Source organism: Kineothrix alysoides, assembly GCF_000732725.1.
GTDB classification, from domain to species: domain Bacteria; phylum Bacillota; class Clostridia; order Lachnospirales; family Lachnospiraceae; genus Kineothrix; species Kineothrix alysoides.
Genome location: NZ_JPNB01000001.1, coordinates 1 through 57671 on the forward strand (window position 1 = coordinate 1; position 57671 = coordinate 57671).

The following is a 57671-nucleotide window of genomic DNA, read 5'->3' on the forward strand; positions in this document are numbered from 1 at the left end:
TTTTTTTGTAGTGATCTTATTGCTCATCGCCATAGGTTACGGTTATTATCCAAGCGTATATACGCTGCAGGTTTTTTTATTATAGCTTCTGCGAATTCGTGCTGGTGCTCGCCATCAGCTATTCGACCTGCGCAATTGTTGTATTTTTCAGGGATTTACAGCAAATCATAGGTATCGTTCTCCAGATTGGCATGTGGGCAACACCTATTTTATGGGATATATCCATGCTGAGCGATAAGATGAAGCCTCTGTTCAAGCTCAACCCTATGGTTTATATAGTGAACGGCTACCGCAGCGCCGTGTACGAGCAAGAATGGTTTTTTGAGCATTTTTATTCCTCCACTTATTTTTGGATTTTTACGGTTACGCTGTTTTGCATCGGCTCTTTGATTTTTAAAAGGCTGAAGGTACATTTTGCGGATGTGATGTAGAAAAAAATATGGTTACTGTTCACACAGTAGCTTAACACTTGCTGTTAAGCTACGTAGGAATATGATTCAAGAGATAATTTCTGCTTCGCGAAGAGAATTTAGATGCAGAAATCATGCGTTACTGAGAACGGAGTGGGCAGTAACAAAATATTAGCAGTGCAACGGAGAAACGGCTGAATGAAAGAGAAGAAAATAGCTATACAGACCAAGCAATTGGAAAAAGTATATCGATTATATGATAAGCCTTCGGACCGAATGAGAGAGGCCTTCGGGCTGTCGGGAAAGAAGCACTATAAAGAGCACCATGCGCTGGATAAGGTGGACATGACGGTATATCAGGGGGAGACGGTTGGAATTATCGGAACCAACGGATCGGGAAAATCCACGATTTTGAAAATTATTACGGGAGTGTTGAACCCTTCAGGAGGAGAAGTGACCGTGGATGGGCGCATATCCGCGCTTCTCGAGCTGGGTGCAGGCTTTAATATGGAATACAACGGTATAGAAAACATTTATTTGAACGGTACGATGATTGGCTTTTCGGAGAAGGAAATCGACGAGAAGATGGATGCCATATTGGATTTGCAGATATTGGAGACTATGTGTACCAGCCGGTCAAGACGTATTCTAGCGGAATGTTCGTGCGTCTGGCCTTCGCGGTGGCAATTAATATCGAGCCGGAAATATTGATCGTGGACGAAGCTCTGTCGGTGGGTGACGTATTCTTTCAGGCAAAGTGTTATCACAAATTCGAAGAATTCAAGAAAATCGGAAAGACGATTCTTTTTGTCAGCCATGACTTGAGCAGCATTAGTAAATACTGCGACAGAGTAATATTGCTTAATAAGGAAAAAAGCTGGGCGAAGGTTCGCCCAAGGAAATGATAGACGTCTATAAGCGGGTGCTCGTAGGGCAATATGCGATTGAAGATGAGGAAAAAGGAAACCTGCTAAATGACAACGATTTAAAAGAGGCAGCGGCAGTGAAAGCGGGAATCAATCCTGATTTGCTGGAATATGGAACGAAGGCGGCCTGTATAACGGAGTATTATATTACGGACAGCGAAGGAATTAAGACTACTGCTGTTATAAAGGGCATGAATCACGATTCACATGAAGGTGGAGTTTTCACAGGATGTTCCGGCACCCATTTTTGCATTTACGGTTAAAAATATAAGGGGTACCGAGATTACAGGAACGAATACGATGTTTGAGAAGACATTTTTAAAGCCGGTAAGCGCCGGAAGTGTGAAAGCGGTTACCTTCAGACAGAAGATGAGCCTCCAGGGAGGAGAATATCTATTGTCTCTGGGCGTTACCGGATATGAGAACAACGATTTCGCCGTGTATCATAGGCTGTATGATGTAATCAATGTGACAGTAATATCGGATAAGGATACGGTAGGTTATTACGATATGGACACGGAAGCTGTTGTACGTGACTGCATATAGCAACCAAGCTGGGGCAAAAGGAGAACTGATATGAATGCTTTTTCAAATACGGAGCAGATTGGAAAAATAGTTCTTGATTATAAATATTATCCGGGCGAGGACCTTTACTGTGACGGAGCGGTAGAGGATGAGCTTCTGGACATCGTTAAAAACTATTCTCCAATAGAGTATAGACGTATTATTGAGGAACGCGCTAAATGGCCGGTCCTCTATCATTTGTCCCCTCTTAGGGAAAATATTGTGGACTGGGTTCCCATGGATAAAGATGCGAAGGTTTTGGAGGTAGGAGCAGGCTGCGGTGCGATTACTGGCAGTTTGGCCAAAAAAGCGGGAAGTGTAACCTGCATCGACTTATCCAAGAAAAGAAGTATGATCAATGCCTATAGACATCAGGATTGCGATAACGTTACCATACATGTGGGAATTTTAAGGATATAGAGCCGGAGTTGCCGAATGATTTCGATTTTATTTATTTTATCGGCGTATTCGAGTATGGTCAGAGCTATACCGGAACGGCCCGCCCCTATGAGGATTTACTTAAGATGATGCTGCGCCACTTGAAAAAGGGCGGGAGAATCATCATCGCTATTGAAAATAGACTGGGACTTAAGTATTTTGCCGGATGCAGGGAAGATCATCTGGGAACGTATTTTTCGGGAATTGAAGATTACGCACAGGGTGGCGGCGTGCGCACCTTTACGAGAGAAGGACTGGAACATATTTTTTATACCTGCGGAGTGGAAAACTATTCCTTCTATTATCCATATCCTGATTATAAATTTATGACTGCTTTGTATTCTGATAAGAGGCTTCCTCTGCCGGGAGAGCTGTCGGAGAACAACAGAAATTTTGACAGGGACAGAATGCTCCTTTTCGATGAGAAGCAGGCTTTCGATGGGATAATAAAGGACGGTATTTTTTCTGTGTTTTCCAATTCTTATGTAGCGGTTATCGGAGATGATTTCGATATAAAGTATGCCAAATATTCCAACGACCGTTCGCCGGAGTATGAGATTCGTACGGAGATATGCATTGATACAGACGGGAAAAAGATAGTAAAAAAACATGCGTTATCGAATGAGGCCGTAGATCATATCAGAAGCATGGAGACTGCATATAACGACTTGATGCAAAGATTTGAAGGCGGTAAGCTGGAAGTCAATAAGTGCAGCTTATGTGAGGACGGTAAGTCGGCGCAGTTCGAATATGTGGAGGGAATAACGCTGGAGGAGATTTTGGACGGCTGTCTGGAGAGAAATCAGATTGATAAATTCCATGCGTTATTTAATGAATATCTGGAGAGGATTTCTTACCATGAGGAGATGCCGGTGGCGGATTATGATTTGATTTTTTCTAATATATTGATTACACCAGAAGAAGCGGCTGATGAGGTGACGGATAAAGCTGCAGAGGAAGTTTTTGGAGAACCGGTTGGGAATGATGTCGAGGATACGTTCAAGGAAACATCAGTAGAAGTAGCTAATGGAGTTTCCGGAGAAACAGTGGAAGAAACTTTTGTGGAAACAGTAAGTGAGGATTCATATTCAGATGAACCTAGTCTTAAGGCGATAAAGAATGGAGTTTGGACGATTATAGACTACGAGTGGACCTTCGGCAAGCCGGTCAGTTCCAAGGAAACGGCATTCCGCGCGGTATATTGCTATGTCCTTGAAAATGAAAAAAGAAATAAACTGAATTTGGATGCGGTCATAGATACTCTTGGTATTACAGAACGGGAGGCAGAGGAGTTCCGTGAGCAAGAGATGGGATTTCAAGAGTTCGTTACCGGAAAGCATAAATCTATGGCACAGATGCGTGACGCCATAGGTTATAAAATCATGGAGCCGCTAAAGTGGGTGCATAAGTTTGATGATTCCTCAAAAAAGGAGAGAATACAGATTTATGAAGATAGAGGAAAAGGGTATTGTGAGGAGGATTCCTATTTCGTAAGGGACGCTTATGAAGGGGAGAATTTGATTCGTCTGAAGCTGGAGGCGGATGGAGATGTGAATATGCTTCGTATAGATCCGGCTATGGATTATTGTGTCGTGCGGGTGAAGGAGCTGACTTTTAACGGAGAAGCGGTGGAGCTTGGTAAGAAGAATATTATTACTAATGGGAAGAGCCTGAAGGACGGGAGTTATGTGTTTGCGACGGAGGATCCGAATATAAACATAAGGCTGAGCAATTTGGATAGGATGGGGAAGAATGAAATAGTGGCAGAAATGGAAATTGTGCGCGTGCCGGAGGAAATTGCGAAGGATATGGCGGGAGCGGTGAAAAAGATTTGGTGATGGGGATGTGATTGCGAAACAGGTGGGGGTGGAAATTTTATGTACAATTTGGGGAGGCTGTGAGAGCCTTTCTTCGGTGGATTTGGTTTCTGTTCCTACGCTCGCGGCTGTGTTTTCTAAAGGAAACCGTGAATATTGTGGGGACGGACGGGCCGGCCGGCAGCAACGGACATCCATGTCCTATGCTGCCTAAACGCCGCATCCATGCGGCGTTTTCCCTGGGTACTGAGGTTTCCTTAAGAAAACACAAGCCGCTCGCTAACGGAACCGAAACCAAACCACCGAAGAAAGGCTCCGAGAGGTCTCGAAATTGTACATAAAATTGGCGAAGGCTACGAGTTTCGCAATTGTAGGTGGAGAGAAGCGCGTGGAAGGGCGAAAAGATTTGAGAAAAGAAGAGCGTGGAAGCGTCAAGAGACTTGAGAATAGAAAAGAAGAGAGAAGAAGCTCGGAGAAGTTTGAGCAGAAAAAAGTTGAAATGTTAAGAGGCACGAGAAGAGAAACGAGTTGAGATATAAAGACGCTTGGAGAGTGACGTGGCTTAAGAGAGAAAAGGGTTGGAGCATAAAGAAGCTGGAGCGTGAAGAGAGCTGGAGTGTAAAGAGGTTTGAAATGTAAGGTGAGTTGAGGAGCGGATTTTGGGCGGTGGAATGAAGGCGTGGTTAAAGGGAAAGTTGATAGAAGGACAGCGGAAGCGGTATGATAGGCTGTTTGAGAAGAAGAGTGTTTCGTATGATGAGTGGATTCGAAAGAGGGAAGAGACTCTGAAAGAGAGGCTTGAGGAGGGGACGAAGGCGTATGGCGGGCGAAAGCTCAAGGTCAAGCAGGTGCCCTATGAGACGGTGAAGGATTATTTGACGACGGGCGGTGTCGGTAAAGAGGAGGCGGATATCGTTCTGTTTCAAGCGTCCGGCGGAAAGTGTTCAGAGCTTTCGGAGGAGTTAATTAGTAGTTTTTTTCTTGGGCATCCGCAGATTTCTATGATTTATGGCGATGAGGATGTGCTTAGTCCTGATGGGATTCGATATACGCCGTGGCTGAAACCGGATTGGTCCCCGGATACTTTTTTGTCCTGCTTTTATTTTGGTTCTGTATTTGCGGTGCGCACTCATGCCTTAATGGAGTTATCGGAGGCGGAGATTCTTAGTTTCGGAGGAAAAGAGGCTGAGGAGGAACGTGTATGGATTTATCGTATGTGTCATTTGTTGGCTCAGAAGGCGGGCGGTTTTGAAAAGAGGAGGAAAGGAAGTCTGGAAGAGTTTCCGGTGGGGCATATCGATGAAATATTGTTCCATTCCTTTTTGAATAGGGAAGGGGAATTGCTTTACAGCGAGTGCAGTTATTGCTTTGAACGCAATACTTCTAATGAAAGCCGGTATTTCGGTGAAAGGGATACTTTCGATGGAGACAGTGATTCCGAAAAAAGTGAAAAACATCTTGTTTCCATAATTATCCCCTCTAAAGATAACGAAGAAGTGTTGAAACGATGCATAGAGTCTGTAAAAGGTTCGGCAAAGATGCCTTATGAAATTATTTTAGTAGATAATGGAAGCGAGGAACAGACCAGGAAGAGTCTGAATGACTATTTAAGCGGACTTGGCATTAAATATACTTATATTTATGAAAAGATGCCATTCCATTTCTCGGCTATGTGCAATATGGGAGCGTCAGCAGCGGCAGGAGAAGTGTGCTTGTTTCTCAATGATGATGTAGACGTGCCGGGGGCGGTTGAGCCGAAGGAGGCTGAAGCAAAGGAAAGAAAAGCGGCTGGCTGGCTGGAAAAGTTATATGCGGAGGCGGTGAAGCCTTATGCGGGGGCTGTCGGAGTCAAGTTGTTGTATCCGGATTCTGATAGGGTGCAGCATGGGGGGATTGTAAATTTGCGGCTGGGACCAGTGCATAAGCTCCAGTTTAAAGATAATAATGAGCAGTATTATTATGGATGGAACCGTGGCATGAGAAACGTTATCGCGGTAACGGGGGCTTGCCTTGCAGTGGCGAAGGAGAAGTTTGAGGAGGTGGGCGGTTTCCCCGAGGAATTGCCGGTGGCCTTTAATGATGTGGATTTGTGTTTTTCTTTATACGAGAAGGGCTATTATAATACAGTTTTACAAGAGACGGTGCTGTATCACTATGAATCGCTTAGCAGAGGACAGGATGAAGAGAGGGGTAAGCTTGAACGGCTGCTGGCAGAAAAGAGGAAGCTTTACGCCAGGCACAGGGGGCTTTACGGGAAAGATCCCTTTCATCATAAATATCTGGCAGGCGACATGCTTTCTGCGGGATTTGAGCTTAGGGCCGATTATGATTGGCAAGAGAATATGCCTTACGGAAAGGTTGTAGAAGTTGATGGGCTATTGGATGGCGCCAGAGAGGATGCATGCGTCATGATTAGTCTGGAGTATGCGGGAACATTGGATGAATGGCGTTATGGGATAGAGGCGGAGAGCGGACCGGACAGTAATAAGCAGGATTATTATATACAAGGGTATTCCTTTGTGGCAGGTTCGGATAACGCATGTTATGAAAAGAGAATTTTACTGGAGAGAACAAGTGACGGGGCAGAATCTTTAAAAAAAGAAGGCTATAGGCTGTTTGCAGTCTCACCGGAGCTTTTTCTTCGAAAGGACGTGGAGCAGAATCTGCCGGATCAGGTCAATGTTGGAATGGCGGGATTCGGAGCAGTGCTTCGGGGAAAAGATGCCGGAGAGGGAAATTATCGGTTGGGAATTCTTGTGAAAGATAAATGCTCGGGCCAGAAGCTGTACTCATGGACGAACCGCTACCTGAATATTAAGTAAGCAAGTGTTATCAATTGTTGCTATGAGGCCGCAGGCTGAATAGCGATCGGGAAAGGACAAAGAATGCAGGAAGAAAAGACGGATTATAATGAAAATTATTATAAAGAGGCCTATGAAAAGGAACATATAAAATGTGCTGATTTAGCGGGCCGGATCGCGGAGCTGGAGGAAAAGAACGAGGAGCTTAATTTTAAAATAAACAGAATTAAGAGCAATCCCGTTTGGAAAGCGAGTGCACCCTTTCGAAAAGCCATGCACTTTCTTCTCCGTCAGCGCAGCCGTTTGAAGAACTGCGGAAATCTGAGAGGACTTGCGGCTAAGATTAAGTATAAGCAAAGGGAGCGGGAGGCCATGGAACGTTACGGTACGGACAGCTTTCCCAATGAAGCGAGAAGAAAGAAGGAAAACGAAACAGTTTTTCCCCGTATAATAAAGTTCAGTATTTTGGTGCCGCTTTATAATACCCCTAAGGAGTTTCTTACGGCTATGCTGGATTCGGTAGTGAATCAGACTTATGAAAACTGGGAGCTTTGTCTTGCAGACGGTTCTGACGAGGAGCACTCCTACGTAGGTAAGATGTGTGAGGAGTATATAGAGAGAGAGAAAGCGCATACGGGAGGGGAATCCCGCATCATCTATAAGAAACTGGAAAAGAATGAGGGAATCTCAGGAAATACAAATCGATGCTATACAATGGCTACCGGAGAATATATCGGGCTGTTCGATCACGATGACATCCTGCATCCGTCGGTGCTTTATGAATATGCTAAGGTCATTAATGAGCAGGATGCGGATTATATTTACTGCGATGAGACGACTTTTAAAAATAACGACATCAATAAAATGCTCACCATGCACTTTAAACCCGATTATGCTGTGGATAATCTGCGGGCCAACAATTATATATGTCATTTCAGCGTGTTCCAAAGACAGCTTTTGGAGGGAACGGAGCTTTTCCGCACGAAATACGACGGCAGTCAGGATCACGATATGATTTTGCGGTTGACGGACCGGGCTAAGAATGTGGTCCATGTGCCGAAGCTTATGTATTATTGGCGCTCTCACGCGGGCAGCGTAGCCTCCGGTATTCAAGCCAAGACTTATGCAATCGATGCGGCGAAGGGTGCGGTGGCAGATCATCTGCGTGGGCATGGCTATGAGCATTTTAAAATATCAAGTACAAGAGCCTTTGAGACGATTTTCAAGATCAGCTATCAGATTATCGGCAATCCCAAGATTTCCATCGTTATCGCCAACAAGGATCACAAAGAAGACTTGAGCAGGTGCATTACCTCTATTTTGGAGAAATCTACTTACGATAATTATGAGATTATCGTGGTGGAAAATAACAGCGAGACACCGGAAATATGGGAATACTATGAAAAACTTAGGGAAAATGAGAAAGTCAGGATAATAAATGCCGGAGATTCACAACATAGCATAAATAGAAAATTTAATTATTCTGCGGTAAACAATCTGGGAGTAAAGGAAGCTGACGGAGAATATATTCTCTTGCTGAATAACGACACTCAGGTGATTACAGTCAACTGGATGGAGGAGCTGCTCATGTATGCCCAGCGTGAGGATGTGGGAGCCGCAGGTGCGAAACTTTATTATGAAAATAAGACGATACAGCATGCAGGCGTCGTACTCGCATTAGGTGCTCACCGCACGGCGGGGCATAGCCATTACGGACAGCATAGGGAAAATCTGGGCTACATGGGAAGGCTTTGCTATGCGCAGGACGTGTCTGCGGTGACGGGAGCCTGCCTGTTGGTTTCCAAGAAATTGTATGAAAAAGTAGGCGGACTGGATGAATCTTTTGCCATATCCTTAAACGACGTGGATTTCTGCCTGAAGCTTAGAGAACTTGGATATTTAAATGTTTTTACCCCTTTTGCAGAGCTGTATCATTTCGAATCCATATCCAGAGGCCTGGATGATGAGGGCGAGAAGGCGAAGCGCTACAATGAGGAATCGGCAAGGTTTCGGGAGAAGTGGAAGGCTGTTCTGGAAAAGGGCGATCCTTATTATAATCCCAATTTTTCATTGGATCGCAGCGACTTTTCTTTGAAAATAGAGAAGAATGTGATATAATCCCAATGTGATAATATTCCGATATGATAGTATCGCATGAAAGACCAAATATCAGAGTACAGATACAGGAGGAACCCGATATGAGTTACAAGGAAGAGTTTGAGTTTTGGTTAAATGATTCATACTTCGACGAAGATACGAAGAAAGAGCTTTTAGCAATCAAAAATGATGAAAAGGAAATGGAAGATCGTTTTTATAAAGAGCTGGAATTTGGCACCGGCGGTTTGCGCGGTGTAATCGGTGCGGGAACAAACCGCATGAATATCTATACGGTAAGAAAGGCAACACAGGGGCTTGCCAATTATATTATCGAGCAGGGAGGAAAGGAAAAAGGAGTAGCCATCGCCTATGACTCCAGAAGAAAATCCCCCGAATTTGCCGATGAAGCGGCTTTGTGCCTTGCAGCTAACGGTATTAAGGCATATGTTTTCGAAAATCTGCGCCCTACGCCTGAGCTGTCTTTTGCACTTAGAAAGTTGGGATGCATTTCCGGTATCGTAATTACGGCCAGCCATAACCCGCCGGAATACAACGGATACAAGGCGTACTGGGAGGACGGTGCGCAGGTAACGTCGCCTAAGGATGAAGAAATCATTACGGAAGTGAAAAACGTAACGAATTATCACGAAGTAAAGACTATGGACAAGCAAGAGGCCATCGCTTCGGGGTTGTATCAGGTAATAGGAAAAGAAATCGACGATGCTTATATGGAAGAGCTGAAAAAGCAAATTATCCATCCGGAAATCATCGAGGAGGTATCCGATGACATTAAAATCGTTTATTCTCCTTTCCACGGAACGGGAAACATTCCGGTAAGACGCATTTTATCGGAGCTGGGTTTTAAGCATGTGTATGTCGTGCCTGAGCAGGAACTGCCAGACCCTGATTTCACTACGTTGGAATATCCTAACCCGGAAGACCCGAAAGCATTTGCTCTCGCCTTGAAGCTGGCGAAGGAGAAAAATGCGGATATCGTGCTGGCGACAGACCCGGATGCGGACAGATTGGGCATTTACGCCTTGGATACCAAGAGCGGCGAATACATTCCTTTTACCGGCAATATGTCGGGTATGCTCATCGCGGAATATATCTTGAGGGAAAGAAGAGCTACGAATACGATGCCTGAGAATCCCGCACTCGTTACGACAATCGTTACAACGAATATGGCTAAGGCTATATCCGACGATTATAAGGTGAAGTGCATTGAAGTTTTGACCGGTTTCAAATATATCGGTGAACAGATTAAATGGTTCGAGGAGAGCGGTTCCAATAATTACGTATTCGGTCTTGAGGAAAGTTACGGCTGCCTTGCGGGCACTCATGCAAGGGATAAAGATGCGGTAGTTGCAGTTATGTGTCTGTGTGAAATGGCAGCATGGTGTAAAAAGCACGGAAAGACCGTATGGGACCAGATGCTGGATATGTATGAGAAATACGGCTACTTCAAAGAGTCTCAGTATGCCATCACGTTAAAAGGTATTGAGGGCTCTAAACAAATTGCCCAGATTATGGATAAGCTGAGAAGCAATCCGCCGAAGAACTTCGGCGATTTGAAGGTAGTCGAGGTGAGAGACTACGCTTCCAGCACAATTGTGAATATGGAAACCGGAGAAGAAAAAGGGACAGGCCTTCCGGAATCCAATGTGCTCTATTTCGACTTAACGTGTGACTCATGGTGCTGTGCCCGCCCTTCCGGAACGGAACCGAAGCTCAAGTTTTACATGGGCGTAAAGGGAACGAGCCTTGAGGATGCGCAGGCGAAGGTGGAAAAGCTGACGGAAGATTTAAAAGCATTTATTTAACATATTAAAAGTATGATTCATAAGGACTGTCGTATAGACGGTTTTCGCCCATGGCGTAAGCCTATATGCGGCAGTCTCTATGCTATGAACGTATTCGGAAGGTTAATGAAGATGGGAAACGCTGTTTTTAAAAAGAGCAATTGGAAGAAAACCTTATATTATCTGAAAAAGAACGGACTTAAAAGTGCATACTATGCGGCTATGGAAAGGCTGGCAAGGGAAAAAGCGGCGAACTACAGCTACCAGGCCCCACCGGAGGAAGAACTTAAGCGGCAGAGGAAGGAAGCGGAGAAGTATCCGTATACCTTCAGCATTCTTGTGCCTGCTTATGAAACGAATCCTGTATTTCTTCGTGAAATGCTGGATAGTGTTCTTAGCCAGACCTATTTCAAGCTGGAACTGATTGTGGCGGATGCAAGCGCTTCGGAACAGGTAAAGGAAGTGATGGAAACTTATGATGATAAAAGGCTTCGTTATGTTAAAATAGCAGAGAACAAAGGGATTTCTGCCAATACCAATGCTGCATTGGCAAAGACGGAGGGGGAATACATCGGTCTTCTGGACCATGACGACGTCCTTACACCCGATGCCTTATATGAAATGGCGAAAGCTATAGCCGAAAAGGAAAAGAACGGAAATACCGCATGGATGCTGTATTCCGATGAAGATAAAGGGAACGGGGACTGTACGCAATTCTATGAACCCCATTTCAAACAGGATTTGAACATGGATTTGTTATTGTCCAATAATTATATCTGCCATTTCCTGGTCATGAAGAGAAGTCTCATAAAAAGCCTTGGGTTTCGGTCGGAATATGACGGTGCGCAAGACTTTGATTTAGTATTGCGCGCAGCAGGAAGGCTGCTCTATGAGACGAAAGAGCAGAGAAAGGATCTTATGCGGGAATGGGAAAATGCGGGAAGAACTGCGATAGTTCATGTCCCGAAGGTACTGTACCACTGGCGCTGCCATACACAGTCCACAGCAGAAAATCCTGAGAGTAAACGGTATGCGTATGATGCCGGAAGACGCGCTGTACAGGATTTCGTAAACAGCCGGGGCTGGAATGCATCGGTATCGGATAGCCAGCATCTGGGGTTCTATCGGACCGCTTACGAAGGGGGTATTTTCTCACAAAGACCGGAGGTAGGAGTTATCGGAGGCAAGATATTTAGTGCCGGAGGAAAGATTGCAGGGGGCATCTATGATGAAAATAGTGTCTCGATATACGAGGGACTTCATAAGGCATACAGCGGCTATATGCACAGAGCCGCGCTTCTTCAAGAGGCGTATGCCGTAGATGTGCGTTGCATGATGGTGAGAAAAGAGCTTTGGAGCCTGTTCGAGGAGGTCTTTGGCGTGCCTTATGCAGAGGATGAGCATACCGGATATTTCGCTTATGAGAAATACTCCAATAAGAAGCGTTTCAATGAGAAGTCTCACCTTGCGAAAAGGATACGCAGGGAATTTGTGGGAAGCGAAAGAGCGTGGATAGATGCCGATGCAGGGAATGGGGAACTCAAGAAGATAAGTATGAATTTTTGCGAGCGAGTGAGAAAAATGGGTTATACCGTCGTTTTTGAACCGGAAGCATCAGTGAAGCTATCAAAATCCCCGCGGCGCTGATGGGCGATTGGTAAGGACGATTTCCCCCGGACAGTGCAGTAAAATGACAATGGCGTAAAAAGGATTAGGGCGAAGCATATGGAGTCGACAGTAGTAATACCTAATTATAACGGAATAAAGTATATGGACGGTTGTCTGAAAGCGCTCTATAAGGGAACGACGGTTCCTAAGGTAATCGTGGTGGACAATGGTTCCTCCGACGAAAGCCTTAAGATTGTGGAGGAAAAATATCCGCAGGTACAGATAATACGCTTTGAGAAGAACGAAGGCTTCAGTGCTGCAGTGAACGCGGGAATAAAGGCGTCGGTGACGGAATTTGTCATCCTGCTCAACAACGATACGAAGGTGGAGCCGCATTTCGTAGAAGCGCTGGAAAGGGCTATAAGAAAAAATGAGGATGCTTTTTCCGTCAGTGCCAAGATGTTGTCCATGAAAGAGCCGGATCTGATCGATAGTGCAGGAGACCTGTACTGTGCTTTCGGCTGGGCGTTTTCTCTTGGAAAAGGAAAGGAAAAGGGCAGCTATGGCAAGGCGGCGGAAATCTTCGCTTCCTGCGCGGGAGCAGCTATTTATAAAAGAGAAGTCTTTGAGAAAATCGGCTATTTCGACGAAAACCACTTCGCCTATTTAGAGGATATAGACATAGGATACCGGGCAAAGCTTTCGGGGTTTCGTAATTATTTTGCACCTGAGGCTGTGGTATATCATGCGGGCAGCGGATCAAGCGGTTCCAGATATAACGAATTCAAGGTAAAGCTTTCTTCCAGGAACAGCATTTACCTGATATATAAAAACATGCCATTACTGCAGATGCTCCTCAATCTGCCCTTTCTCGTGCCGGGCTTTTTGGTAAAATTTTTATTTTTTATGAAAAAGGGAATGGGAAAAACATATCTTTTCGGCTTGGCAGAAGGCTTTAAGCTGTCCTTTTCTGAACGGGGACGACAAAACAAGGTTCGGTTCGAGGCAAAGAACTGGCGAAGGTATGCAAAAATCCAGTTGGAGCTTTGGATAAACATAATTCGAAGGGCAATGGGATAGTCTATTTATAGAAAATTAAGTTGTACTTTTTGTAATAATATTGTAAAATGTTTAGCAGTATAGGAAATTTGGTGAAGATATGATAAAAGATAACCAAAAGTATTTCAATAGATTGCACCTGCTGGTGGATGCGGTTGTCGTAGCACTTTCCTATTCACTTGCATGGCTCATTAAGTTTAAGACACCATTTGCGAATACAGAGCCGGGCGTCACTGCGTTGTCTGTAGCGACATATTTCAGTGCGCTTTATTTTATTGTGCCCGGGTACGTTTTACTATATTATTTTTTTAATATGTATACGCCTAAACGGGCGACAAGAAGAAAGTATGAAATATCCAGTATTTTTAAAGCGAATACCGTAGGTGTATTTCTGTTCATGGTAATGTTGTTTGCCGTTAAACAGGAACATTTTTCGCGCTCCTTGATTTTCATTTTTTATGTAATCAATATTATTTTGACTACTTTGTCAAGATCGATGATTCGAAATGGTCTGCAATATTTCCGTAAAAAAGGGTATAATCTAAAGTATGTTCTGCTAGTGGGTTATTCCCGGGCGGCAGAGGAATATATTACGCGAATCAACGCGAATCCCCAATGGGGATATGTGGTAAGGGGAATACTGGACGACAGGGTTCCGGGAGGAACTTTATATAAGGGCGTAAAGGTATTGGGAAGAATCGATAACCTGCTCTATATATTGCCGGAGAACAAACTGGATGAAATCGCGGTCACGCTGGCCCTCGAGGATTATGACAGGTTGGAGCGAATTGTGGATTTATGTGAAAAATCTGGCGTGCATACGAAATTTATTCCCGACTATAACAGCCTTGTGCCCAGCAGGCCGTATACGGAGGATTTGATGGGACTTCCCGTCATCAATATCCGCTATGTTCCGCTGACGAATACTTTGAACTGGGTGGCGAAGCGTGCAGTGGATGTGGTCGGTTCCCTTTGCGGAATCATCATTTCTTCGCCGATTATGCTTGTTACAGTCCTTCTTATAAAGGGTACCAGCCGCGGGCCGGTGATTTTTAAGCAGGAGAGAGTCGGGCTTCACAATAAACCGTTTAAGATGTATAAGTTCCGCACAATGGAACTGCAGAAGCCTTCTCAGGAACAGAAGGCATGGACTGTAAAGGACGACCCCCGCGTGACGAAGGTGGGCAAGCTTCTCAGAAGGACGAGCATCGATGAATTGCCACAGCTCTTTAACATATTGGCGGGAGAAATGAGTCTGGTGGGACCCAGACCCGAAAGGCCGCTGTTCGTTGAAAAGTTCAAGGAAGAGGTTCCGCGCTATATGATCAAGCATCAGGTGCGCCCCGGGCTTACCGGATGGGCACAGATCAATGGCTATAGAGGTGATACTTCCATAAGAAAGCGCATCGAATACGATATATTTTATATAGAAAACTGGACAATGGGTCTGGATGTGAAAATCATGTTTTTAACCGTGTTCAAAGGCTTCATTAATAAAAACGCCTATTAATTTTTGATTAAGAAAGTTTATTAAAACTGCATGTTAAGAACATTTTGAAGAGGTTCTTATTAAATAAAATATTTATTTAGGTATAAGCAGTAAATTTGCAAGAAGATAAGGGAGAATGAAAATGGCTACAAATTCAAAGAAGAGCAGAAACAGTGAAAGCGTTAAGGCTTCAGGAAATAGCAAGGGAAAGAAGATGTCCGCGAAGGAAAGGGAGAAAAAAAAGAGGAAAAAGATTCTTCTTTTTATCGTGGAGATATTCGTATTGCTCATTATGGTCGTAGTTCTTTACGGTGTGCTTAAAGGAGAAAAGGTCGGCAAGGTAGAACTGAACGAGGACGAATTAGTTATCAACGAAGAAGTAAAGCAGCGGGAAGAGACGACAAATATGAAGGGCTACCGCAATATTGCCCTATTCGGCGTGGACTCTACGACGGGAGCTTTGACAAAGAATACGCGAAGCGATACAATTATGATTGCTTCCATCAACCAGGATACGGGAGATTGCAAGCTGGTTTCCGTATACCGCGATACCTATCTGAATCTGAGTAACGATACTTATAATAAATGTAACTCCGCTTACGCGAAGGGCGGCCCGGAGATGGCCATCAATATGTTGAACATGAATATGGATATGAATATCACGGACTTCGTAACGGTAGGCTTTGCAGGACTAACGGATACTATCGATGCGCTGGGCGGCATTATGATCGACGTAGACAGTGCGGAAATCCATCATTTGAACAGTTATCAGTTTACGATGGCAGAGGATTTGAAGCGCCCTTATAACGAAGTGACGCAGACGGGGTATCAACTCCTCAACGGCCTTCAGGCTACGGCATACTGCCGTATCCGTTATACGGCAGGAGATGACTTCAAGAGGGCGGAGCGCCAGAGAGAAGTATTGATGGCGGTTGCGGACAAAGCGAAGACCGCTTCACCGGCAACCTTGAACGAGATTGCCAACGATGTATTCAGTGAGGTTTATACTTCCCTCGACTTGACGGAGATTGTAGAACTGCTGGGTGGTATCAGTAAATACAACATCGTGGATCAAACCGGATTCCCCAACGAGCAGTATAGGGCTACGGGAACCATCGGATCTAAGGGAAGCTGTGTTATCCCTGTAGATTTGAAGGAAAATGTGGAGTGGCTGCATCAATTCTTATTCGATGAGACGTACACCGTTTCTTCGGACGTACAGACATACAGCGATAAGATAAAGAGCGATACGAGTTCATATATCAGGTAGTTATGGATATTTAAATGATAGAATAGTATAATAAACAAAAAAGGGCCTGAGAATAAGAACAGGTCCTTTTTATTAAAATCAAGAAATTATCAAATGGCGAGAGGGAGACGGATGAAAGAAGTTGATGTAATTATTCCTGTGTATAAGCCGGATAAAACATTTTTTACGTTGATAGATAAACTGGAGAAACAGACGGTTCCGGTAAGAAAAATAATTGTAATGAATACGGAGCAAAAGTATTTTGACAGACTGATATACGGTACGCCTTTTGCTGAAAAATACAGCAATATTCAGGTAACTCATTTGTCCAAAAAAGAGTTCAATCATGGAGATACGAGAAATCGCGGTGTGAAAAGGTCGCAGGCCCCTATCTTTGTTATGATGACGCAGGATGCCCTTCCGGAGGACGAATTTCTGCTGGAGAATCTCATCCGTCCTCTGGAAAAAGAAGGGACGGCGGTCTCCTATGCCAGGCAGCTTCCGGCAAAGGACTGCAATGAAATGGAGCGTTTCACCAGAGCCTTTAATTATCCGGATACTAGTGTGGAAAAATCTGCGGCGGATGTAGAGAGACTGGGGATAAAAGCATATTTTTGTTCGAACGCATGCGCGGCATATAAGAGGGATATCTTTGATTCCTTGGGAGAATTTGTCCGATATACGATTTTCAACGAGGATATGCTATATGCAGCCAAGGCGGTAAAGGCAGGATACTCTGTGGTGTACGCTGCGCAGGCGAGAGTGATTCACTCTCATAACTATACGGGCAGGCAGCAGTTTCACAGAAATTTTGATTTGGGCGTATCTCAGGCGCAGCACCCGGAAGTGTTTGAAGGGATAACCTCTGAAAAGGAGGGATTCGCTCTTGTAAAGAAAATGACCAGTCATTTGTGGCAGGAGGGCTATAGGAGCCAGATTCCTATGTTTTACTTTAACAGCGCATGCCGCTATGCCGGTTTTGCTCTTGGAAAGAATTACCGCAAGCTTCCGGCGAAGCTTATCTTAAAGTTTACGATGAACAAGGAATATTGGGAGCAGGAGAAACGGATAAAATCCAGCAAAAATTTTAGATGATGAAAAAAATAGTTAACAAAAAACGCATATTTTCATCACAAAAAGAACACAATTCCCGAATATACTGAGTTCAAAGATTAGGAAAGGAAAGAGGGAATTGTTATGTATGAGAATAATTATCCGAATGATTACGAAAACAAGAATGTAGTTGATGGTACGGCAAAGGACTTTTCATCCGGCAACGGCAATTTCAGCGGACAGGGCACAGGTAATTATAGCGCAGGCTATAATAATACAAATACTTCCGGTTATGGTAACGGCAGCTATCGTTATGGCAATAACTATAATTATATGGAGAATGCTTATCGTCAGGGAAATGGAGCAGGAGACGGAGGAAATCATCAACCGGGAAACGTGAAGAAGGAAAAGAAGGGCGGAGGCTACCTGAAAAAGACGGCAGCGGCCATAGGGCTCGGATTATTCTTTGGTGTTTGTGCGGGGTTAGGCTTCTTCGCGGTGGAATCCACTACGGGAGCGCTTACCAAATCTACGGTAACGGCAGCTTCGGAAGCAATAGAGTCGGCGAAGGACACAGCAAACACCATTGCTGAGACGGCAAAAAGCATCGATACTACACAGCCGGCGACAGCCATAGTTACTGATGTCAGCGATGTGGCGAAGAATGTTATGCCGGCAATCGTTTCCATTAACAATACTTATACGCAGACGATGACTACCTTTTTCGGTCAGTCCATGCAGAGTGAAGCTACGGCAGCGGGCTCGGGTATTATCGTAGGAGAAAGCGATACGGAGCTCCTCATCGTATCTAACTATCATGTAGTGGAAGGTGCAGATACGCTTAAAGTACAGTTTGCCGACGAATCGGAAGCAGAAGCTCAGATAAAGGGAACTGACGCTGATATGGATTTGGCGGTCATCGCAGTGCCTTTGGAGGGCCTTGGTGCGACCACAAAGGATGCCATTGCAGTTGCAGCTCTTGGTGACTCCGACAGCCTTATCGTAGGAGAGCCGGCAATAGCTATCGGCAATGCTTTGGGCTACGGACAATCCGTAACGTTAGGCGTAATCAGCGCAGTGAACAGAGTCATAGATTTGTCCAGCGCAAGCGGTGGTAGTTCATCCGAGTCAGACGCTACCTTTATACAGACGGATGCAGCGATAAACCCCGGTAATTCAGGCGGAGCTTTGCTCAACTTAAAAGGCGAGGTAATCGGTATCAACTCTAATAAAATCGGTGGAGATGCGATAGAAGGTATGGGCTATGCAATTCCCATTTCAGCCGCAAAACCGATTATTGAGGACTTGATGTTAAGAGAAACGAGAACAAAGGTAGCGCAAGAAAACAAGGGATATCTCGGCCTCTCCCCTCTTACCGTAGTGGATGAAATGTCAGAGACTTACGGTATGCCCAAGGGAGTATATGTATCCCAGGTATATGAAGGAACTGCAGCAGAGGCAGCGGGAATCAAGAAAGGCAATATCATCACGGAATTCGACGGCAGTAAAGTGACCACAGCGGAAGACCTCTTGGGTGTTATGGAATATTATTCCGCAGGCGATACTGTTGATGTAACGATTATGCAGGGCAGCCCCACCGGTTGGGAAAGCAAGACAGTTAGCGTGACCCTCGGTGAAAAATATGCGGGTTATGATACAAATAGCAATAACACAAATAGTAATGATACAAACGGTAATGATACAAACGGTAATGAATAAAGAGTGGATGAAGCGGCTATTTTAAAAATAGCCGCTTTTTTCTAATATATTTATAAAATAACTGTGGGGCAATTTAGAAAATGTTAACTTGTACAACATTTATGGATGCCGTATAATAAAAATCAGTAAATTCAATGCACAAATATAGTACACTATATTCGTGCCGATAAATGAAGTATAAGGAGCGAAGGAATTAAAATGAGCGATTTTGATAATAAAGATTATGAGGAAGAAGAAAGAGAAGATCTAAAGGAAGAGAAGAAAGCATTTTCTAATGAAGGTTCAGAAGAAAGTACCGAAAGAAACGGCTCTGAAAAGGGAGACGACGGCGCTTTGGAGGAAATGAAAACGGAAGAGAAAAAGCCTGATGTGAAAAAAGAAAACGAATATGAGGACGTCTGCTTCATCTGCCGCAGACCGGAGAGCAAGACGGGGAAGATGTTTAAACTGCCCAACAACATATCCGTGTGTAATGATTGTATGCACAAGACTATGGATACGGTCAGCCAGTTCGATTATCAGGGCATGCTGAACAATACCAACCTGAACGGGGACTGGGACAAGCTAAACAAAGGAAAGGGAATTCCTAACATCAGTTTTGTGAATCTGGCAGATTTGCAGGGAGACGGCGGTATTCCCAACAAGCAGAAGCTGAAAAAAAAGAAGCCGGAGGAAGGTGCGGCGCAGGTATTTGACATTAAAAATATTCCTGCACCCCATAAAATAAAGGCACAGCTTGACGAATATGTGGTAGGACAGGAAAAGGCGAAGAAGATTATTTCCGTCGCGGTATACAACCATTACAAACGCGTTTTTACAGGAACAATGGATGAAATTGAAATCGAGAAATCCAACATTCTTATGTTGGGCCCCACGGGAAGCGGTAAGACGTATCTCGTTAAGACTTTGGCGAGGTTGCTTGATGTGCCGTTAGCGATAACAGATGCCACTTCTCTTACGGAGGCCGGCTATATCGGAGACGATATCGAAAGCGTAGCATCCAAGCTGCTTGCAGCGGCGGACAACGATGTGGAAAGAGCGGAAAGAGGCATTATATTCATCGATGAAATCGATAAGATAGCCAAGAAGAAAAATACTACTTCCAGAGATGTCAGCGGAGAGTCAGTGCAGCAGGGAATGCTGAAGCTGCTGGAAGGGGCGGAGATAGAGGTGCCGGTAGGAGCTAACAGCAAAAATGCCATGGTTCCTCTTACTACGATGAATACGAAGAACATTCTGTTCATTTGCGGAGGTGCCTTTCCCGATTTAGAGGAAATCATAAAGCAGCGTCTGAACAAAGGGACCTCTATCGGATATACAGCAGAGCTTAAGGATAAATACGATAAGGATAAGAATATTTTGAGCAAAGTGACGGTGGAGGATATCAAGAAATTCGGCATGATTCCCGAGTTTATCGGACGTTTGCCGATTATCTGCACCTTGGAGAGCTTGTCTAAAGAGATGCTCGTTAAAATACTTAAGGAACCCAAAAATGCCATTCTTAAGCAGTACCAAAAGCTGCTGGAGCTGGACGAGGTCAATCTGGAATTCGACGAGGGTGCTTTGGAGGCGATTGCCGAAAAAGCGATGGAAAAGGATACCGGAGCCAGGGCACTTCGTGCCATTATCGAGGATTTCATGTTAGATATCATGTATGAGATTCCTAAGGACGACAATATCGGACGGGTAACGATTACGAGGGAATATATAGAAAATACTGGAGGGCCGATTATCGATATCCGCAGCAATTCTCTCGAGCTGCCGGATAATCTTAACGTAATTGAGCAGTAGGTCATATAATAGTAAAAAATGAAGAGTAAGTATATATGGCCTGCAGAGAACAGATGTTGTCTAATGATTATATGGAAATCCTGCTGGATTATACATCGCCTTATATAGATGAACTATATCCCGAGAATTGCATTGAAGTGATCGACAATGAGTTCATTGTAGTGCTCGTGGAAAGAAGTTTGCTCCCGCCTATCAGCATATCTACCTTTACCTATACCTCGATTCCGAAGCTGTATGGGCTTATGCAGGAGACCGTTACTCCGGCACAGGGTAATTTTGATCCGCTGAGTTTAATTCGGACTGGAATTCTGCAGGTACAGCGGCCGCCTTTGTCTCTGACCGGAAGAGGTGTCATTATCGGTTTTATAGATACCGGTATACAATATGACCTGCAAGTATTCCGCAGAGAAGACGGCACTTCAAGGATTCTGGCGATATGGGACCAGACGATTCAGGACGGTACTCCGCCCGAGGGTTTTTCTTACGGCACGCTGTATACCAACGAGCAGATAAACGAAGCTCTGCAAAGCGACGACCCGCTTTCCATAGTACCAACCACGGATACGATAGGACATGGAACGGCGATGGCCAGCGTGGCGGCGGGGAGCAATATCAATTTCGGACTTACTTTTTTGGGTGCCGCGCCGGACGCGGATATTGTAGTAGTAAAGTGCAGGGAGGCGAAACAATACCTGCTCGATTATTATTTTGTACCAGAGGGAGTCCCTGCTTATTCGGGGACAGACATCGCAATGGCGGTGAAGTATCTGGACAGCTTCGCCGTAGCGGGAATACGGCCGGTGGTAATGTGCATCGGTATGGGAACGAACTTGGGCGATCATGCAGGAAATTCCCTTTTATCCAGATATCTAAGCCGCATAGCGGAAAAAAGAAGCCGGGCTGTCGTCGTATGCGGCGGCAACGAGGGCAATGCGGAGCATCATTATGGAAGTTCCATTACCATGAGCTCACGAATGGTGGTAGAAGTGGTGGAAGTACGTGTGGACGCTCAGGAAATCGGTTTTGTGATGGAGTTGTGGGGCAGTCCGCCCAATCTGTTCAGCGTAGCACTTCGCTCTCCGGGCGGAGAGGTAATTCCGGCAATCGATTTCAGAAGCAGAACAACGCGAAGCTTTTCCTTTATATATGAAAGGACCAAGGTAACGGTGGACCACATTCTTGTGGAACAGGTAACGGGAGAGGAAGTAGTAGTATTCCGCTTTGAAGCTCCTACGCCGGGAGTATGGACCTTTAATATCGTTATTGAAGGAGACAGCGACTACTCGGAAATTAATATGTGGCTTCCGATTACACAGTTTTTGCAAGGAAATACCAATTTCCTTCGCTCAACGCCTTATACGACGCTTACGGAGCCGTCTTTGGCATACAATGTCATCACGCCATCTACCTACGACGACAGCAACGATAGTTTTTATATAGAGTCAGGAAGAGGATTTGCGAGAGGCAGGGAAGCTAAGCCCGACTTCGCCGCTCCCGGAGTCAATGTCTCCACCGTGCTCGGAGACCGGACCGGTTCCAGCATGTCGGCAGCTATTACTGCGGGCGCATCCGCACAGTTCATGCAGTGGGCGGTAGTGGAGGGAAATCAGCCGTTGGTTCAATCCACCCAGTTGAAGACATATTTCATGAGAGGAGCGAGAAGGGATATGGAGGTTCTTTATCCCAATCGTTCTTGGGGCTACGGGCAGTTGGATATTGAGCGTACTTTTAGAATCATCGCCGGAACGATAGGAGGATAGAAGTTGAATTATATCGGGATAATAGCAGCAATCTTCGGTACGGATTTTTTTATAAAGAATTATATGGAAAAGACCCTCGAAGAAGGAAAAGAAAAGGAAAAAGCGGGAGGCTTTATACGGCTTCGCAAGCATCATAATAAGGGCGCGTTTTTAAACGCGGGGCAGGGACAAAGAATGGTGGTGGCATTCATCTCGCTAATGCTCACGTTAGTTCTTACCGTATTCTTTATTATGACGCTTGGAACGAAAGGAAATACAGTTTTAAAAGCAGGCTTGTCCCTTTTGCTCGGAGGCGCTTTCAGCAATACGTATGATAGATGGAAGAGAGGATATGTGGTAGATTATCTGAGTTTTCATGTCAGGTGGAAATGGCTTAGCAACATTATTTTTAACATATCCGACTTCTGTATCATCATAGGGGCCTTCATTACGGCACTTAGCGTCGGAAACGAATAAAACCGGAGTAATTTTATAAAACAGGAAATGCGCATGGAAGCAGCTATTGCAGGCTGGTACCATGCGCATTTTTTTATATTGTAAGAGGCAAATGATGTACAGCTACGCGTGCGGAACAAAGGCTGTACTGTCAAAGTATTTGGCCGCGGGAGTGCGGAAAGTACATTTTTGTTCTATAAATAGAAAAATGCTCCTAATTATTCTAATTATCACAAAATATGCAATGGTGTAGGATAGGGATTTGTAGTATGATAATCGAAAATAAACGGAGGGGAGAGTATTTTTGTTCATGAAAAAGTTAAAAAAGAACTACGGTTACACTACATTAGAAAATCTGCGCTATGCATTCAGCGGGGCCATGAAATGGCAGCCGCTCATTATCTTATGTACAGTTATCTTTGCCGTATCGGATGGACTGAGAGGTTTTGTATGGATTTACGGTGCGAAAATGATCATTCAGATTTTGGAAAGCGTTCAGACAGGAAACGGATTCAGGGTAATTGCCGGTATTGTTTTTGCAGCGGCAGCCATTGAACTAATACTTCGTTTAGGCACGGAAGCGGGAGTAACTACGGCGTCCTCCAGGATTTCGGATGTAAGGTGTAAATTCATATTATTTACCAATAAGAAAGTAATGACTATGCCCTTTGCTTTGCTGGAGGAACCTAAGGTTTACAATACAAAGAGAAAGGGGGACGAGGGGACATCCAATATGGTGGAGGGAATGGAGGGAATACTTAGGGAAACAGCCCGGTTCCTGTCAGCTTTTATTATGATGGCCGCCGCATCGGTTATTTTATGGAACCAGGCCCCGTTCATGATTCTGGCAATGTTGCTTCTTGCGGTGGGAAGAGGTCTCCTTCATGACCGGATGTCGAAATGGGAGAAGGAAAAATTCCATGATCCGTCTGTTCCCGATTGGCGTGAAAGCTACCACTATTACAGGACGGCCTCCAGTTTTGAATATGCGAAAGATATTCGTATTTTCCGTATGAAGAGCCCTTTGCATGAAAGATATGGACAGGTTCTTGCCCGGATACATACCCGTGCAAAGGAGATGAACAATAAGTGGAGGAATACTCTTTTACAGGAAGGCGCAGTCGGTCTGCTGCAGGAAGGGATCATGTATGCATGGCTGGTGTATGCCGTGCTTAGAAGGGGAATGAGTGTGGCTGATTTCACCCTGTATTTGGGGAGTATACGAAGCTTTAACAGCGCTGTGGCAGGATGCTTGGAACGGTGGAATCATATAGTGAGAGACAGCAGACTGATCAGCGATTTTCGGACATTTCTGGATTATCCGGATAAGGTGGGAGAAGAGCCTCTCAAAAGCACATTTAAGAAAGATTATGAGAGATTCGGCAAAGAGAACGATAAAAAGGATGAGGCGATTCCTTATGCGGAGCAATATGAATTCCGGTTTGAAAATGTTTCCTTTGCCTATCCGGGCAGCGGAAAAGAATATGCGTTAAAAGGATTGAATCTTGTTCTGGAGCCTGGCAGGAGACTTGCGGTGGTCGGTCTTAACGGAGCCGGGAAATCGACATTTATTAAGTTGCTGTGTGGGTTGTATGAGCCGACGGAAGGAACGATTTATATGAATGGTAAGGATATCAGCCGGTTTGACAAGGCGGAATATCATAAGCTGATTGCACCTGTATTTCAGAATGTGGAGTGCTTTGCGCTTCCTATTTCTGAGAATGTTTCGATGAGCGTTCCGGAGGACACAGATAAGGATAAGGCTCTTGACTGCCTTGTGAAAGCCGGTCTGAAAGAAAAGATAGAGAGCTTGCCCCGAGGGCTGGACACGGAACTGCTGAAATTTCTTCATATGGATGGTACGGAGCTATCCGGAGGAGAGAAACAGAAGCTGGCAATGGCGAGGGCCTTATATAAGGATGCTCCCGTAGTAGTGCTGGATGAACCTACCGCAGCGTTGGATGCGCTGGCAGAATACAAAACTTATATGGACTTTGACAAGCTGATTGGAGGGAAAACAGCAGTTTACATATCCCACCGGCTATCCAGTACGAGGTTTTGCCATAAAGTGGCTATGTTTGAAAAAGGGCGCATGATCGAATATGATACCCATGAAAAGTTGCTTGAAAGGGATGGGGAGTATGCCAGAATGTTCCGCATTCAGTCCCAGTATTATCAAGCGGAGGAGGCAGCCTATGAATAAGAAGACGTGGAAAACCGTTGGGTACTTTTACAGGGAAGTGTGCAAGGAAAAACCGGTATATATTGTTTTTCTGCTGTTTGCCATTTTGCTTATGGCAATTTTACCGTTTGTTAATATTTTGTTTCCCAGATATATCATCGATGAGCTGTTGGGACAAAGAAGAGTGGAAGTACTGGCGAGGCTGGTTGTTGCTATGGTAATTTTGAACTGGGCGATCCAAGGGCTGATTACTATTTTCGAACGGGAAAATTATAAACTGGACCACTGGTTCGAGCAATACTTTGATAAGAAATTTGTCCTTAGAAGTATGGAAATGGATTTTGAGCATACGGAGAATCCTGAAGTGCTGAATCAAAGCAATAAAGCACGCGACGGAATGGGCTGGTATTCGGGAGGGCTTTTGGGCCTCAGCAATTGTTTTAAGGAAATAGTAGCCTCTTTCATCACTCTTTTAGGAGTAATGGTAATTATTGCAGGGGCTTCTCCTTTGCTTTTTATCATAGCGCTTCTTTCTGTAGCCGGCGGCTCTTATATCGTGAGTAAGATGAACGGTCTGGAAATTGCGACGTTCAATAAGGGGCCGCAGATCAACAGAGCATTCTGGTACATTCACGATATTCTGGGAGAGAGCCGCTACGGAAAGGATATCAGGCTTTACGGAGCAAAACGGATGCTGACAAGAAAGGGCGAAGAGAGCTTTCGTGGCTTGTATCATTTATTTAAAGAGCTGGAGGACGGAAAGAGAAAATGGGGCTGCCTGAGCGCGGTAATCGCTATGTGTGAAGGCATTGGCATTTATCTTTACCTTGGATATCTGGCGGTTATTGAGAAAATTACGATAGGACAGTTTACTATGCTGATTACGTCAGCCATCGCTTTTCGCACCGGACTGCAGAATATGATAACCCAACTTCAGGAATTAGAGAAAAAGACAGGATTTATGGGAGAATACATCACATTTATGGAGTATAAGGATGCTATGGTGAAGGGGCATAGAAAAGTACCCGATATGAGTCATCCGAGGATTGAGTTTAAGAATGTTTCTTTTTGTTACCCGAGAACGGAGCAGTATGTGCTGAAAAATATCGATCTTACGATAGAACCCGGCGAGCATCTTTCGGTAGTAGGGCTAAACGGAGCAGGTAAGACCACGTTTATCAAGCTGCTGTGCAGGATGTATGATGTTACGGAAGGGGAGATACTGGTAAATGGAGTAAATATTCAGGAATATGAATACGACCAGTATATGAAACTGCTTTCTGTAGTATTTCAGGATTTTAAGCTTTTTTCCATGTCTATCAGAGACAATCTCAGAATGGGGAACTGGGAAAAAGAAGCGGAGTACCTGGAGGTGTTATGTGAGCTGAGCGGAATCAAGGAAAAAGTAGATTCTCTCCCGAATGGGTTAGATACCCTTATTTTTAAATATTTTGATGAAGAAGGAATAGAGCCTTCCGGTGGGGAGCAGCAGAAAATAGCGATTGCCAGAGCTATTTATAAGGATGCGCCGGTAGTCGTACTGGATGAGCCTACCGCAGCCTTGGATCCGGTGGCGGAGTATGAGATATATAAACAATTTGACCGATTAGTAGGGGGTAAAACGGCAGTATATATCTCCCACCGTCTTTCCTCCTGTAAATTTTGTGATAAAATCGCAGTATTTGCAGAGCACACACTTGCTGAATACGGAACCCATGACGAACTGGTAAAGCAGCCGGAAGGAATATACGCAGAAATGTTCCAGGCGCAGGCACAGTACTATGTCTGAATTTATGCGGTGATGGGAACACAACTGCTTATAGTGTTACTGTTCACTTCGTTCTCAGTAACCCATGATTTCTGCATTTGAATTCGCTCCGCGAAACAGAAATCATCTCTTGAATCAAGTTCTTCTTATTTTTCTTTATTTTTTCTCTTTTTAACGCAGTCTGCGAGGAGATACTCGATTTGTCCGTTGATGGAACGAAAGTCGTCTTCCGCCCAGGCAGCCAGTTCATTCCACAAGCTGGGAGAGAGCCTTAACAGCACTTGCTTTTTGGCTTTCTCCTTTTCTTTGATAGCCTTTTCTCCTTTTAGGATGGCAGCTTCCATTTCCTGAATGTTTTGAAGCCTTGCCTTGAGGGCTTCTTCTTTTTGGACCAATTTATCATTCATAAGCGGTACCTGCTAGTAAATGGTGCCCGTATTTACGATAGGCTGCGCATCCCGGTTGCCACAGAGGATGACAAGCAGATTACTTACCATAGCGGCCTTGCGTTCTTCATCGAGAACTACAATTCCTTCGTCACCGAGCTGATCGATGGCCATCTTGACCATGCCGACAGCGCCTTCTACAATCGTCTGACGGGCTGCGATAATTGCTACTGCCTGCTGCCTTTGCAGCATCGCGGCTGCGATTTCTTCGGAATAGGATAAATGTGTGATGCGCACCTCTTTGATTTCGAGTCCGGCCTCCAGCACTCGTCCCTGCAATTCCTGCTTCATGCAATCAGCAATTTCCTGGCTGCTGCCCCGTAAGGTCTTTTCATCCGCATCTTCCTCCATCGTATCATAAGGATAAAGCCGGGCGATATTGCGGATGGTGGAATCGCATTGAATGGATAAAAAGGATTTGTAATTCTCTACGCTGAAAACAGCTTTGGTGGGGTCTGTTACCCGCCATATAACGATGGCACCGATGATGATAGGATTGCCTAAGACATCGTTTACCTTCTGCTTTTCATTGTTCAGTGTCATAGTCTTAGTGGATATTTTCTTCGTGCGAGTAGTGGAAGCAGGCACCTCGGTCGTTTCAGACCCGATGGTAAGATTGAAAGAGGCACCGGCAGATGAGCTTGCCGGATTGAAGCCGGTGGCAAAAGGATTTGTGTAATAAAAACCTCCTTTTTTAATCGTACCGTAATATTTGCCGAATAAGGTCATAACGAGGGCTTCGTTAGGGTTTATGATATGAAAACCTGCCAGCATGATGCAAAGAACTGAAAACATCAAGATGCCCAAAGTTAGTACGAAACCGCCAAGTCCGGGTCTGAACCTGGAGAGCAGAATGCCGCCGGCTACAATAAGGAACACGGAAGCAGCGAGACCGCATAGAATCAGTAAAAGGGCTGCAAAGCCGTTTATCGGAACAATTTCTTTTTCTTCAATCATTTGGATACTGTCGTTATTTTTCTGCATACTCATATAAATCCTCCTAAATAATTATTATAATGATATCAATTTGATATCATTATAATAATGCTAAATTCAGGAATTGTCAAGAAGATAAAATTCGCACAAAAAAGAACGCAGCTCACAGCCGCGTTCTTTCTTATGCTTTGATAAAAATTTTCCTTATACTGTTATAATCGTTCCGCCTTTGCCCTTTATCGCATCTGCTACATTGTCCAGTGAGGCGATGAGGACGCTGCCCTTAGGGCATGCCTTTAGGTAAGCGATTGCAGCTTCGATTTTGGGGAGCATATTTCCTTCACCGAATTGTTTTTCTTCTATATATTTCTGTGCCTCTTCCACCGAAAGGGAGCTTAGTGCTTCCTGATCTTCTTTTTCATAGTTCTTATAGATACAGGGAACTCCGGTAAGAATAATGAGCTGATCGGCATTAAGATCCTGCGCAAGTTTTCCTGCGATGGAATCCTTCTCGATAACAGCGGATGCCCCTTGCAGAGCGTGATTCTGCTCAATAACGGGGATTCCGCCGCCGCCGCAGGCGATAACTACCTGTCCGGCATCTGCCAGAAGACGGATAGCTTCAATCTCCACAATATCGATAGGCTTGGGAGCTGCAACAACTCTTCGGAAGCCCTCACCCGCTTCCTCCACCACATAATTTCCTTTCTGAAGCTCGGCCTCCGCTTCCTCTGCGGACATATTGCGCCCGATGAGCTTGGTGGGCTCATAGAAGGCCTCATCGTAGGGGTCCACGGTAACTTGCGTCAAAATGGTGCTGACTGTCTTCGGTATGCCGCGGCTTAACAGCTCGGCGCGCAGGGAATTCTGAATATCGAAGCCTACATAGCCCTGGCTCATTGCCGAGCAGACACACATAGGTGCCGGAGTATAGTCGGTATATACGCGGCGAAGCTCTGTCATCGCCTTGTGAATCATGCTTACCTGCGGTCCGTTGCTGTGTGTGATGGTGAGCTGATAATCTTCCTCCACCAAATCGGCCAGTGCCTTTGCCGTTATCTTTACGGCATCCCACTGCTGCAATGTCGTATAGCCCAGCGCCTGATGACCAAGAGATACCACAACTTTTTTCTTCATAATTAATAACCATGCCTTTCTTCATAGCCTGCAAACTTTTGTCTGAGGGCGTAATATTTGCAAGCGAAATTAATTTCATTTCACTTTTATAACCATGTTTCTTTCAAACCAATACCCTTATTAAAATATAAGAAAATTATATCAAAATGCTGGGTATTGGACAACCACAATTTGCGATAATATAAAAGAATAAAGTATTTGGAAGGAAAATAATAAAAAAGGTAAAATAATAGTTGACAGATTCCGATGGGAGTGGTAACATTCAATTCATAATAAACCTACTAAGTTAGTATGAAATAGAAAAAGAAAATGAAAGGAGATAGAAGAAAATGGCAAATATTAAGAACAGCGCAACGGAACTTATTGGAGGAACCCCCTTATTGAGCGTGAAGGGCTTCGCGAAAGCGGCGGGAGTAGAAAATGCGACACTTCTGGCTAAGCTGGAGTATTTCAATCCGGCAGGAAGCGTAAAGGACAGAATCGCACTTGCGATGATCGAGGATGCTGAGAAGGCTGGTAAGCTGAAGGAAGGAGCGACGATTATTGAGCCTACATCGGGCAACACAGGAATCGGTCTCGCATCAGTAGCAGCGGCGAGAGGCTATCGGGCAATATTAACTCTTCCCGACACCATGAGCGTGGAGAGAAGAAACCTATTGAAGGCATACGGAGCGGAATTGGTACTGACAGAAGGCGCGAAGGGGATGAAGGGCGCTATTGCCAAGGCGGAAGAGCTTAAGGATTCCATTCCCGGAGCAGTAATACTCGGACAGTTCGACAATCCGGCTAACCCGGCAGTGCACGAAGCTACCACGGGACCCGAAGTATGGCAGGACACTGACGGCGCGGTAGACATCTTTATCGCAGGTGTAGGCACGGGCGGAACCATTACCGGCGTTGGTAAATATTTGAAATCCAAGAAGGCAGACGTGCAGATTATCGCGGTAGAGCCAGAAGCTTCTCCCGTACTTTCCGGGGGTAAGCCGGGACCTCATAAGATTCAGGGTATCGGCGCAGGGTTCGTACCCGCCGTATTGGACACACAAATTTATGATGAAATTATCCCAGTAAAGAATGAAGACGCTTTTGCAGCGGGAAAAGCGATTGCGGTAAAGGAAGGAATTCTGGTAGGAATTTCCTCAGGCGCGGTGCTCCATGCGGCGGTAGAAGTGGCGAAGAGACCTGAGAATGCAGGAAAGACAATCGTTGTTCTCCTTCCCGATTCAGGAGATCGTTATCTTTCCACACCTTTGTTCGCAGAAGAGTGAAGGAAAGCTCCCTTGAGTTATTTATGTAAAGAACGTTAAAACGTCCATAAGAAAAGGGTGGATATGCGGATAGGGCGGGCATTGCAGAAAACGGCGGCCTATGATATGATACGGTCTGTACTACTATATTTTTAAGATAGATGGGAGCAGTTATGGAGACTATCATACAGGTAAAGGATGTCGGAAAGACATTTATTGGTAAAGATAATAGGGTAGAGGCGCTGAAAGGTATCAACTTGGAGATTCATAAAGGTGAAATCTACGGAATTATCGGCATGAGCGGCGCGGGAAAGAGCACGCTGGTACGCTGCCTGAACTTTTTGGAGAAGCCGACCACCGGCACGGTCATGATAGAAGGAAAGGATCTCGCCGTCTTGCCTGAAAGAGAGCTGCGGCAGACCCGTACACAGATAGCTATGATTTTTCAGCATTTTAATTTGTTGATGCAAAGGACGGTGTTGGATAACGTTTGCTTTCCCTTGGAAATTACGGGGCAGAAGAAAAAGGAAGCCCGTGGCCGGGCGAAGGAATTGCTGGAGATCGTAGGTCTTTCCGAAAAGGCGAAAGCTTATCCGGCACAGCTTTCCGGCGGACAGAAGCAGAGAGTGGCTATTGCCAGAGCCTTAGCGAACAATCCCAAGATTCTGCTCTGTGATGAAGCAACCAGTGCTCTCGACCCTACCACTACCAAATCCATCCTCGCTCTTTTGAAGGATATTAATAAAAAATATGGCATCACCATTGTTATCATTACTCATGAAATGGCAGTGGTGCAGGAAATATGCACTCACGTAGCGATTATAGACGGCGGGACGCTGGCAGAAACAGGAACGGTGGAGGAGGTCTTTACAAGGCCGCAGACGCCGGCTGCAAAAGCGCTGGTATTTCAGAATGGCGGAAACCATCAACAGATGAAAGGAAAACGATGCATCCGTATCGTTTTCAAGGATCATTCTTCCTTTGAACCGGTTATTGCCAATATGGTTCTGGAATGCAAGGCGCCTGCCAATATACTTCTGGCCGATACAAAAGATATCGGCGGCGTGGCACACGGACAGATGATATTGCAGCTTCCCGAAGATGAAATCATAGCAGGTAAGATGATTCATTATCTGAAGGAAAGAAAACTGGAAGTGGAGGAGTTAAGTAACTATGTGGGATAATGCGACAATAATGATGCTTATAAAAGAAACGGGTACCACCCTGTACATGACGCTGACATCGACATTTTTTGCTTATTGTATCGGACTGCCTATGGGAATTTTTCTTGTGATTACCGCCAGAGACGGCCTTAGGCCCAATGCGATAGTCTATAAAATATTGGATGTAATCGCGAATGTGGTGCGAAGTGTTCCGTTTTTGATTTTACTTATGCTGCTGATTCCCTTTACTAGATATGTGGTGGGAAGGAGCTACGGAGCAACAGCAACGATAGTACCGCTTACTGTGGCGGCGGCTCCGTTTATCGCCAGGCTGGTGGAGTCCTCTCTTTTGGAGGTAGACCGCGGCGTAGTAGAGGCAGCGCAGAGCATGGGTGCCAGTACCGGAACTGTCGTTTGGAAGGTCTTTTTAGGAGAGGCCAGAACCTCTTTGATTGCGGGAGCTACCATAGCGCTAGGAACGATTCTGGGATATTCCGCAATGGCGGGTGCCGTTGGCGGCGGCGGCTTGGGTGATGTGGCGATACGTTATGGATATTATCGCTATCAGGCCGATATTATGATTGTTACAGTTATTTTATTAGTTATACTCGTTCAGATTCTGCAATTTATCGGTACGAAGATGTCCAGAAAGCTGGATAAACGAATTACAGGATAAATGCGGATTTATGATATAAATGAGTGAAAAACACTCATGAGTGATAACACTCATTAGTTAAAGGAGGAGAAAGTTATGAAAAAAAGAATTTTGGCGGTAGTATTAGCGACAGTCCTTGCGGCAGGCACTCTCACCGCTTGCGGCTCTGCCGGAGAGACGGCGACAGCGCCGGAAGCATCGGCAGAAACGGAGAGTACGGAAGAAACAGCAGCACCGGCAGAGGAAACAGCAGAAGCTGAGGAGCCGGCGGCAGAAGTAACAGAAAAAGGAACCATTACGGTAGCAGCTACGGAAGTTCCCCACTCAGAGATACTGGAAGCGGCAAAGCCTATTTTGGCTGAGCAGGGCTGGGATTTACAGGTTACGGTATTCAACGACTATGTTCAGCCTAACGAAGTAGTAGAATCCGGCGAGTTCGATGCGAATTATTTCCAGCATACACCCTATCTTGACAGCTTTAATGAAGAAAAAGGCACGCATCTTGTAAGCGTGGGCGACATTCACTATGAGCCTCTTGGAATTTATGCAGGCACAGAATCCGATCTTGCAAACATTTCCGACAAAGCGACGATTGCAGTTCCTAACGATACGACGAACGAGGCGAGAGCGCTTCTTCTTCTGCAGGATAATGGAATCATTACCTTGAAAGAGGGAGTGGGCATGGAAGCGACCAAGAACGATATAGCGCAGAACCCTCACAACGTAGAAATCGTTGAGCTGGAAGCAGCTCAGGTTGCCAGAGTTATCGGAGAGACCTCTTTCGTAGTGCTGAACGGTAATTATGCATTACAGGCGGGTTTAAATGCTCAGACGGATGCGTTGGCATATGAAACCTCAGATTCCGAAGCAGCGAAGACCTATGTAAATGTTATCGTTGTCAAAGAAGGCAATGAAGGCAACGAAGGTGTAAAAGCGCTGGTCGACGTATTGAAGTCCGATAAGATCAAAGACTTCATCAATGAGAAATATCAAGGTTCTGTTGTACCGTTTGAATAAATAATGTGATAAAACGACGAGAGGGTGTATATGAAGGAAGTGCCGGAACTTACAAAGCGGTAGTTTTCATGGCACCCTCCTTTGTTATGATGAAAGGATAACGTTTACAAAATGAAATATATTTTTCTGGATATTGACGGCACACTGTTCGATCACAATACCCTTTGTATTCCTGAAAGCACGAAGAAGGCCGTGGAGTTGGCGAGGAAGAGAGGAAATAAGATTTTCATTTCTACGGGACGCTCCTGCTGTATGCTGGATCTTGTTGATGAAATCGGCTTCGAAGGGGTAATTGCGGCTGCGGGAGCATATGTGAAGGTCGGAGAGGAAGTTATCTACGAAGAAAGTATTGAAAAAGAAAAACTGAAAGAAATCATAAGTTTCTGTGATGAACAGAATGTGGCATATATTCTGGAAGGAAGAAGCGGAGTCTATTTGGATTCCAAGGTAACCGGATTTTTTAATGGAATGAGCAGTATGGACGATTCTTTGAAGGCATTTTTCTCGCATAAAATGTTTCGGGGAATGAACGAGTATCTGGAAGAGGAAGAAATCATATATAAAATGTGTTTGTACGCCCTGCAGGAGAAGGACTTGTTTAAGGTAAAGGAAAGATTCTCGAAGGGGTTTCATATGGTATCCGGGCAGGCTGACGAAAGGTATCCGTACAGTGCGGAGCTGCTCCTTTTAAAGAATAATAAGGCAAACGGGATAAGAAAAGCGATAGAATATTCAGGCGCAGATATGGAGGATACAATTGCCATAGGAGATAGCTTGAACGATTTGGAAATGATTAAGGAATGTACAGTAGGAATCGCAATGGGAAATGCCGACGAACGGTTAAAGCCACACGCGGATTTTGTGACGGCGGATATTGGGAGGCATGGGATATATAAGGCCTTTGAGCGGTTTCAATTGATTTGATAGAAGGACAATAAAACTTTAGCAATGATTGGAAGGAGGATAACATGAAAATTTCGACGAAGGGACGTTATGCGGTCCGTGTTATGATCGACCTTGCGCTGAACAATACGGGAGAGTATATTAAGGTGAAGCAGATAGCGGAACGGCAGGGAATTTCAGAAAAGTATTTGGAACAGATCATCGCTATTTTGAATAAGGCGGGATATGTAAAAAGTGCCAGGGGCGCGCAGGGTGGATACCGTATTTCGGGGAGTCCGGAAAACTATACGGTAGGAATGATCCTTCGGCTGACCGAGGGCAGCTTATGCCCGGTGGCATGCTTAGAGGATGAGGTAAACGAGTGTGAAAGATGTGATACCTGCGAGACTTTGGGAGTATGGCAGGAATTGAACGACGCTATCGATAAGGTGGTTGACGGTGTGACGATTGCAAATTTGATAGAGCGCCAGATGGTGAGAGAAGAGGCCATCGATTACTCAATTTAATTTTTATCCTTCCCATATTAGGAAAGTAGATGTTTACTTATCGCATTTTATGCTTTAAACTATACGTATAAAATGCGATAAGCCTCGCATGTCCTGAATTAATACATGTGAGGGCTTGGAAAGGTAGACAGAATATGACAGTATTTGAGGGAAAATCTGTTTTTTCGGGAATTGCGATAGGGAGGATTGCCATTCTTAAGAAAGACGATCAGAGTGTGAAAAGAACACACGTGGAAAATACCGGAAGAGAGCTGGAGCGTTTGAATGCCGCTAAGACGAAGACCATCGGACAATTGCAGGAACTGTATCAGAAAGCGGTTATGGAGGTCGGAGAATCGGGAGCAATGATCTTTGAGGTGCATCAGATGATGGTGGAGGATGAGGATTATCTCAGTTCCATTACCAACATGATCGAATCCCAGAGTATAAATGCGGAATATGCGGTGGTGGCCACGGGCGATAATTTTGCCGGGATGTTCTCGGCTATGGATGACGACTATATGAAGGCCAGAGCGGCTGATGTCAAAGACATATCGGAGCGTTTGATCAGCGCACTTCAAGGTAAGGGCGGAGCTTCCCTGGAAGCGGAGGAGCCTGTTATCGTAGCAGCGGAGGATCTGGCACCCAGCGAGACGGTGCAGCTTGACAAGAGCAAAGTGCTCGCTTTTGTGACCAGATTCGGTTCTTCCAATTCTCATACGGCGATTTTGGCCCGGACCATGAATATTCCTGCACTTATCAGCGTGGACTATGGGGTGGATGCAGACGGGAAGATGGCCGTGGTGGACGGCTTTACGGGAAAGCTTATTGTTGATCCCGAGGAAAGCGTTTTGCAAGAGTACGAGGAGAAGCGCAAAAATGAACTTCAAAAAAGACAGCTCCTTCAAGAGCTGAAAGGAAAAGAAAACGTTACGAAGAGCGGCAAGAAAATCAACATCTATGCTAATATCGGCAACGTATCGGACGTAGCCAGCGCCTTAGTGAACGATGCCGGCGGAATCGGCCTTTTCCGGAGTGAATTCCTATATTTGGAGAAGGACACCTTCCCCACGGAGGAAGAGCAGTTCCAAGTATATAAGACGGTGGCGGAGAATATGGCGGGCAAAAAGGTCATCATTCGTACGCTGGACATCGGAGCAGACAAGCAGGTGGATTATTTTGGACTGGATCATGAAGAGAATCCGGCGATGGGCTACCGGGCAATCCGTATCTGCCTGGACAGGCAGGAAATATTCAAGACGCAGCTTAGAGCTTTATTCAGAGCCAGTGCTTTCGGAAAGATTTCCATTATGTATCCGATGATTATTTCGGTAAATGAAGTGAGGCAGATCAAGGAAATCGCAGAGCAGGTCAAAAAGGAGCTGACTGAGGAAGGACTTCTTTTTTCTGAGGTGGAACAGGGTATTATGATAGAGACTCCGGCGGCGGCAATGATCAGCGATCTGCTGGCGAAGGAAGTAGATTTCTTCAGTATAGGCACCAACGATTTGACCCAGTATACGCTGGCGATTGACAGGCAGAATGCCAAGCTTGATAATATTTATGATTCACATCATGAGGCGATCTTACGGTTGATAAGGCTGGTAGTGGAGAATGCTCATAAGGAAGGCATCTGGGCCGGAATCTGTGGAGAGCTGGGTGCTGATACCACCCTTACGGAGGAGTTTGTGAGAATGGGAGTGGATGAGCTTTCCGTAACGCCCACCTTTGTATTGCCGGTCAGAAAAGTAGTAAGAGATATGGAGTAAATAAAGTGACATATATGTTCGGTACAAAGAATCTGCGTTGCAGATTCTTTGTTATGTAATAGGAAAGTGCTCCTATTGCATAAAAGCCCTTCGAGCAAATAATGCGCAGCTGCGCGCGCGGAACAAAAGCTGTGCTGTCAAAGTTTTTGTCCGTATACAGAAATAAGAATATATTTATTTGGGAGATAAAATATTATGGAAAAGAGTTCCACAAGAGACATGACGAACGGTTCTCCAATGAAGCTGATACTGGGCTTTTCCGTTCCGCTTTTATTCGGTTTTCTGTTTCAGCAGTTTTACAGCGTTGTAAATATGATTATTGTAGGCCGGTTTCTTGGTGTAGAGGCTTTGGCGGGGGTGGGAAGTACCGGCTCCGTCAACTTTTTGATTATCGGCTTTTGTATGGGTGTCTGCAATGGCTTTGCCATTCCGTTAGCACATAAATTCGGCGCCAAGGATTTTTCAGGGATGCGCAGATTCATCGCAAACAGCATTTGGCTGTCTATTTTGTTCGCGGCAGTAATGACGGTGGCGACTACGCTTTTCTGCCGCCCGCTGCTTCTTCTGATGAGGACGCCGGAAAATATTTTTGATGATGCCTATACTTATATTTTCATTATTTTCATAGGGATTCCGGCTACATACCTTTATAACTTGCTCTCGGGAGTTATCCGTGCTATGGGAGACTCCAAGACGCCCCTTGTCTTTCTTACCATCTCCTCCTTTTTGAATATTATTTTGGATTTGGTGTTTATCGTCGTATGTGGACTGGGAGTTGCCGGAGCAGCTATAGGAACCATCGTGTCCCAAATGGTATCGGGCATTATGTGTCTGCTCTATATCAGAAAATTTTCCATGCTTAGAATTGAGAAAGAGGAGTGGAAAATAAATTTATTCCACATGAAGACCCTGTGTATCATGGGTATTCCTATGGGACTGCAATATTCCATTACGGCAATCGGCAGCGTTATTCTCCAGTCCGCAGTGAATACCTTGGGCTCCGGCGCAGTTGCTACGGTAACTGCGGCCAGCAAGGTGAGCCTGTTCTTCTGTTGCCCCTTTGAAGCGCTGGGAGCCGGAATCGCTACCTATGGAGGTCAGAATGTAGGAGCTAAGAAACTGGACCGCCTGGGAGAGGGCTTGAAGGCCAGCATCGTACTTGGAATCGTTTATTCAGTTATCGCCTTTGTGGTGCTGTTTTTCTTCGGCGGACATCTGGCGTCCTTGTTCCTTGATGCGGGAGAGACACATCTGATTACCGATGCGAGACTGTTCCTGATCATTAACAGTGCGTTCTACATTCCATTAACCTTTGTGAACATTGTGCGCTTTATGATCCAGGGAATGGGCTTCAGTTCTTTTGCTATCCTTGCGGGTGTGTGTGAGATGGTGGCGAGAAGTCTGGCAGGAATCTTGCTCGTTCCCGCCTTCGGTTTCGTAGCAGCTTGCTTTGCCAGCCCTCTGGCATGGATATTCGCAGATCTCTTTTTGATTCCCGCGTATATTCACGTGAGAAAGAAGCTGGGGAAGATGCTTGTGTTCAGTACTGCTGACAATTAGTCAAACTGCAATGTTTGGTCAATGGAACCACTAGGGCAGCAGCTTACATACCTTCCGGTCATAGGTGAGAAGCCCGTTGACTTCCTCCTCCACGTCGGATACTTGTGTATACACGGCACCGCACAGTCCCTTATCGATAAGGGGCTTTAACTCCTCATCGATAAGCTTATGGTAAGCCTTGGTGAGGGTCTCCTGACCGGAGAACTTCTTGTAGCCATAAATGCGCTCTACGCTGGAATGCCCGTCGATATGACAGGCGTAGCCGCCGTATTCGGACACTACAAAGGCCCTGGGATCCTTCGGCACCTTCAGCCTTCTGAAATAATTGTGTACACTTTTAAAGTCTCCGCCGCCTTGGTCGAACCAGCCGCTCGTCTGGTCCACCGGGCGGCTGGGGTCTTTTTCTTTGATCAGCTTTGTTGCAGCGCCTGAATCGAATTGCCCCCACCCTTCGTTAAAGGGAACCCATACCGCGATGGAAGGAACATTGTACAGATAGTCTACGGTGTCCGTACATTCCTGAAGCCATTCGTCCCGTCCTTCTTCGGAATGCCTGCCGAATAATTTGTAATTATCATCGCTTAATTTCTGAAAGAGGCCGGGGAAGAGGGTGGGCAGGTAGCAGACGATAGGCATGGAATAATGGGAACCTCCGCTGACCATATCCTGCCATACAATCATACCCAGCCTGTCGCAGTGATAATACCAGCGTGCGGCTTCTATCTTGATGTGCTTGCGCATCATATTGAAACCAAGCCTTTGCATGGTGCGGATATCATAGATCAATGCCTCGTCGGAAGGCGCGGTATATAAACCGTCGGACCAGTAGCCCTGATCCAGGACACCATGCAGGAATAAAGGCTTATGGTTCAGACAAAAGCGCATGATGCCCTTTTCATCGGGCTGGGTGGTAAAGATACGCATGGCGAAATAGCTTTCCACTACGTCCTGACCATAACCGATGCATAAGGTATAAAGAAAAGGCGAATCCGGGCTCCAAGGATGAATTTCCGACAGCTTGGCACGTATCGCAATTTGATAATCGTCGGAAGGGGTATGATTGCCGGAAAAAGTGTTTTTGCCGGAGGAAGACAATGAGGAAGCCTCGTAGGAGGTATCAAAGATACAGTAGCCGTTCGAAAGGATGCGAATGTTCAGAGGCTCCCGCCCGGAAGCGGACAAAAGAAGAGACACCTCGCCTTTATCGTAGTCAGGTGTTATTTTCAGCTTGCATATGTGGTGTTCCGGTACGCATTCCATCCATACGGTCTGCCATATGCCGCTCTGGGCAGTATAGAACATGCCGCCTCTTTTCAAGGTTTGTTTTCCTCTTGAATGGTGAGAGGTATCGCTGAAATCTTGAACTCTCACAAGGAGGGAATTGTCGCCTTGGCGAAGAAAGGGAGTAATATCTGCTTCGAAGGGGAGATAGCCGCCGTGATGTTCACAGACAGACTCGCCATTTAAATATACCGCCGCATGTTGGTCTACTGCACCAAAATGCAGTATAAGACGGAAAGTATCGGGAACATCACAGACTATGGTGCGCTCATACCATAGGTATTCGTGGGGATGCAGCTGCCTTTCCACGCCGGATAGTAAGCTTTCCGGAGAAAAGGGAACGAGAATCCGGCCGTCATATGCGGCAGGAATGTCCTTAGAGGTGGTAAAAGCGTAGTTCCAATAGCCGTTTAATATCGTATAGTTATCCCTTTTAAACTGAGGACGGGGATATTCTGCTAACACATGCTCCGGGTCAAGGGCTTCACCCCACTTGGTATAGAGCTTGTTCAAGATGTCCTCCTCATGTGTCTTATTGATATTTCGCGCAGCATCGATAATGTCCATGTATTATTTACCTCACAGAATTTAAGTCATATAGTGATTACAGTATATCACTTAATTTACCTGCGGAAAATAACTATTTAGCCCCGCCGCCATCTCTTCTGAATTGATAGTGCAATTAATATGTCCAACCCTTACGGTAGGTTTTGTCTTTCCGTGAAAATCACTTCCGCAGGTGGGGAGCAGATGAAATTCGTGACACTTACCCAAAAAGTATTCCGTAGCAGGAGCGTCGTGATAGCTGCTGAAGACTTCGATTCCGTCAAGACCTGCATTAAGAATAGGGATGAGTAATTCATAATGGTTCTGCAAGTTGATTCCGGGATGGGCGAGGACGGCAATCCCTCCGCTGTTGTGAATAGTCCTTATAATTTGCATTAAAGAAGGATAGATTATCTTAGCATGGCAGGCTTTGCCTTGTGCATAGTAGTCCCAATAGAAATTCACATATGGATTATCAGCTCTCGTCCCCCCGCTCCGGTAAGGGGAAAGAAGCGGATGGTCATTATATTCTGGCCGGTTAAGCAGTAGCTCGGCAAACATTTCGCCGGTCCAGCAGTCCTTCCAATAGTTATTCTTTGCTAACTCTGCCATATCATTTTCTGTGATATGAAAGCCCAGTTCCTGCGTGGATAGCAGCATTTGCAGGGAAGCATGCATGTGTTGTTCTTCTATATTTTTCTCCAGCAGGTAAAAGTCGTCGTTTGTATAATCGATGCCGTAGCCGAGGACATGAAGGTTGACACCTTGAAAGGTGCAATCGATTTCGATGCCGGGAAGGAAACGGATACCGGCGTCCTTCGCAGCCTGCTGACCCTCTGAAATAGCACGCACACAGTTGTGATCGGTAATGGACATTATGGTGATGCCGCGTTCTTTACATTTTTGTACGAGCTCAGTGGGAGAGTACTCCCCGTCATCGCTGTAATAACTGTGCATATGAAGATCAATTAACTCTTTTGCCATGAACTTTATTCATCCTTTCAGCCATGATGAACATGAACACAATGAAGAAGATAAGATACAGCGGATACAGTGCGATAGAAACATGTTCCGCGATGAGTCCGAATAAGGGCGGGATGAGCGTAGTGCCTACATAGGCGCATGCCATCTGCATACCCATAATGGACTGGGATTTATCAGCACCGAAGTTATCGGGCGTCTCGTGAAGTAAGCTGGGGTAAATGGGAGCACAGCCCAACCCGATGAAAATCAGTCCCGCAAGAGTCATGTTGTTTCCGAAAGGGAGAAGGAGCAATAACGTTCCCAGTCCGGCAATAGCCTGCCCGATGCGCACCATCTGCCGGTCACCCAGCTTGTCCGTGATAAAGCCGCATGCAAGGCGCCCAATGGTAATTCCGAGATAGAATAAAGCAGCCCATTTCGCGGCAGTCTGAGCGTCGATGCCTTTATGAAGCACCATATAGCTGCTGGCCCATAAGCCGGTAGTGGCTTCTAAGGCACAATAGCAAAAAAATGCGACCAGAATGGCTTTGGCTCCGGGAAGCTTTATAGTATCTGAAAGGCGTAGAGCCTTCGGAGCGTGGATTTCTTCCTCCTGTGCCTTCTGCTTACGTTTCCATAAAGGCAACGTGGGAATGAGGCAGAGCACGAGAGCAACTTGCAGGATACCTATGACCATATAGCCGTAATTCCACTGAAAGCCGTTTGTCAAGCATAGTCCCATGATATAGGGACCTGTAGTTGCCCCGATTCCCCAGAAAGAATGGAGCCAGCTCATATGGCGGGACTTGTAGTGCAGAGCTACGAAGTTATTCAGAGCGGCGTCTACGCTTCCTGCCCCCAGTCCGTAAGGGATGCCCCATAGGCATAGCTGCCAGAAAGAGCCGGAGGAGAAAAATCCAAATAATGCCAGAGCCGTCATAGCTACACTAATGAGGGTAATCATACCGGTGCCGAAACGGCGGATCATCCTGTCGCTGAAAAGGCTGGATATGATAGTTCCTGCAGCTATAATCATACTGATAGCTCCCGCATAGGATACGGGGACGCCTAGTTCTCCATACATGGACGGCCAAGCTGAGCCGAGAAGGGAATCCGGCAGGCCAAGGCTGATAAATGCAATATAAATAATAACTAATAAAATGGATGTCATGTCTTTTCTCCTTGCAGATATATGTTATGATGTAAGAATATCGCCTTCTGCATCTTGAAACAATACTTATTTGGACATATAATATAATAAAAACGACTAAAAGGAGAATTCCTATGGCACTTCAGCAATGCGTGCTCAATTTGGACAGCAGCGGGCGGGAACTCAGCCCCCACGGGACCATCGATTTTCCCTGCGCAGGTTATTCCTACCGGTGCACCAGCCGGGCGTGGGATGAGATTCCGTGGCATTATCATGAGGAACTCGAAATCATTTATATAGAAGAAGGTATGATGCGGGTTCAGATTCCCAGCAAGGTTTTCGAAGTAAAAGCGGGAGAGGCTGTCTTCATTAATTCCGGCATTCTTCACCGGGCTACGCCGGATCCCGACTGTGAATACCATTCGCTTGTTTTTTTGGACCTGCTTGTAACAGGCAGCAAGAATTCAGTTTTCGCCCAGAAATATGTGGAGCCTATCGTTCGATATTCCCTCTTGGATGGCTGTCAGCTCTATCGGGAAACAGGCTGGCAGGTACCTCTTATCGATCATTTTACCGAAGCATTCGCAGCGGTGTCTGAGGGAGGGTTCGGCTATGAGCTTGAGGTGAGGGCACATCTGTCCACGTTCTGCATGCTTTTGTATCGCCAGTATAAGGAAGAGATGGACGAGAATAATTCGGAGGTCGGCCAGGATGAGATACGAATACGAAAGATGTTAGATTTTGTCCATGAACACTATGCAGAGAACATACAGCTTTCCCGGATCGCGCAGGCAGCGGATATCGGAGAGAGGGAATGTTTGCGCTGTTTCCAGAGAGTCATTCAGATTTCGCCCATACAGTATTTGCTGAAATACCGGGTGATGCAAGGGGCTTCCATGCTGACAAGCTCCTCCGGGCTTTGCGTGGCGGAGGTCTCTACGCTGTGCGGCTTTGACAGCCCCAGCAACTTTTCTAAGGTGTTCAAGCGTTTTTTCGCATGTACGCCCAAGGAATATAAGAGGAACATGATGAAACAACAAGAAAACCCCGCATAATGTTATGCGGGGGAACAAAGGGGAGAAACATGAATTTATATGTAATTAAGCTGCCATACGTCGGAGCCGGAAACTTTTTGCGTCTCATAAGAGAGCAATTCCAGAAAATAATCATGAAAGCGAGAGTACATTTTCCAGTTATCGTTTGAAGAAACCATTTCTGTCATGGATATCCTTTTTGGTGTGTTTTCTTTATGCATGTTGTGGTATCCACCTCCTTTTGATAACTATAGTATATGGTATAAATATGAACGCGATGTGTTCATTTCCTTAAACAAAACTAATGATTATTAGAAAAGAATGAGGAAATTATTAATTAAAAATAAAATAGGGAGGACGCGTAACGTTACTGAGAACGGAGTGAACAGTAACAGCGTAACAGGTAATTTGTAGAAAATTGTGAGAAGCAGTTGAGAATCTGCAATCTTCGTGATAAAATGAAAACGCAGTAGTTTAATAATAGGTGTTTTGTTTGGGAAAACGGTTCGGAGGACGTAAAAGTTCTTTTGGGCCGTTTTTCGTCCTCAGGCAATGCACAACGTGCTCCCGGAATATATCCTATGCTCAAAAAAAGAAGGACGCTTAGCGTCCTTCTCAGACTGTAGACAAAGCGGAGTTAGGATGCAAATCCTAACTCTATTTTTCTTATCCATTGAGGGATTTTATATATTTGTGACCAGAAACCTGAATCAGTATCGTTTACGAGTCCTTTTCTTTCCTTCATTTTTGCCAACTTCTTTAAATTCATACAGGCAAAGGTAAGCCCGACCTTCATTTCCATCCGGGCTTTTCCAAACATCTGTGTATAGCGAAAACCATGATTCTCCTTCGCAGTTCCAAATAATCTTTCTATGGTTTCTTTTCTCTTTGCATAGAGTTCTTTCATTCCATAAGTGTGACGGATTTCTTCGCATCGCTCCAAGTACGGTTCCCAAATATGCCGTGTTACCGTTTTTACATGATCTTTGCTACCGGTACACCGGGAAAGGGAAGGACAGCTACCACAGGTCTCCCCGCAGCTCTTATATTCCCGATACCCATTCCGGTTTGTGGTCTTATAGGTCAGGATTTTATCACCGGGACACAGATAGCAGTCATAATACTCATCGTAAACATACTCGTACTTCTTAAAGAATCCTTCTTTGGTCATGGGAGCCTTGTAAGGCAGAAGCGGACGGATCCCGTCATCCATCAGAAGTTTTGCAATTGCTGGCGTTTTGTATCCGGCATCCGCCACTAGTGTTTTTATTCCTATGTTTTTTATCTTATCGTACAACTGCGGAAAGGTCCTGCTGTCATGTTCATTGCCCGGATGAATGGTATATCCAAGGATCCATCCGTTTTTATCACAGGCGGTTTCCACGGCATAGGCAAATACATGCTTATGTTCCCCTTTGCGGAACCATCCGCTTTCCGGGTCTGAGGTGCTGCACTTTATGGTCTTGGTATCCACGAAAGAAGTCTTTTGACCTTCCTCGGAAGAGCTTCCACCGGAAGGGGGACTGGGATCGTCATCCTTGTCCTTTTCGCTGTTCTCCTTCAGCGGATTCTTTCCATGGGCCTCCCGGTCCTGATTGATTTCTTTCTTTAGCAGCTCTTCGTAAAACAAAGCTTCCTCATGAGCGATCCGCTTTTGTACCCTTTTATTGTTTGCCCTTGCTTTCACATGGGTGGCATCCACGAAGACTTCTGTAGGGTCCACCAGCCGGTAACGGTAACACTCGGCCAGAATCCTTGCAAAGATCTGTTCAAAAAGATCCGTATCCTTGAACCGTCTGGTATAATTCTTTCCAAAAGTAGAAAAGTGGGGAACGGGATCGATCATATCCAGTCCAAGGAACCAGCGGTAAGCTACATTTACCTGAATCTCCTTACAGGTCTGGCGCATGCTTTTAATTCCATAGAGATACTGGATAAACGGAAGCTTGATCAACATGACCGGATCCATACTGGGACGGCCGTTGTCCGGAGAGTAGGATTCCTCCACCAGTCCATAGATAAAGTTCCAGTCAATGGCTTGGTCAATGATCCGCAAAAGGTGATCCTTTGGGACCATGTCATCCATACATAGGAATTGAATCTGTTCTCTTTTTTTATCTGCATTCTGAGTCATCATAAGTATGCGCACCGCCTTATTTTGTTACTCCCATTGTACCAAAAAAGAGCCCAAAAGTCTGCATGTACACTGAACTTTTGACTCTTTTTACAGAAAAAGCCCACGCAAGTGCGTGGGACTTTGTCTACAGTCTGAGAAGGACGCTTAGCGTCCTTCTTTCAAATCTTTCATTATATAATTTAGTTCTCTTCTTTGCTTTTTTTACTGCTTCCAGCAGTGAGCTTGGAAAGAAGCATGGCAACACCGATGATGATAAAGGTTGTGATGAAAATGCCAGACATCCCTTTCGCCATAATTTCCAAAGCAATTATTACGTTGTTCGTCATAATAAGTTCCTCCTTACTTCAAGTAGTTGGTTACAAGGTTAATAACAAGTCCGCCGGCAATAACGGAAGCAATCTGTCCGGATACGTTAGCACCCGCAGCCTGCATGATAAGAACGTTGCCTGGATCTTCTTTCATAGCCAGCTTCTGCACAACACGTGAAGACATAGGGAATGCGGAGATACCTGCCGCACCAACCATAGGATTGATCTTGTTGTGAGGTATGAAAAGATTGATAAATTTTGCAAAAAGCACACCGCCCATGGTGTCGAGCACGAATGCGATAAGACCGATTAACATAACCTTCAGGGTGTCTATGTTTACGAAAGCAGCAGCCTGCATGCTGAAGGAGATGGTGAGACCGAGTAAAAGTGTGATTAGGTTAGCAAGAGAATTCTGTGCCGTATCGGACATCGTACCGAGCACGCCGCATTCGCGGATCAGGTTACCGAACATAAGGAAACCAACGAGCGAAACGGAGGAAGGAGCGATGAACCCAACAATAATGGTAACGATGATAGGGAATGCGATACGCATGGATCTGGAAACCTGGGAAGGCTTGTACGCCATACGGATACAGCGTTCTTTCTTCGTTGTAACGAGCTTGATAGCAAAAGGCTGAACGATCGGTACAAGGGCCATGTAAGAGTAGGCGGCCACGGCTATGGCACCGATATATTTGGAATGCAGTATCTGGGATACTAAAATTGATGTAGGGCCGTCAGCAGCACCGATAATACCGATAGAAGCAGCATCCTTCAAATCGAATCCGAGAAGGGTAGCCAAGAGGATAGCACCGAAAATACCGAATTGTGCGGCAGCACCAAATAAGAACATGATAGGTTTGGAAAGCAAAGGACCAAAGTCGATCATAGCTCCGATACCGATAAAGAGCAAAATCGGCAGTGCTTCGGAAGCTTCGATTCCCGTGTGAAATAGCCATTGGATGATACCATTCACCTCGCCGACACCTTCGAGTGTCTGATTGATTACACCGGAAAAAGGCAGGTTGACGAGAATGGCACCAAAGCCCATCGGTAAAAGCAGGGATGGCTCGTATTCCTTCGCTATAGCGAGCCAGATCAGCAAAATGCCAATACCGTACATAACAATTTGCTGCCATGTTACAGACATAATTCCTTCGATAATAAAATTCATGATTCGTTCTCCTTTTGTTTATTTATTATTTCTGCCGTAGCAGAAGTAATGACACGATCTTTTAACTCCGTGATGGAAAAGTTTGCTTCCGGTGTCTTAAGAGTAAGCGGAAGCTGTGTTTCCTCGGGGATATACCCCAATTGCTCGATCAAATAACCGGATAAAGTGTCGCAGTTGCTCGTAAGATGAAGATGCAGTTCCTCGTTTAAATCATAAATGGGCATACTGCCGGGAATGTGGTATGCGCCGGAAGAAAGCTCCACGATGCCCGTATCCGCTTCTTCATATTCTTCCCAAATATCTCCGACAATTTCCTCGATCAGGTCTTCCAAAGTTACGAGACCCGATACGCCGCCGTATTCATCAACTAAAACGGCCATATGGATCTTGCTTTTCTGCATTTCCTGAAAAAGCTTGTCGATCTTCTGGTTCTCCGGAACGAAATAGGGCTTCTGCAAAAGTGTCCTTATATCCACATTGGTAAAGGATTGTTCCTTTGCCTTGATCATGAAGTCCTTCACGGAAAGAATTCCGATGATGGTATCCATGTTCCTGTCGTAGACAGGAATGCGGGAGCGTTTGCTCTGTAATATGGTATCCAGATATTCATCCCGGTACTTGGAAATATCTATAGCAATCATATCCTGCCTTGGAGTCATCACTTCTTTCGCTTTCTTATCATCAAAAGAAAAAATTGAAGTGATCATTTCTTTCTCGATGTCATTGAAAACTCCCGTTTCCTGCCCAGTCTCCAAAAGAGACTTTATTTCCTCCTCGGATACTTCCTCCTCGAGAGAAGCGGACTTCATACCGATGAGATGAAGAAACCCGTTGGTGGATAAGGAAAGCAGCTTGATAAACGGTGCCAAGGCAATAGATACATAATAAATAGGAGTTACACAGAAGAGGCTGAAGCTCTCCGCCTTCTGCAATGCCACCCTCTTCGGTACCAGTTCTCCGAAGACCAGTGTGAAGTAAGATAAAATCAATGTGACTGTCACCACAGCAACTGTTCCGCTATAGGGAACGCTAAGTTCCTCCATTTTGCCCGCGAGTATCTGAGAAATACCCGTCGCGGCAGATGCACTGGAGAAAAAGCCTGCGAACGTTATCGCCACCTGGATGGTAGATAAAAAGTTGGTGGAATTCTCCGAAAGGCGAAGTATCAAAGCCGCCTTCTTGCTGCCCCCGCCGGCAAGCCGCTTGATTTTATTCTTGTTGACGGAAACCACCGCCATCTCGGCTCCCGCGAAAAACGCGTTCACCAGTGTTAAAAATACTAGAAATAAAAGTTGTAAAATAATCGTTCGGGCGACAGGGTCGCTGCCCATAAATAATACCTCCTTAAAAGTACGTAATTTCAATTTAATTACAATGGTTTTTAGCAGTGTTTAATATCGGAGAAGAGGCAAGATAAAAAAGACTTTTACTGTAACCGCGCCCGGTACAATAAAAATCTTGCCATTTCAATTCTTCGCGTATGAAACATAAACGAATTGTATATGTCGCGAAAGAATCCATATAAATGACGGTTGCTCCCTCTGTATTAAAGCCTTATCAATTTGCATTTATATTATATATGAAAAGTGGATATTTGTACACAAAAACTTTCCAAATATGAAAATTGAAAAATAGATAAGAAAAAAGACGAAATATACGATAAATAGGAAATTTTCCTTTAAATTTCTTCTATGTAGTGTTATATTATTTAGTAGAAGTGTCTTAGTATATCATCCACAAATTAACTGGACCGATTACTTGTCTAAACTTTCAGCTGCAATATGTGAAAAGCCTCGACGTAGCCTCGCTACGCCTGCGTTTTCCCGTATCACATCTGAAAGTTTATCCTGCGTACTCAGTCTGGTTATTTGATGGACGATATACCTGTAATAGTAATGGTGGAGGATGAGTGAATGACGAGAGATCAATATTTAAGAATCGATAAGAAAGTTTTTGTAATTATAGCATGTACGCTTATTTTCAGCGCAATATCCATGCTAAGTAATGTGATAGGGGCGGACCCACGGCTTAAAGATTACATTGGATTGTTTACGCCGATAGTTCTGCTGATAGTCAGCATTGTGGGCTTCATAATTTGTAAGGGAAGAAGGATATGCGGTTCCGTACTGACTGGTTCGGGAGCACTTGCCTTTGTGGTGCTCATGTCCGTAAGCTCCTTTTCTACGACTTACATATATGCCTTTCCTATGATCATAGGGGCAATGATGTATTTGAACGTACGGTTCGCAGCGGCAGGTACGGTAGCTATAATCATTGGCAATGTAATATGGACCATAGAGGATGCGGCAGCCGGAAGTCTGGTATGGGAGGATAGCGTTACCCGATGGGGAATATCGCTTCTCATATGTGCAACGGCCTATGTATCTTTGAAGCTGATACAGCAGTTTAACGAAGAAAAGCTGGACAGTATCAATTCAGTAGTCGATGATCAGGCGAAGGCAACGGATAAAATGGTTCAGACTGCGGATAATATAGGAAAGGATTTCGAGCGCGCCAACGATTTGCTGAAGCTTCTTCAGGAAAGCGTGAATTCCAATAGCTCTGCGATGCAGAATATTGCGGAAAGCACAGAGAGCACGGCACAGTCTATTCAAGAGCAGGCGGCGATGTGTTCCAACATCCAGGAGAGTGCAGATGCGGCAGGTAAAGAAACATCCAAAATTGCGGAAGTATCTCTCACTACGTCGGAAAACGTTGCGGAGGGTGTGAACCTCGTCAACAGCTTGAAGGAACAGGCTAAAGGTGTGGAGGAAGCGAGCCGCCAGACGGTAAGCGCCACAGCCAGACTGACTACCAGCGTGGATGAAGTGAAGCATATCGTTGGAGATATCATGAATATTTCCTCGCAGACTAACCTGCTTGCATTAAACGCTTCCATAGAAGCTGCGAGAGCGGGAGAAGCGGGAAAGGGCTTCGCTGTAGTAGCGGATGAAATCAGACAGCTTTCCGATCAGACGAAGGGTGCGACGGAGCGGATTACAGGAATTATTTCCGAGTTGATAGAGGACGCTAAGAGCGCGTCGGAGAGTTTGGACCACTCTGTAGGTTTCATTAATGAACAGACGAAGATGATAGAGGTCACGAAAGAGAAATTTGAGACGATCAACGATGAAGTAATAGAACTTGCAGGTAGTATCAACAACCTGGAGCAGACGATGGAAGACATTATGCAGGCTACCGGAGTGATTTCCGACAATATCTCCCAGCTTTCGGCGACAGGAGAAGAAGTGGCGGCATCTTCGGAAGAAGGCGTGAAGTCTGCCGAGGAGTCTGTGGGCCAGATGGTAGAATGCAGGCGTATGCTGGAATCGATACACGAGCTGGCGCAGGAGCTTAAAACCTACGCAAAATAAGAAGATGACCTAAGGAGTGCAGCATGTCGGCGGTAATAGATAACTTTTTGAAGTATGTACGATTAGATACCCAGTCCGAAGACGGGAGCGCATCTACTCCCTCTACGGCAAAGCAGTTCAGTTTGGCGAAGCTGCTGGTGGAGCAACTCGAAGAAATGGGTGCGGAGGAAATAACGCTGGATAAAGAGCATTGCTATGTATATGCGTCCATTCCCTCGTCGGAGGGCTTGGAGAGCGCTCCGGTTCTGGGGTTTATCGCCCATATGGATACGTCTCCTGCAGTGACGGGAGCGGAAGTAATGCCACGTATCGTAGAAGCCTATGATGGCGGCGACATAGTGCTGAACGGGAACAAGAACGTAGTGATGCGGGTGAAGGATTTCCCCGAGCTTTCCTATTATGTTGGGAAAAGCTTGATCGTGACGGACGGAACTACCCTGTTAGGAGCCGATGATAAAGCAGGAATCGCAGAAATCATGGCTATGGCGCAGTATCTTTTGACACATCCTCAAATTACTCATGGAAAACTGAGAATCGGTTTTACTCCGGACGAGGAAGTGGGAGCGGGAGCTGATTATTTTGATGTGGACTTATTCGGAGCCGATTATGCCTATACGGTGGACGGCGGCAGGCTGGGAGAATTGGAATACGAGAACTTCAATGCAGCAGGGGCAAAGGTGACGGCACATGGTCGAAGTGTCCATCCCGGCGATGCCAAGAACAAGATGATAAACGCTCTGCTTATTTTACAGGAATTTCAAGCTATGCTTCCTGTATTTCAGAATCCTATGTATACGGAGAAGTACGAGGGTTTTTATCACTTGGATTCGTTAATGGGAAATGTGGAGGAAGCAGCTTCCGAATATATTATCCGCGATCATGACAAAGAGAGATTTGAACAGAAAAAGGAAATCTTTCTTAGAATAGGGAGTTTTTTAGACGAGAAATACGGAGAAGGTACCGTAGTCATTGACTTAAAGGATTCCTATTATAATATGAAGGAAATCATAGAGAATAATATACATTTGATAGATAACGCCAAAGCCGCCATGGAGGAAATTGATGTAGAACCTATCGTCATTCCGATTCGAGGCGGCACCGACGGCGCAAGGCTCTCCTTTATGGGACTTCCTTGTCCCAATCTCTGTACAGGCGGGCACAATTTCCATGGCAAGTATGAATATATTTGTGTGGAATCTATGGAGAAGATCGTAGAGCTGCTGGTGCGTATTTCTGAGAAATACGGCGCAGCACAAAAAAACTACTAAGAATTTAAGGCATATACGTCTATACGAAAGATGAAGTGATTATTTGCAAGTACTGAAAGGTTAAGGTAATTTTTATGAATGTTGTTGCTCATAATTTAATTGCCCTCAACGCACAGCGGCAATTAAATGTGAATACGGAAAGTAAAGCAAAAACATCAGAGAAATTGTCCTCTGGATATAAAATTAACCGTGCCGCCGACGATGCCGCCGGTTTGTCCATTTCGGAGAAGATGCGCAGGCAGATCAGAGGGCTTGAGCAGGGCGTCGCCAATACGCAGGAGGGAATCTCACTCTGTCAGGTAGCAGACGGAGCACTTTCGGAGGTTGTCGCCATGCTTCACCGAGTTACCGAGTTGTCCGTTAAAGCTGCAAACGGAACGAATACGCAAGAGGAAAGAAAGTTCATACAGCAGGAAATCAATCAGATACTCAGTGAAATAGATAGAGTGGGAGATAGTACCTCCTTTAACGAGACACCTGTTTTCAGGGGGGCAGATACAATTTTACATAATGCGGACGGCACGCCCCTTATCGAAAGTGAGATCCCGTTATCAGATTTTACACTTTTTGATATGAGCCTGGGAACAATGCCTTTTGATTTCTCCAGCAATGCGAACCATCTGGGATTGCAAGCTATTGTAAACAATGCGGGTTCGGGAGCATATGGAAAGACCTTTAATTTGATATACGGGCAAGGAAGTACTTCCAGTTCCAGCTTCCGGTTGAGCTATGAACTTACTCCGGGCAATACGACGACGAGGGAAATAAATCTGTCCAGTCTGCCCATATCCGGCTACAATTACGATACGGCAGCGCAAACGTGGTCGAGAGATTTTGACTATACGGCGGCAGATGGTTTTTCGATGACTATAACGCAAAAGGTAGTCTTGGATGAATCCGACACTAATTATAAGAACTATAAAATATCCTATGAGTTTACAAATAATTCCGCAGGTACGGATGCAGAAATCCAATTTATGTTTCATGCGGATACGGCCTATAATAATAACGACAAATGTGAGGGCTATTTCGTGAATGGAGCGCGAATCGGGGGATATTCTATTTATTCTCCAACCGGAACAACCTTTTCAGGAGTGCCTTCCTCAAAAATTAATACAAGTGTTCCGGACAGTATTTCTATTGTGGATGTGGACAATGCCCTATCTTTTTCGGAGAAGCTTACCTTCGACGATAAGCCTGACCTCATATCGGTAGGCTTTTATGCGAGCATTGACGACTGGTCCTATTATGATAGTACGGCTGTCATCAACTCAGCGCTGGGAACGACTACGAATAATGCAGATTTGGGAATCAGTCTTCAATGGAAAGATACACTTAATTCAGGAAGTTCCGTATCCCATAGCTTTACCTATGGAATTGTAGCGACGAAGGACGATACGAATATAGATGAAGACGACATAACGATGAGTAAATCTCCTACCACGACTCATGGCGGAAAATATAGAATCTGGATTCAGTCGGGTAATGAAGACGGAGATGGTATGTGGCTGGAAATTGACGAGATGAATGCGGAGGTACTGGGTCTGAAGAATGTGGATGTTTCTACAGCAGACGGTGCAGGTCATGCCATAAATCTGGCCAAGGAAGCGTTAGAGAAGGTACTGAATAACCGCAGCAAAATCGGTGCGCAGCAAAACCGCCAGGAGCATACGGTCTCCAACGAGAGAAATGTGATTGAAAACACCGTTGCAGCGGAATCCCGTATCAGAGATACCGATATGGCAAAGGAAATGGTCAAGCTGTCAAACGATAATATTTTATCTCAGGTGGGGCAGTCCATGCTGGCACAGGCAAACCAAAGCCTTCAAGGTATGCTTAATCTAATAAACGGATAGGAAACATATGACAGCCAATCCCCGGCATATACTGTAAAAGTTATGCCGGGGATTTTTGCGTATGAATTGTTCCCGCGAAGCCGAAGGCGGAATTGTAACATTTGTCGGACAATAAAAGAGAAAAGTGTCGAGATGTGTTGACAAGGCGGTTTTTTTGTGACTTAATTATAATTAATATATAGGTAAGTACAAACCTTATAGTTATTTTGTACAAGTATAAACAAAGGAAAATTGTTTTAACTCAGAGAGGAGAAAGGATGAGTCGATTAAGAATTAGTACCCCCAATCAGGCCCAACTTACAGTGGAACGGCTGTATAAAGATCTGGAAAGACATATTGTCGCCAGCCCTCCGGGATTATGCCCGGTGGATTTACAGCTATCTTTTTTGAGAGTATGCCATGCCCAGACCTGCGGGAAATGTGTTCCCTGCCGCGTAGGGCTGCTGCAGCTTTCAAAGATGTTGGAAGATGTGCTGGAAAATCGAGCCACATTAGCCACGTTGGATTTAATGTTAAGGACGGCGAGCAGTATTGCCGATTCCGCTGATTGTGCTATAGGTTATGAGGCAGCAGTCATGGTATTAGCGGGTTTAAAAGGCTTCCGCGAAGACTATGTCTATCACATTGAGCATGGCAAATGCTCTTACGGGATTACACAGCCCGTTCCGTGCGTGGCGCTGTGTCCGGCTGGCGTGGATGTACCCGGATATATCGCGCTGGTAGGGGAAAAGAGATATGCGGATGCGGTAACGCTGATTCGTAAGGACAATCCTTTCCCTACTGCTTGTGCATTGATTTGTGAGCATCCTTGTGAAGCCCGCTGCCGTCGTAATATGATCGACAGTTCCGTGAACATCCGTGGCATGAAGCGCATGGCAGTGGACAACGCCCGTGCCAACACAGTACCTGTTCCTGAGAAAGCACCCTCCACCGGCAAAAAAGTAGCTATCATAGGAGGAGGCCCGGGAGGATTATCGGCAGCCTATTATCTGGAACTCATGGGGCATCATGCCGTAGTGTATGAAGAAAAGGAAAAGCTGGGAGGCATGCTGCGGTACGGTATTCCGAACTATAGATTCCCGAGAGTACGTCTTGACGAAGATATCGAAGCAATTTTGTCTACAGGAGTAGAGGTACATACGGAGAAAAAGGTTGGTAAAAAAGAAGACGACATCTCATTAGATAAGCTGCGGAAACGATACGACGCCGTATACATCGCAATTGGTGCACATGTCGATAAAAAAATGGGCATTGAAGGAGAAGATTCGGAAGGTGTAATTTCCGCGGTAGAAATGCTTAGAAGCATCGGCGAGAACAATCCTCCTGATTTTACCGGGAAACGGGTCATTATTGTGGGTGGCGGTAATGTCGCCATGGACTGCACCCGCTCTGCTATCCGCCTTGGCGCTGCGCAGGTAGGTATTGCTTATCGCAGAAGGCAGGAGGATATGACGGCTCTTCCCGAAGAGGTGGAGGGAGCCATTGCAGAAGGCGCTGAGCTTTACTCCCTCAATGCGCCTATCAAAATCGAAGCGGATGCCGAAGGGAAAGTCACCGCTGTCTGGATTGAACCTCAGATTATCGGTCCTATTGATGCATGGGGACGTGCCCGCCCGGTACGAGCTGATAGAGAATTGGAGAGGATACCCTGTGATATTGTGGTAGTTGCCGTAGGTCAGGGAATCGAATCCCACCATTTCCAGGAATCGGGAGTTCCGGTAAAAAGAGGAGTTATCGATGCCTTGAGCGAAAGTGGATTCCATGAGATTGCCGGCGTTTTTGCGGGTGGTGACTGTGTGACCGGTCCTGCCACTGTTATCAGGGCTATTGCGGCAGGAAAGGTTGCCGCAGCTAACATAGACGAATATTTGGGCTATCATCACATCATTAGCTGTGATGTAGAAATCCCCCAGGTAAATTATGAGGATAAAGAGCCTTGCGGCAGAATCAATCTGAGAGAACGTGAAGCGGGCAAACGAAAGAATGACTTCGATGAAATAGAGTGTACCATGACCGAGCAGGAAGCGGCACAAGAGGCAGGCAGATGTCTGCGTTGTGATCATTACGGATATGGGAATTTAAAAGGAGGCCGGGCTGCGATATGGTAAATTTGAAAATTGACAATCGGAATATTTGTATAGAAGAAGGAACTACTATCATGAAAGCAGCGGCCCATGCGGGAATCATGATTCCTCATCTGTGTTATCTGGAGGGGATTAATGAAATCAGTGCTTGTAAGGTGTGCGTGGTGGAAATGCAGGGGAAAGAAAAGCTGATTACTTCCTGCAACAATGCGGTAGAGGAGGGAATGGTAATTTACACAAACTCCCCCAAAGTGCGTGCAGTCAGAAGCATCAACGTGGAGCTGGTTCTTTCCCAGCACGATTGCCATTGTGCGACCTGTGTCAGAAGCGGCAATTGTAACCTGCAGAAGATGGCTAACGATTTGGGCCTTACCGAAATCTCCTATCCGAAGGTGGTGGAGGATGCGCCTTGGAATCAGGATTATCCTCTGATCAGAGACTTTAAGAAATGTATCAAATGTATGCGTTGCGTGCAAGTTTGCGATAAGGTTCAGGATTTACACATCTGGGATGTGCAAAATACCGGTTCCCGTACTACTGTTGATGTATCCGGTCATCGCAATATCGAGGATACCGACTGCAGTATGTGCGGCCAGTGTATCTCCCATTGTCCTACCGGTGCACTTAGAGAGCGCAATGACATTCCTAAGGTGTTCGATGTTTTGGCTGATCCTGAGAAGATTACAATAGTTCAGGTTGCCCCCGCAGTACGTACCGCATGGGGGGAGTCGCTTGGACTGGCGGAGGATGTGGCAACAGAGAAGAGAATGGCGGCGGCCTTGAAGCAGGTGGGCTTCGATTATGTATTCGATACCAACTTTGCTGCCGATCTGACCATTATGGAGGAAGCCAATGAGTTGCTGAAGAGAATGCCGGAAATCAAGGAAAGCGGGCTGCCTATGTTCACTTCCTGTTGCCCGGCCTGGGTACGCTTTATGAATAGCCAATATCCTCAGGCGGCAGGCAGACTTTCTACGGCTAAATCGCCCCAGCAAATGTTCGGTGCGGTGGCTAAGACTTATTTTGCGCAGAAGCTGAATATTTCTCCGGATAAGATTTGCTGTATTTCCGTCATGCCCTGTGTAGCCAAAAAAGGAGAAGCGGCGATACCCGCAATGGATGTGACAGGAACAGGGCCTGATGTTGATATTGTACTGACAACCAGAGAACTGGTGCGGCTGATTACGGCAGAGCATATCAAACCGGAACTGTTAGATGAGGTGGAGTTCGATTCCCCGCTTTCGGAGAATACGGGGGCCGGTGTTCTCTTCGGAACTACCGGAGGTGTAATGGAAGCAGCCCTTCGGACGGCAGTATTCGCCTTGACGGGAAGCAATCCTGACCCTGTAGGCTTTAGCGAGGTACGGGGTGGGAAGGGACGCAAGGATGCAGATTATTACGTGGATGGAACTATGGTCCGGACATGTACGGTAAGCGGGCTTAAGAATGCAAGACTTCTGATGGATGATATTCTGGAAAAAAGGGCAGAATACGATTTTGTAGAGGTAATGGCTTGTCCCGGCGGATGCGTCGGCGGCGGCGGACAGCCCATTTGGGAGGATGTAAAGATGGCACCGCAGCGTTCTGCCAAGCTATATGAGCTGGATGAGGAAAGGAGCCTTAGATATTCTCATGAAAATCCTACCATACAGCAGTTATATGCGGAATTTCTAGGGGAACCGCTATCGGAGAAGTCTCATCATTTGCTGCACATCAATGAGTAAAAAACACTCACAGTGAGTAAAAAACATATGACAACCTATGCCCGGCATATACTGTAACAACAGTTATGCCGGGTGTTTGTGCGTATGAAGCGATATGTAGAACTAATCAAAAAGAAAATTTGGGAGGTACTTCCGAAGCGGGAAGAGGGACAATCGGAAGAAGCGTATAGAAATATGCTCATTATAAAAGGGGTGGAGGCGGCAGTTTTCGTGCTGGCGGCACTGGCTATCATAAAAGGAGCGGCAGCAGTTCTGCCCGGCTCCGTTACAGTCAGTAGCAGCGTGAATGGAAGAGAGCTTCCTATTTACTGTGTGGAAACGCAGAATAAACAACTCGCTCTTTCCTTCGATGCAGCATGGGGAAATGAGGATACGGAAAAAATATTGGGGATTTTAGAAAAGTATGGCATTTATGCCACCTTCTTTATGACGGGTGACTGGGTAGAGGCTTATCCTGACGATGTAAAAGCGATTCTGGCGGCAGGG

At 45.5% G+C, this 57671-nt stretch carries 45 protein-coding genes and 1 pseudogene (1 of these 46 running past the window's edge); 35 read left to right on the plus strand and 11 right to left on the minus strand.

Annotated features, from left to right (window positions below; genetic code table 11):
• Nucleotides 1-98: 98 nt before the first annotated feature.
• From CC90_RS21965 to CC90_RS0100100, 20 genes and pseudogenes are all read left to right on the plus strand, one after another.
• Entirely contained in the window at nt 99-431 is a 333-nt protein-coding gene (locus CC90_RS21965; RefSeq protein WP_051869202.1) for an ABC transporter permease, read from the plus strand.
• A gap of 177 nt (nt 432-608) precedes the next feature.
• Nucleotides 609-1882: pseudogene (locus tag CC90_RS25085) on the plus strand (ABC transporter ATP-binding protein).
• Nucleotides 1883-1912: 30 nt separating this feature from the next.
• A complete protein-coding gene (locus CC90_RS24315; protein ID WP_198528767.1) occupies nt 1913-2320 on the plus strand; it encodes a class I SAM-dependent methyltransferase in 408 nt (135 codons plus the stop codon).
• Between the two features lie 8 nt (nt 2321-2328).
• Nucleotides 2329-4176: a class I SAM-dependent methyltransferase gene (locus tag CC90_RS24320; RefSeq protein WP_198528768.1), complete on the plus strand. Its 1848-nt coding sequence runs from the start codon at nt 2329-2331 to the stop codon at nt 4174-4176.
• A 7-nt stretch (nt 4177-4183) separates the two neighbouring features.
• Complete coding sequence (locus CC90_RS0100020; RefSeq protein ID WP_031388798.1) at nt 4184-4369, plus strand: hypothetical protein; 186 nt, start codon at nt 4184-4186, stop codon at nt 4367-4369.
• 117 nt (nt 4370-4486) lie between these two features.
• Nucleotides 4487-4687 carry a hypothetical protein gene (locus tag CC90_RS0100025; protein WP_031388799.1) on the plus strand — a complete coding sequence of 67 codons (201 nt, stop codon included), beginning with the start codon at nt 4487-4489 and terminating at the stop codon, nt 4685-4687.
• Between the two features lie 127 nt (nt 4688-4814).
• A complete protein-coding gene (locus tag CC90_RS0100035; RefSeq protein WP_031388800.1) occupies nt 4815-6977 on the plus strand; it encodes a glycosyltransferase family 2 protein in 2163 nt (720 codons plus the stop codon).
• Between the two features lie 63 nt (nt 6978-7040).
• A complete protein-coding gene (locus tag CC90_RS0100040) occupies nt 7041-9074 on the plus strand; it encodes a glycosyltransferase family 2 protein (RefSeq protein WP_035315047.1) in 2034 nt (677 codons plus the stop codon).
• 80 nt (nt 9075-9154) lie between these two features.
• Complete coding sequence (locus CC90_RS0100045; RefSeq protein WP_031388802.1) at nt 9155-10876, plus strand: phospho-sugar mutase; 1722 nt, start codon at nt 9155-9157, stop codon at nt 10874-10876.
• 111 nt (nt 10877-10987) lie between these two features.
• Entirely contained in the window at nt 10988-12502 is a 1515-nt protein-coding gene (locus CC90_RS0100050) for a glycosyltransferase family 2 protein (protein ID WP_157837514.1), read from the plus strand.
• A gap of 78 nt (nt 12503-12580) precedes the next feature.
• Nucleotides 12581-13543: a glycosyltransferase family 2 protein gene (locus tag CC90_RS0100055; protein WP_031388804.1), complete on the plus strand. Its 963-nt coding sequence runs from the start codon at nt 12581-12583 to the stop codon at nt 13541-13543.
• A gap of 79 nt (nt 13544-13622) precedes the next feature.
• On the plus strand, nt 13623-15032 hold the full coding sequence (locus CC90_RS0100060) for an undecaprenyl-phosphate glucose phosphotransferase (RefSeq protein ID WP_031388805.1): 1410 nt from the start codon (nt 13623-13625) through the stop codon (nt 15030-15032).
• Nucleotides 15033-15153: 121 nt separating this feature from the next.
• Nucleotides 15154-16281: an LCP family protein gene (locus CC90_RS0100065; protein WP_035315048.1), complete on the plus strand. Its 1128-nt coding sequence runs from the start codon at nt 15154-15156 to the stop codon at nt 16279-16281.
• 111 nt (nt 16282-16392) lie between these two features.
• Entirely contained in the window at nt 16393-17355 is a 963-nt protein-coding gene (locus CC90_RS0100070) for a glycosyltransferase family 2 protein (protein WP_031388807.1), read from the plus strand.
• A 102-nt stretch (nt 17356-17457) separates the two neighbouring features.
• The gene (locus CC90_RS0100075; protein WP_051869205.1) at nt 17458-19032 is read left to right on the plus strand and encodes a S1C family serine protease; all 1575 of its coding nucleotides are present in this window, start codon (nt 17458-17460) and stop codon (nt 19030-19032) included.
• A gap of 198 nt (nt 19033-19230) precedes the next feature.
• Nucleotides 19231-20823 (plus strand): ATP-dependent Clp protease ATP-binding subunit ClpX, encoded by a 1593-nt coding sequence (gene clpX, locus CC90_RS0100080; RefSeq protein ID WP_031388809.1) that lies wholly within the window; start codon nt 19231-19233, stop codon nt 20821-20823.
• 35 nt (nt 20824-20858) lie between these two features.
• Complete coding sequence (locus CC90_RS0100085; protein ID WP_031388810.1) at nt 20859-22583, plus strand: S8 family peptidase; 1725 nt, start codon at nt 20859-20861, stop codon at nt 22581-22583.
• Nucleotides 22584-22586: 3 nt separating this feature from the next.
• A complete protein-coding gene (locus CC90_RS0100090; protein ID WP_031388811.1) occupies nt 22587-23039 on the plus strand; it encodes a signal peptidase II in 453 nt (150 codons plus the stop codon).
• 289 nt (nt 23040-23328) lie between these two features.
• Nucleotides 23329-25221, plus strand: a complete 1893-nt coding sequence (locus tag CC90_RS22800) for an ABC transporter ATP-binding protein (protein ID WP_051869206.1) — start codon at nt 23329-23331, stop codon at nt 25219-25221.
• A complete protein-coding gene (locus CC90_RS0100100; RefSeq protein WP_051869207.1) occupies nt 25214-26989 on the plus strand; it encodes an ABC transporter ATP-binding protein in 1776 nt (591 codons plus the stop codon). The genes CC90_RS22800 and CC90_RS0100100 overlap by 8 nt, the downstream gene beginning before the upstream one ends.
• Before the next feature lie 125 nt (nt 26990-27114).
• On the opposite strand, the gene CC90_RS21980 is transcribed toward CC90_RS0100100, so the two are convergent.
• From CC90_RS21980 to arcC, 3 genes are all read right to left on the minus strand, one after another.
• The gene (locus CC90_RS21980; protein ID WP_051869403.1) at nt 27115-27312 is read right to left on the minus strand and encodes a hypothetical protein; all 198 of its coding nucleotides are present in this window, start codon (nt 27310-27312) and stop codon (nt 27115-27117) included.
• Between the two features lie 75 nt (nt 27313-27387).
• Complete coding sequence (locus tag CC90_RS0100110; RefSeq protein ID WP_031388814.1) at nt 27388-28398, minus strand: SPFH domain-containing protein; 1011 nt, start codon at nt 28396-28398, stop codon at nt 27388-27390.
• Between the two features lie 156 nt (nt 28399-28554).
• A complete protein-coding gene (gene arcC / locus CC90_RS0100115) occupies nt 28555-29487 on the minus strand; it encodes a carbamate kinase (RefSeq protein WP_031388815.1) in 933 nt (310 codons plus the stop codon).
• 329 nt (nt 29488-29816) lie between these two features.
• On the opposite strand from arcC, the gene cysK reads away from it, so the two are divergent.
• The 8 genes from cysK to CC90_RS0100155 all read left to right on the plus strand — a co-directional run bounded on the left by cysK (nt 29817) and on the right by CC90_RS0100155 (nt 38286).
• Nucleotides 29817-30755, plus strand: a complete 939-nt coding sequence (cysK, locus tag CC90_RS0100120) for a cysteine synthase A (RefSeq protein WP_031388816.1) — start codon at nt 29817-29819, stop codon at nt 30753-30755.
• A 152-nt stretch (nt 30756-30907) separates the two neighbouring features.
• Nucleotides 30908-31918, plus strand: a complete 1011-nt coding sequence (locus CC90_RS0100125; RefSeq protein ID WP_031388817.1) for a methionine ABC transporter ATP-binding protein — start codon at nt 30908-30910, stop codon at nt 31916-31918.
• The gene (locus CC90_RS0100130; protein ID WP_031388818.1) at nt 31908-32573 is read left to right on the plus strand and encodes a methionine ABC transporter permease; all 666 of its coding nucleotides are present in this window, start codon (nt 31908-31910) and stop codon (nt 32571-32573) included. Before CC90_RS0100125 ends, CC90_RS0100130 begins: the two co-directional genes overlap by 11 nt.
• A gap of 75 nt (nt 32574-32648) precedes the next feature.
• Nucleotides 32649-33569, plus strand: a complete 921-nt coding sequence (locus tag CC90_RS0100135) for a MetQ/NlpA family ABC transporter substrate-binding protein (protein WP_031388819.1) — start codon at nt 32649-32651, stop codon at nt 33567-33569.
• 111 nt (nt 33570-33680) lie between these two features.
• Complete coding sequence (locus CC90_RS0100140; RefSeq protein WP_031388820.1) at nt 33681-34493, plus strand: Cof-type HAD-IIB family hydrolase; 813 nt, start codon at nt 33681-33683, stop codon at nt 34491-34493.
• 44 nt (nt 34494-34537) lie between these two features.
• Nucleotides 34538-34978 (plus strand): RrF2 family transcriptional regulator, encoded by a 441-nt coding sequence (locus CC90_RS0100145; protein ID WP_031388821.1) that lies wholly within the window; start codon nt 34538-34540, stop codon nt 34976-34978.
• A gap of 134 nt (nt 34979-35112) precedes the next feature.
• Entirely contained in the window at nt 35113-36726 is a 1614-nt protein-coding gene (gene ptsP / locus CC90_RS0100150) for a phosphoenolpyruvate--protein phosphotransferase (protein WP_031388822.1), read from the plus strand.
• Between the two features lie 195 nt (nt 36727-36921).
• A complete protein-coding gene (locus CC90_RS0100155) occupies nt 36922-38286 on the plus strand; it encodes an MATE family efflux transporter (protein ID WP_031388823.1) in 1365 nt (454 codons plus the stop codon).
• A gap of 30 nt (nt 38287-38316) precedes the next feature.
• On the opposite strand, the gene CC90_RS0100160 is transcribed toward CC90_RS0100155, so the two are convergent.
• Genes CC90_RS0100160 through CC90_RS0100170 form a run of 3 tightly spaced genes read right to left on the minus strand, consistent with a single transcriptional unit; the run spans nt 38317 to nt 42247 of the window.
• Complete coding sequence (locus tag CC90_RS0100160) at nt 38317-40134, minus strand: glycoside hydrolase family 2 protein (RefSeq protein ID WP_035315053.1); 1818 nt, start codon at nt 40132-40134, stop codon at nt 38317-38319.
• A gap of 51 nt (nt 40135-40185) precedes the next feature.
• Nucleotides 40186-41097 carry a PHP domain-containing protein gene (locus CC90_RS0100165; RefSeq protein ID WP_035315055.1) on the minus strand — a complete coding sequence of 304 codons (912 nt, stop codon included), beginning with the start codon at nt 41095-41097 and terminating at the stop codon, nt 40186-40188.
• Entirely contained in the window at nt 41078-42247 is a 1170-nt protein-coding gene (locus CC90_RS0100170) for an MFS transporter (protein WP_031388826.1), read from the minus strand. Before CC90_RS0100170 ends, CC90_RS0100165 begins: the two co-directional genes overlap by 20 nt.
• A 113-nt stretch (nt 42248-42360) precedes the next feature.
• On the opposite strand from CC90_RS0100170, the gene CC90_RS0100175 reads away from it, so the two are divergent.
• Nucleotides 42361-43281, plus strand: a complete 921-nt coding sequence (locus CC90_RS0100175; protein WP_031388827.1) for a helix-turn-helix domain-containing protein — start codon at nt 42361-42363, stop codon at nt 43279-43281.
• A gap of 35 nt (nt 43282-43316) precedes the next feature.
• Here the strand turns inward: CC90_RS0100175 and CC90_RS24115 are convergent, their stop codons facing one another.
• The 5 genes from CC90_RS24115 to CC90_RS0100200 all read right to left on the minus strand — a co-directional run bounded on the left by CC90_RS24115 (nt 43317) and on the right by CC90_RS0100200 (nt 48210).
• Entirely contained in the window at nt 43317-43481 is a 165-nt protein-coding gene (locus tag CC90_RS24115) for a hypothetical protein (protein ID WP_157837515.1), read from the minus strand.
• A gap of 416 nt (nt 43482-43897) precedes the next feature.
• Nucleotides 43898-45397, minus strand: a complete 1500-nt coding sequence (locus tag CC90_RS21985; protein ID WP_242843214.1) for an IS1182 family transposase — start codon at nt 45395-45397, stop codon at nt 43898-43900.
• Nucleotides 45398-45576: 179 nt separating this feature from the next.
• On the minus strand, nt 45577-45723 hold the full coding sequence (locus tag CC90_RS24325; protein WP_165919300.1) for a hypothetical protein: 147 nt from the start codon (nt 45721-45723) through the stop codon (nt 45577-45579).
• Between the two features lie 13 nt (nt 45724-45736).
• Nucleotides 45737-46879 (minus strand): sodium ion-translocating decarboxylase subunit beta, encoded by a 1143-nt coding sequence (locus tag CC90_RS0100195; protein WP_031388828.1) that lies wholly within the window; start codon nt 46877-46879, stop codon nt 45737-45739.
• The gene (locus CC90_RS0100200) at nt 46876-48210 is read right to left on the minus strand and encodes a hemolysin family protein (protein WP_031388829.1); all 1335 of its coding nucleotides are present in this window, start codon (nt 48208-48210) and stop codon (nt 46876-46878) included. The genes CC90_RS0100195 and CC90_RS0100200 overlap by 4 nt, the downstream gene beginning before the upstream one ends.
• A gap of 582 nt (nt 48211-48792) precedes the next feature.
• On the opposite strand from CC90_RS0100200, the gene CC90_RS0100205 reads away from it, so the two are divergent.
• The 6 genes from CC90_RS0100205 to CC90_RS0100235 form a co-directional block, all read left to right on the plus strand.
• Complete coding sequence (locus CC90_RS0100205) at nt 48793-50253, plus strand: methyl-accepting chemotaxis protein (protein ID WP_031388830.1); 1461 nt, start codon at nt 48793-48795, stop codon at nt 50251-50253.
• 23 nt (nt 50254-50276) lie between these two features.
• Nucleotides 50277-51521: a peptidase T gene (pepT, locus tag CC90_RS0100210; RefSeq protein ID WP_031388831.1), complete on the plus strand. Its 1245-nt coding sequence runs from the start codon at nt 50277-50279 to the stop codon at nt 51519-51521.
• Between the two features lie 74 nt (nt 51522-51595).
• A complete protein-coding gene (locus CC90_RS24775; protein WP_051869208.1) occupies nt 51596-53377 on the plus strand; it encodes a flagellin N-terminal helical domain-containing protein in 1782 nt (593 codons plus the stop codon).
• Between the two features lie 257 nt (nt 53378-53634).
• The gene (locus CC90_RS0100225; RefSeq protein ID WP_031388832.1) at nt 53635-55485 is read left to right on the plus strand and encodes an NAD(P)-binding protein; all 1851 of its coding nucleotides are present in this window, start codon (nt 53635-53637) and stop codon (nt 55483-55485) included.
• Nucleotides 55479-57185: a [FeFe] hydrogenase, group A gene (locus CC90_RS0100230; protein WP_031388833.1), complete on the plus strand. Its 1707-nt coding sequence runs from the start codon at nt 55479-55481 to the stop codon at nt 57183-57185. The genes CC90_RS0100225 and CC90_RS0100230 overlap by 7 nt, the downstream gene beginning before the upstream one ends.
• 84 nt (nt 57186-57269) lie before the next feature.
• On the plus strand, nt 57270-57671 hold the start of the coding sequence (locus tag CC90_RS0100235; RefSeq protein ID WP_035315058.1) for a polysaccharide deacetylase family protein. It continues 450 nt past the right edge of the window; only the first 402 of its 852 coding nucleotides appear in the window; its start codon is at nt 57270-57272; its stop codon lies off the right edge, out of view.

Coding starts and splice junctions, on each gene's coding strand:
- CC90_RS24315 (WP_198528767.1), top strand. CDS start 1,913: ATGAATGCTTTTTCAAATACGGAGCAGATTGGAAAAATAGTTCTTGAT.
- CC90_RS0100040 (WP_035315047.1), top strand. CDS start 7,041: ATGCAGGAAGAAAAGACGGATTATAATGAAAATTATTATAAAGAGGCC.
- CC90_RS0100045 (WP_031388802.1), top strand. CDS start 9,155: ATGAGTTACAAGGAAGAGTTTGAGTTTTGGTTAAATGATTCATACTTC.
- CC90_RS0100050 (WP_157837514.1), top strand. CDS start 10,988: ATGGGAAACGCTGTTTTTAAAAAGAGCAATTGGAAGAAAACCTTATAT.
- CC90_RS0100055 (WP_031388804.1), top strand. CDS start 12,581: ATGGAGTCGACAGTAGTAATACCTAATTATAACGGAATAAAGTATATG.
- CC90_RS0100060 (WP_031388805.1), top strand. CDS start 13,623: ATGATAAAAGATAACCAAAAGTATTTCAATAGATTGCACCTGCTGGTG.
- CC90_RS0100065 (WP_035315048.1), top strand. CDS start 15,154: ATGGCTACAAATTCAAAGAAGAGCAGAAACAGTGAAAGCGTTAAGGCT.
- CC90_RS0100070 (WP_031388807.1), top strand. CDS start 16,393: ATGAAAGAAGTTGATGTAATTATTCCTGTGTATAAGCCGGATAAAACA.
- CC90_RS0100075 (WP_051869205.1), top strand. CDS start 17,458: ATGTATGAGAATAATTATCCGAATGATTACGAAAACAAGAATGTAGTT.
- clpX (WP_031388809.1), top strand. CDS start 19,231: ATGAGCGATTTTGATAATAAAGATTATGAGGAAGAAGAAAGAGAAGAT.
- CC90_RS0100085 (WP_031388810.1), top strand. CDS start 20,859: ATGGCCTGCAGAGAACAGATGTTGTCTAATGATTATATGGAAATCCTG.
- CC90_RS22800 (WP_051869206.1), top strand. CDS start 23,329: ATGAAAAAGTTAAAAAAGAACTACGGTTACACTACATTAGAAAATCTG.
- CC90_RS0100100 (WP_051869207.1), top strand. CDS start 25,214: ATGAATAAGAAGACGTGGAAAACCGTTGGGTACTTTTACAGGGAAGTG.
- CC90_RS21980 (WP_051869403.1), bottom strand. CDS start 27,312: ATGGAAGCTGCCATCCTAAAAGGAGAAAAGGCTATCAAAGAAAAGGAG.
- CC90_RS0100110 (WP_031388814.1), bottom strand. CDS start 28,398: ATGCAGAAAAATAACGACAGTATCCAAATGATTGAAGAAAAAGAAATT.
- arcC (WP_031388815.1), bottom strand. CDS start 29,487: ATGAAGAAAAAAGTTGTGGTATCTCTTGGTCATCAGGCGCTGGGCTAT.
- cysK (WP_031388816.1), top strand. CDS start 29,817: ATGGCAAATATTAAGAACAGCGCAACGGAACTTATTGGAGGAACCCCC.
- CC90_RS0100125 (WP_031388817.1), top strand. CDS start 30,908: ATGGAGACTATCATACAGGTAAAGGATGTCGGAAAGACATTTATTGGT.
- CC90_RS0100130 (WP_031388818.1), top strand. CDS start 31,908: ATGTGGGATAATGCGACAATAATGATGCTTATAAAAGAAACGGGTACC.
- CC90_RS0100135 (WP_031388819.1), top strand. CDS start 32,649: ATGAAAAAAAGAATTTTGGCGGTAGTATTAGCGACAGTCCTTGCGGCA.
- CC90_RS0100140 (WP_031388820.1), top strand. CDS start 33,681: ATGAAATATATTTTTCTGGATATTGACGGCACACTGTTCGATCACAAT.
- CC90_RS0100145 (WP_031388821.1), top strand. CDS start 34,538: ATGAAAATTTCGACGAAGGGACGTTATGCGGTCCGTGTTATGATCGAC.
- ptsP (WP_031388822.1), top strand. CDS start 35,113: ATGACAGTATTTGAGGGAAAATCTGTTTTTTCGGGAATTGCGATAGGG.
- CC90_RS0100155 (WP_031388823.1), top strand. CDS start 36,922: ATGGAAAAGAGTTCCACAAGAGACATGACGAACGGTTCTCCAATGAAG.
- CC90_RS0100160 (WP_035315053.1), bottom strand. CDS start 40,134: ATGGACATTATCGATGCTGCGCGAAATATCAATAAGACACATGAGGAG.
- CC90_RS0100165 (WP_035315055.1), bottom strand. CDS start 41,097: ATGGCAAAAGAGTTAATTGATCTTCATATGCACAGTTATTACAGCGAT.
- CC90_RS0100170 (WP_031388826.1), bottom strand. CDS start 42,247: ATGACATCCATTTTATTAGTTATTATTTATATTGCATTTATCAGCCTT.
- CC90_RS0100175 (WP_031388827.1), top strand. CDS start 42,361: ATGGCACTTCAGCAATGCGTGCTCAATTTGGACAGCAGCGGGCGGGAA.
- CC90_RS24115 (WP_157837515.1), bottom strand. CDS start 43,481: ATGCATAAAGAAAACACACCAAAAAGGATATCCATGACAGAAATGGTT.
- CC90_RS21985 (WP_242843214.1), bottom strand. CDS start 45,397: ATGATGACTCAGAATGCAGATAAAAAAAGAGAACAGATTCAATTCCTA.
- CC90_RS24325 (WP_165919300.1), bottom strand. CDS start 45,723: ATGACGAACAACGTAATAATTGCTTTGGAAATTATGGCGAAAGGGATG.
- CC90_RS0100195 (WP_031388828.1), bottom strand. CDS start 46,879: ATGAATTTTATTATCGAAGGAATTATGTCTGTAACATGGCAGCAAATT.
- CC90_RS0100200 (WP_031388829.1), bottom strand. CDS start 48,210: ATGGGCAGCGACCCTGTCGCCCGAACGATTATTTTACAACTTTTATTT.
- CC90_RS0100205 (WP_031388830.1), top strand. CDS start 48,793: ATGACGAGAGATCAATATTTAAGAATCGATAAGAAAGTTTTTGTAATT.
- pepT (WP_031388831.1), top strand. CDS start 50,277: ATGTCGGCGGTAATAGATAACTTTTTGAAGTATGTACGATTAGATACC.
- CC90_RS24775 (WP_051869208.1), top strand. CDS start 51,596: ATGAATGTTGTTGCTCATAATTTAATTGCCCTCAACGCACAGCGGCAA.
- CC90_RS0100225 (WP_031388832.1), top strand. CDS start 53,635: ATGAGTCGATTAAGAATTAGTACCCCCAATCAGGCCCAACTTACAGTG.
- CC90_RS0100230 (WP_031388833.1), top strand. CDS start 55,479: ATGGTAAATTTGAAAATTGACAATCGGAATATTTGTATAGAAGAAGGA.